Genomic DNA, 56,013 nt, shown 5'->3' with positions numbered 1-56,013 from the left:
CTCGGCCGGGATCGGGGTGGTCGCGAGGTCCAGGGTCGCGGCGACCCGCTCGGGTTCGGAGACGCCGACGATGGTCGACGTCACCCGGGGGTCGCGCAGCGAGAACTGCAGCGCGGCGGCCGCCAGGGGCACGTCGTGGGCGGCGCACGCGCGCAGCATCGCGCGGACCGCGTCACGCACCGGCTCGCCGGTTTCGCGGTAGGCGTAGCGGGGTTGCGCGTCGGGACCCTTGACGAGCATGCCCCCGCCGTACGGCGCGCCGTTGACGAAGGCCACGCCGTGGGCCGCCGCGTCCTCGATCAGGGGTCCGGCGGCGCGGTCGACCAGGGTCCAGCGGTTGTGGTTGATGACGGCCTCGAACACCCCGGTGCGTACGAACCGGCGCATCAGCTCCACCGGGCCGCCCGCGACGCCGAGGTGGCCGACCACGCCCTCCTCGCGGAGGGCGACCAGCGCCTCGACCGCGCCGCCGGGGGCCATGGCCTCCTCGAAGGTGATGTGGTACTCGGGGTCGTGCAGGTACATGACCGGCACGTGGTCCACCCCGAGGCGCTCCAGGCTCTCCGCCACCGAGCGGCGCACCCGCTCGCCGGAGAAGTCGCCCGTGTCGGGGTCGGCGTCGGCCTTGGTGGCCAGCACGAAGCCGTCGGGCAGGCCGCGGCGGCGCACCACGGCGCCGATGCGGCGCTCCGCGCTGCCGCCGCCGTAGTTGTTGGAGGTGTCCAGGAAGTTGAACGGGCCGTCGAGCACGGCGTCCACGGTGGCCTCGGCGCGGGCGTCGTCCACCGCGTAGCCGTACAGGGCGGGCATGCTCGCCAGCGGGCTGGTGCCGATGCAGATGGGGGTCACGCTGAGCCCGGTGCGCCCGAACGGGCGGCGCGCGGCCGGGCCGTCGGCCACGGGGTCGGCCAGGAGGTCGGCCATGTCAGATCACGAACCTGTTCGAGGGTCGGCCGCGGCGGCCGGGCTCGGCCCGGAAGACCGCGCCGGCGGCGGGCTGGTCGCGGAGCTGGCCGGGGGTGAGCTCCTCGGTCGAGGTGGTGATGAACAGCTGGTCCAGGCCGGGCCCGCCGAAGGCGCACGAGGTGACCTGCGTCACCGGCAGCAGGATGGTGAGGTCGAGCCGGCCGCCGGGGTCGTAGCGGACCACGCGGGAGCCGCCCCAGAACGCCACCCACACTCCGCCGTCGGCGTCCACGGTCAGGCCGTCGGGGATGCCGGGCAGCTCGGAGGTGTCCGCGAAGGTCCGGCGTCCGGTCAGGGCGCCGGACGGCACGTCGTAGTCGAACACGTCGACACGGCGGGTGGTGCTGTCCACGAAGTAGCAGAAGGTGCCGTCGGGGGACCAGTCCAGTCCGTTGCCGATGGTCACGCCGGTCAGCAGCGTGTGCAGCGAGCGGTCGGTGTCCAGCCGGTACAGCGCGCCCGCGCCCGGCGTGATCGCGTACGCCATGCTCCCGGCCAGGTAACGCCCGGCCGGGTCCACGTTGCCGTCGTTCATGCGGATCTCCGGCCGCCCGGCGAGGGGCGAGGCCAGCCGTTCGGTGAGCACGCCGCCCGAGGTGAGCGCCATGCCCTCGCCGTCCGCGATCAGCAGCGTGGCCGGGTCGGTGGTCGGGTGCACGGCCGTGACCGGGGCGGGCAGGATGAACCAACCGGCCTCGGCCGTGCCGGGGTCGGCGTCGAAGACCCGCCCCCGGGGGATGTCGACGAACCGCAGGCGGCCCGCCGTGCCATCCCACACCACGCCTTCCAGGTGCACGCCGGAGACCTCCAGCCAGACCTCGGCGGTCAGGTCTCCCCGCATCACGGCGCCAGGGCCGTGAGCGCGGCGGCGGCGGCCCGGTGTCCCTCGACCAGCCGGCCCAGCACCGCGTCGGTGGCCGGGTCTGGCCGGGTCTGCTCCGGGTGCGCGGCCCGCCAGGCGTGCAGCCGCCGCGCGCCCTCCGACCAGGTGGTCGCAGGCCGGAACGCGGGCACGAACCGCTTGATCTTGCTGTTGTCGAACACGGCGGTGTGCGCCAGGTCGCCGACGATCAGGTCGGACCAGAACCAGTCCGGCGCCACCCGCGGCAGGAACTCCGACGGCAGGTGCAGCAGCCGGGCCGGGGCGCCGGCGGTGCGGCCGATGATGCCGTAGATCTCGTCCCAGGTCAGCGACTCGTCGGAGGTGATGTGGAAGTCCTCGCCGATGGCCTGCCAGTTGCCGATCAGGCCCACCAGGCCGACGGCGAGGTCCCGCGCGTGGGTCAGCGTCCACAGGCTGGTGCCGTCGCCGGGCACGACCAGCTCGTCGCCGCGCGCGATCCGGTCCCACGCGGTCCAGTCGCCGGGCAGCGGCGGGTTGGCGTCGTCGTAGGTGTGCGACGGGCGCACCACCGTGACCGGGAAGTCCCGCTCCTCGTACGCGCGGCGCAGCGTGTCCTCGGCGGCGATCTTGTCCCGGGCGTAGGCCAGGTACGGGTTGCGCCGGGTGGTGGACTCGGTGACCGGCCACTGCCGGACCGGCTTGTGGTAGATCGAGGCCGAGCTGATGTGCACGTACTGGCCGACGCGGCCGTCCAGCAGGTCCACCGCGGCCTCGGCGTCCTTGGCGCCGTAGCTGAGGAAGTTGACCACGCTGTCGAACGTCCGCCCGTCCAGCGCCGCGCGTACGGACTCGGGGTCCTGGACGTCGCCCGTGATGGTCGTGACGCCCTCGGGGAGGGGGCGGCGGCTGGAGGTGCGGCCGCGGTTCAGGACGTACACGTCCTGGCCCTGGCGTACGGACTCGGCCACGCACGACGAGCTGATCGTGCCGGTGCCGCCGATGTAGAGGACCTTCATGTGGGGTCTCCCGCTCTGGGTGGATCGTGGGTCAGTTGCGCGACTTGCCGGCGTACCAGTCCTCGAAGCCGTTCTCCACGATGCTGATCAGCAGGTCGTCGTTGCGGATGCCGATCTCCTCCAGCCGCTTGGCGATCTGGTCGAACATCGCCCACTTGGTGGTCACGTCGTACATGTGGACCATCTGGATCTGGATGCTGATCAGCTCGCGGCGGTCCACGCCGTTGTACGCCGGGTCGAAGACGATCTCGCCGGGCGCGTGCGTGCGGAAGATCTGGAACTTGTCGGCCGGGTCCATCCCGAGCGCGTCCACCAGCGCCTGATGGATCCCGTCGCTGATCTGCCCGCCCAGCCGTTCGGCGAGGGAACGCTCAAGGTCGATCTGCACCAGAGGCACCGGTGACTCCTTCGGGGGAGGTGATGTAACGAAAGTTACGCGGAAAAATTTCGGAAACTATCCGAAACTTCAGCGGTACGTTGACAAAGTAGGGCTGCCGGTCTCGGACGTCAAGGCACGGACGCCACTTCGCCGGGCGTGATGACCGCATTTTTGCCTGTCAGCGCGCTCCGGGCGTGAAATCCGGAGGCGCGATAGTTTCGATGAACTTTCGGTGCCCGATCTACTACCGTAGGTCTCTGCTGTTCCGGGAACGATGTGGTGAAAGCGAGGCCGGCCGTGAAGATCGCGGTGACTGGGGCGAGTGGCAAGGCCGGGCGGGCCGTACTCCAAGACCTGCTCGCCCACGGGCACGAGGTACGGGCCATCGACGTGACGGGCGCCCCCGGCGACCGCGGTGAGCTGTGGGAACAGCTCCGCACGCCGCTGCTGCGCGCCGACCTGACCGACTTCGGCGACACCGTCGACGCGCTGACCGGCGTGGACGGCGTCGTGCACCTGGCGGCCATCCCCGCGCCGGGCTACTTCACCGACGCCCGCACCCTCAACGTCAACAACGCCATGAACGGCAACGTCTTCCTGGCCGCCGCCAAGCTCGGCGTCGGCCGGATCGTGTGGGCCTCCAGCGAGACCGCGCTCGGATTCCCGTTCGCCCCCGACAACCCGCCGCGCTACCTGCCCGTGGACGAGGAGCACTACCCGTACCCGCTCTCCACGTACGCGCTGTCGAAGGTGCTCGGCGAGACCATGGCCGAGCACATCTCGTCCTGGTCGGGCATCCCGATCGTGTCGCTGCGGCTGTCCAACATCCACTCCGCCGCCGACTACCCCAAGCTGCCTTCGTACTGGGACGACCCGCTGACCAGGGTGTTCGACCTGTGGGGCTACATCGACGACCGCGACGTCGCGCAGGCGTGCCGCCTCGGCCTGCTGGCCGACGTGTCCGGCGCGCCCTCGTACGTGATCGCCGCGAAGGACACGGTGATGGACCGGCCCACGGCCGACCTGGCCGCCGAGGTGTTCCCGGACGTGCCGGTACGCCGCCCGCTGGACGCCTACGAGACCGCCCTCGACATCACCAGAGCCACGGCCGAGCTGGGGTTCGAGCCGGCCTACTCCTGGCGCGACATGCTCTGACATCTCACCGGAGGGCATCTCACCGGAGGGCAGCTCACTTGCGGCGGCGCTTGCCGGGCAGCGGGCCGGTGCTCTCCCGGACGACCAGGCTGGTGGACAGCTCCAGCCGCAGGGACTCCCCGGCCGGCTGCGCGGGCTCCAGCACGTTGCGCACCGCCAGCACCGCCATCTGGGCGAGCGGCTGGCGGATGGTGGTCAGCCGGGGGTACAGCCACTCGCAGATGTCGGTGTCGTCGAAACCGATCACGCTGAGGTCCTCGGGCGCCCGCAGGCCCCTGACCCGCAGTTCCTCGTACACGCCCGCCGCCTGCTGGTCGGAGCCCGCGAACACGGCGGTGGGCGGTTCGGGCAGGTCGAGCAGGGCGGCCGCGCCGCGCCTGCCGCCCTCGGCGTAGAAGTCGCCCTGCCGTACCAGGCTCTCGTCGACCGGCAGGCCCGCGCGGCGCAGCGCCGCGCGGTAGCCGTCCAGGCGCTCCAGGCTGCACCGCACGTCGTCGGGGCCGGTGATCACGCCGATCCGGCGGTGGCCCAGCTCCAGCAGGTGCTCGGTGGCCGCGAAACCCCCGGCCCAGTTGGTGGCGCCGATGGTGGGGATGTCCTGCTCGTACCCGCCGAACTGGTCGATGACCACGAACGGCGCCTCGATCGTGCGCAGCCGCGAGGCGGGCACGTGCCGGGTGCTCGACCCGACCAGGACCACGCCGTCGGTCGGCCGCGAGGTCAGCGTGCGCAGCCAGTCGCGCGGGTTGGCCTGCCGGTCGTGCGTCACGGTGAGCACCAGCTGGGTGCCCAGCCGGTACGCCTCCTGCTCCGCGCCGCGCAGCAGCTCGGACGCCCACCCGGTGTCCAGCTCGGTGATCACGAAGTCCACCAGGCCCACCTTGCGTGGCTCCGACCTGGCCCTACGCTGGTAGCCTGTCGAGCTCAGCGCGTCCTGGACGCGCCGGCGGGTGTCCGGGCCGACCTCGTCACGGCCGTTGAGCACCTTGCTCACGGTCGGCACGGACACGCCCGCTTCCCGGGCGACCATCGCGATGGTCACGCGGCTGGCGCGCTTGCCTGCGGCCCGTTTCCGTGCGCTCGGGGCCAGCGGTTCGATCGCCACGACACCTCGTCCTTCGTAGGTTCGATCTGTCGAAACTTTCTATAACCGTAGCATCGGTGTGGACGAAGCGGTCCAGGGTGGCCCGGAGCAGCGGAAACTCGTCACCAGTGATCTCGCCCCCGCCCTCGTGACGCCGGGGAGATCAGGTCGTGAAGATCGGAGATTTCGAAACTCGGCGGAAACAATTAGGCCAAAGTTCTTGACACCGCAGACCGGCCGATGTTTCGCTCTCCCGAGACAATTTCGGAAAGTTTCGGAGTTGTGAACAAGGTCCGGCTCTCGTCGTTCGGTCGAACCGTCGGCAGTTCTCGCAGGGCGCGGAACCGGTGTCATATCACGGTGCGTGCCTATCACGTGCAAGGAGAGATCACATGCTGGGATCCTCGCGAGTCAGTAAGCGCAGACCCCTCGGAGCTGTCGCCGCCCTCATGGTCGTCGGGCTGACGCTCGCCGGGTGCGCCGGCGGCGCCCCGGCCCAGAACGCGGACCAGGGGTCCGCCGACTCGGGGAACATCACCTGGTGGGGGTGGACGCCCGACGCGACACCCGCCGAGGCGTACATCAAGGCCTTCAACAAGGTCTACCCGAATATCAAGGTCACCTTCAAGAAGCTCACCATCGACGGCTACGACGCGGCCATCCGTCCCGCGCTGGCCTCCTCGGTGGGTCCTGACGTCTTCGCCGTCGCGCCCGGCGCCGCCAACGGCTCGGTCGACATCTACGGCGTCAACGCCGTGGACCTCAAGCCCGCCGTGGAGAAGACCCTCGGCGCGGACTGGGAGTCGAAACTGGCCCCGATCGGCGTGAGCAGCCTGATGAACGGCGACAAGCTCGCCGCCCTGTCCGTCGGCTCGGTCTTCTCCGGAACGATCTGGGTGAACAAGGACCTCTTCGACAAGTACGGCCTGACCCCGCCGAAGACGTACGACGAGTGGAAGAAGGTCTGTGAGACCTTCAAGGCCAACAACGTCGGCTGTTTCGTCCAGGGCGCCGCGCAGACCGCGTTCAACGAGGACACCCTCCAGGCCATCACCGACAACGTCGCCCCCGGCGTGTGGGAGAAGGCCCTCAAGGGCGAGGTCCCGTGGACCGACCCGGCGATCGTCCAGGCGCTGACCATCTGGAAGAAGCTGTTCGACGACGGGATCATGCAGGAGGGCGCCCTCGGCATGCAGCAGTACCCGGACGCCAACAACGGCTTCATGTCCGGCAAGTACGCCATGGTCATGATGGGCACCTGGTACATGCAGTACTCCACCATCGAGGGCAACACCGCCGCCATCTCCGGCGCCGGCGTCGCCGACCCCAAGCCGTTCACCCAGCTGCCCATCCCCTTCCCGGACGTCGCGGGCACCGGCAACGTCGGCGCGCTCTACGGTGACGCGGACTTCGGCCTGGCCGTGAACCAGAAGTCCAAGAACATCGCCGCCGCCACGACCTTCGCCACCTGGCTCGGCACCTCCGCCGAAGGCCAGCAGGTGGTGGCCGACGTCCTCAACGACATCCCCGCCCTGATCACCACCCAGCCCAACTGGGACACCGTGAAGCTGGTCAACCCCGAGGTGCAGCGCCCGGCGCTGGAGAAGCTGATCAGCGACTCCGGCAAGTCCACCGAGCCGCGCCTGGCGACCGTGGTCGCCGACCTGCAGACCGCGATCGGCGTCGCGTCGACCACGGTGGCGGCCGGTGAGGCCACCCCCGAGCAGGCCGCGGCCACGCTGCAGGCCTCCGCCGCGAAGATCAAGTAACCCCAGCGGACGGCCCGTCCCAACCACTACGTGCAGGGAGACCCATGACCTCCACGACCTCGCCGAAGACCGGGGCGCGCCGTCCGACGTCCACCGCGCCACCTTCCCCGGGCGACCGGGGAAGGATGGCGCGACCATCCGGCCTTCCGTGGATCATGCCGGCGTTCGTCCTCGTGGTCGGCATCCTCTACTACTGCATCGGCGAGACCGGCTACCTGTCCACCCTCGACTGGGACGGCACCAGCCCCACGCCGACCTCGGTGGGCCTCGGCAACTACGAGCAGATCCTCCAGGACCCGATCTTCTGGCAGGCCATCTGGCACACGGTGATCTTCTTCATCGTGACCTTCACCGCGCAGACCGCCATCGGGTTCGTGTTCGCGGCGCTGCTGCACTCGAAGGTCAAGCTCGGCACCCTCTACAAGGTGATCGTCTTCACCCCGGTGGTGATCGCCCCGGCGACGATGGCGCCGGTTTTCCGGCAGATGTTCGCCGCCGACGGCCAGCTCAACTGGACCCTCGACCACATCGGCCTGGGCTTCCTGTCCCAGCCGTGGCTCGCCCAGTCCAGCACCGCGATGCCGGTCATCATGTTCATCACCGTCTGGAACTTCACCGGACTGACCTTCGTCCTCTACTACGCCGCGATGGGGCAGATCGACCCCGAGACGCTGGAGGCGGCCCGCACCGACGGCGCCAGCAACATCCGCACGCTGGTCAGCATCGTCTGGCCGGGCGTGCGCGGCACCACCGTGGCGCTCGGCATGCTCAGCGTGATCGGCGCGCTGAAGACCTTCGACGTGCCCTACCTGGTGACCATCGGCGGCCCCAACTACGCCACCGAGTTCCTCGGCACCTACATCTACCGGATCAGCATCCCCAGCGCCCACGTCGGCTACGGCGCGGCCCTGTCGATCATGCTGCTCATCCTGGCCCTGGTCGGCGCCATCGCCGTCGCCGTCCGGGCCAACCGAAAGGACAGTGAGACCGGTGTTTGAGGCCCGCCGCCTGCCGGCCAAGCTCATTCTGCAGCTCATCGTCACCCTGATGATCGTCCCGTACCTGTTCCCCCTGATCGTCATGGTGCAGGGCTCGCTGGCCGGGGAGGGCGTCGGCAACTACCGCGCGGTGTTCGAGGTCGGCGCCATCGGGACGTTCTTCAAGAGCAGCGTCATCATCTCCGCCTCGACCATCCTGATCGTGTACGTCCTGACCATGCTGGCCGCCTTCGGCTTCTCCAAGCTGCACATCCGCCGCAAGGAGATCTACTTCTGGATGATCCTGGCGGCGCTCACCCTGCCCGAGGTCGTGCTGCTCACCCCGCTGTTCGCGACGACCCTCGCGCTCGGTGTGTACGACACGTACTGGGCGGTGGTGCTGCCGCTGGCCGCGCTGCAGATCCCGTTCACCGTCCTGATCGCGCGCCGGTTCGTGGACGGCGTGCCGGACGCGCTGTTCGACGCGGCCAGGATCGACGGCGCCGGCACGTTCACCGCCTTCCGCTACATCGTCCTGCCGATGACGCGGCCGATCGCCGCCGCGATCGTGGTGCTGACGCTGATCGGCTCGTGGAACGCCTACCTGCTGCCGCTGGTTCTCATCCAGGACCCGGCCCAGCAGACCGTCACGCTGCTGCCGCAGTTCTTCGTCAGCCAGTTCAGCAACGACCAGACCAAGGTGCTGGCCAGCGCGGTCATCACCGCGATCCCCGAGATCGTCGCCTACCTGTGCCTGCAGGGCCTCTTCGAGCGGGGCCTGTCGGCCGGCGCGATCAAATAGCCCCTGATTTATCGAAGGTAAGGAACCACCCATGACGTTTCTTCGTACCGCTGGACGCCAGATCGTCGACGAGTCGGGCACGCCCGTCCGTCTGCGCGGCGTCGCGGTGGGCGGCTGGCTGAACATGGAGAACTTCATCACCGGATACTCCGGCAATGAGTCCCTCATGCGCGGCACGGTCCGCGAGGTGCTGGGCGAGGAGCGGTACGAGCTCTTCTTCGAGCGCCTGCTGACCGCGTTCTTCGGCGAGGACGACGCGAAGCTCCTGGCCGATCTGGGCATGAACTGCGTACGCTTCCCGGTCAACTACCGCCATTTCGAAGACGACAGCAAGCCTTTCGAGTTCAAGAAGGAAGGGTTCCGGCACCTGGACCGGGCCATCGAGGCGTGCGCGCGGCACGGCATCTACTCGGTCATCGACCTGCACGCGCTGCCCGGCTCGCAGAACCACCACTGGCACTCCGACAACCCCACCCACCGCCCCGCCTTCTGGGACCACCCGCACTTCCAGGACCGCGTGGTCGCCATGTGGGAGCACATCGCCGAGCACTACAAGGACAACCCCTGGGTGGCCGGGTACAACCCGATCAACGAGCCCGCGGACGAGTCCCGCAAGGTCGTCGGCCCGTTCTACACCAGCCTGGTCAACGCCATCCGCGCGATCGACGAGCGGCACATCCTGTTCCTGGACGGCAACACCTACTCCACCGAGTTCGACGTCTTCGACGAGCCGTGGGAGAACACCGTCTACGTCGCCCACGACTACGCCGCGCCCGGTCTCGGCGGCGGGGGCGACTACCCCGGCCTGACCGACGGCAGGTACTTCGACAAGGCGGCCCTCGAAGCCAAGTACGCCGAGCGCACCGAGTACTGCCGCCGCACCGGCACCCCCGTCTGGGTGGGCGAGTTCGGCCCCATCTACACCGGCGACGAGCGCGTGGACGCCATGCGCCGCCAGCTCCTGGCCGACCAGCTGGAGATCTACCGCCGGGAGGACGCCGGCTGGTCCATCTGGATGTACAAGGACCTCGGCCGGCAGGGCCTGGTCATGGTGCGGCCCGACTCGCCGTACCTGAAGCGTTTCGGTGACTTCGTCGCCAAGAAGGTGCGCCTCGGCGCCGACCAGTGGGGCAGCGACGGCCTCGGCGTGCCCGAGGTCATCAAGCCCTTCCACGAGATGATGGCCACGGAGTTCCCCGACTTCGACCCGTACCCGTGGGGCCGTTTCGACTGGGTCCGCACCCTGATCCTCAACCTCACGGTGGCCCAGCCCCTGGCGTACGAGTACGCCGAGCTCTTCCGCGACCTCACCGACGCCGACCTCGTCGCCCTGGCCGACTCCTTCGCCCTCGCCAACTGCGACGTCCGCACCACCCTCCGGGACCAGCTGGTCGCCGGCTGATCCCTTTCATCGGGGCTGCCTGGTCTTCATCACGTAGGTGACGAAGACCAGGCGGGTCGCGCCGATCCGGCCGGTGACCTCCCAGCAGCCCTCGGCGGGGAAGTAAAGGCCGGTGGCCTGGAAGCCGGTGTCTCCGTAGCCGTCGGGGATGTCCGCGCGCAGGGGCGGGGCGGAGCCGTCCAGGCGGCGGCCGGTGATCTCGAATGCGCCGGGGCTGCCGCGCCACCAGCCGAACTTCATGCGGATGGCGCCGTCCTTCTCGATGAAGTCGGGGCCGGCGTCGATCACGCCGTCCGGCCAGAGGCCGCCGACCGCGAGCCGGCCGTCCCCGTAGGAGCGGTCCCAGCCGAAAAGGGATTCTTCGGGGATCTCCGAGGGGCCTGACCTGCCGGGATGCGTCACCGGGCAGTTCTGGGGGCCGGGTGGTGTGGTCTCGGTGCTCGTACAACCCGTCACGGAAAGGACCGCGGCGGTGATCACGGCCAGTACTCTGCTGGGCTTCATGTCATTTCGACACCGGCCGCCCTCGCGGGGTTCTCTTCCGGACGGTCCCGGGATTGACCCGGGACCGCCGGATGTCCCGTCCTCAGAATGTGCCCGATTCATTTCCCGAGAAGGACGTGCGCCTGAGTTCGGATGCGCTCAATTCTCGTGCGGGGAAACGGTGGGCCCATCGGTCGGATGACCTAAGTTCCTTTCGTCAGAGGAATCTCCAGAGGTTGTTGTTCGAGCCGTTGTCGTCGGCCAGGACGACCTGGGCGCCCTGGGAGGTGCCGCCGAGGCCGAGGACCCGGCCGCCGTTGGCGCACTGGATGCGGAAAGCGGCGTTGGAACCGTAGCGGAGGCGCCAGCGGTGGTCGCTGGTGCCGTTGTCGGCCCACTGGACGACGCGGGAGCCGGCCGCGGTGCCCATGTTCTCCACGCCCAGCACCTTCTGGCTGTTGGAGTTGCGGAACCGCAGGTAGCCGCCGGTGTCGACGATCGCGGTCCACAGATGGTCGGCGGTGCCGGTGTCGCCCCACTGCACGACCAGCGCGCCGTCCGCCGTGGACATGTTGGTGACGCCGAGAACCATGCCGGTGCCGACGTTCTGGACGCGCCGCGCGCCGTTGGGCACGAACCGCCACTGGTTGTCGGCGCTGCCGTTGTCCGGATCCTGTACGGCCTGCGCCCCGCTGGCGGTGGACCCGCCCTGAACGCCCAGCAGCTTGGAACTGTTGGCGTTGCGGATCTTGACCGAGCCGTCGCCGGCGTCGGTGATCGTCCAGCGGTGGTCGGCGGTGCCGTTGTCGGTCCACTGCATGACGCGGGCGTTGTCGGCCGTGGACATGTTCTCGACACCGAGCACCTTGCCGCTGTTGACGTTGCGGAACCGCAGCGCCGAGCCGTCCACGATCGGCACCCAGTCGTGGTCGGTGCTGCCGTTGTCGGTCCACTGCAGGGCCAGGCCGCCGTCGGCGGTGGACATGTTCTGGATGCCGAGCACCAGCCCGCTCGCCGCGTTGGCCAGCCGGAAACTGGCCTCGCCGCCGGTGCCGCCCCCGCCGGTGGCGTTCCAGTAGACGACGTAGTTGTGGTTGTGGGCGTCGTAGAACGGCCCCAGGTTGACCGAGGAGCCGTTGGCCGTGGCGGTGAACGCCAGCGCCGACGTGCTGGTCCGGTTGATCGTCGAGGTGTTCAGCGTCGGGGCGGACGACAGCGTGGTGTTGCCGTAGTTGCCGGAGAGCACGACCGGGCCGTACACGACGGCCTGGAGGTTGGGGTTGTCGTTGGCGGCCTTCATGATCACCCGCATGGGCAGCCGGACGGTCACCGTGTCGCCGGAGGACCACGACCGGGTCAGCACGGCGTAGGAGCCCGGCGTGGTGGCGATGCTCTGCTGGACCCCGTTGACGCTCACCGTGGCGCCCTGCGTCCAGGCCGGGATCCGGACGCGCATCGACCACGACCCGCTCACGTTCCCGCTGACCTGCAACGTCGTGGTGTCGCTCACCGGGTAGGAGGTGGACTGGGTGACCGTGATGCCGCGCTGCGACCAGTTCAGCGTGGAGGGCACGAACAGGTTCACGAACAGCGTCGTGCCGTCGTGGAAGTAGATCGAGTCCATCAGCTTGGTGTTGACCTCGATGCCGGTGCCCTGGCAGCACCACATCGAGTTGTAGTCCGTGCTCCAGGTGCCGCCGCCCCAGGCCGGGCCGACGCCGCGCCGACCGCCGGGGTTGAGCGGCGTGAAGTAGGTGACGTGCCCCCGGCTGTCGGCCGGGTTCTGCTGGCCGATGAGGTGGTTGAGCAGGGCGCTCTCGTAGAAGTCGAAGTAGTCGGCCCGGGTGGGCGCCAGGGTCCAGAGCTCCCTGGTCAGCTTCAGCATGTTGTAGGTGTTGCAGGACTCGGCGGTGTCCCTGGACAGGTAGCCCGCGATGGCGTTCGGCGCGCGGAAGTGCTCGGCCTGGCTGTTGCCGCCGATCACGTACGTGTGCGCGGTGGTGGTGATCGTCCACGCGTTGGCGGCGATGTCCCGGTAGCGGCTCGTGCCGGTCGCCTTGTACTCGCGCGCGGCCCCGATCCACTTGGGCACCTGCGTGTTCGCGTGCAGGCCGTTGAGCTGGTCGGAGTTGGACGCCAGCGGGTTGAACACGGCCGCGTGGTCGAAGCGCTGGGCCGTGGTCAGCCAGCGGGACTCGCCCGTCATCTGGTACAGGTCCGTGAGCACGGCGTTCATGCCGCCGAACTCGGTGCCCAGCATCGCCTGCATCTGGCTGGACGACAGCCGCCCGGTCCGCGTGTCCACCCATGCCGCCAGGGCCAGCAGCACCGTCCTGGCCTGGGTGTTGCCGATGTGCCGCCACACGTCGAGCAGCCCGGCGAGCGTCTTGTGGATGCAGTAGTACGGCACGTTGCCGTTGCTCAGCGTACGGTTCTCCACGGCCGTGATGTCGGACTCGGGAAAGCCCGACAGGTAGCCGGAGGCGAACCCGGCCGTGCCGTTGTTGGCCTGGCATTTGGCCAGCTCGGCGACCATGTAGTTGGCCTTGTCCCGGCAGGTCGTGTCGCCCAGTACGGCGTACGCCTGCGCCCAGGCCGTCAGGAAATGCCCCTGCATATGACTGCGGAACGGGAAGCTGGGGGCGTCCCAGCCGCCGTTGGCCGAGGCTCCGCCGGTGGAGAGGCGGTGGTTGGCGCGGAAGACGTACAGCAGGCGGTCGACGTCGACGAAGCGCAGGTAGGACAGCGTGCGGTTCTGGTTGTCGAGCCAGCGTCCCGAGTTCAGGCGCACCAGGCCGAGATCGAACTCGTACGCGGAGACGCCGATCTCGGACCTGGCCCACGGGAGGGCGGCCTGGGCGGCGGAGGTGCCGGCCACCTGACCGGCGGCGGTGAGCGCGACGCTGGCGCCGGCGGCCTGGAAGAGCTGGCGGCGGCTTAGTGACATGGGAGCTCCTGGGGGTGAGGGGCGGAAATCCAATGCATGATTGCGCTAACATTTTGCTTATAAAGAAATCCGAGTTTGGCGATCGGGACGTATCCCTGATGCGACACGGATGTTCCTTCCCGAAGGGCCCCGGTCCCGCGCCTTCCAGACGGGACCGGGGAGCTCGTGCTTGTTATCGCTAACATTTCTTGGCGGATCTACACGTCCTGCTCCTGTGGGTACGTGTCGCGGAGTACATCCGACGGTCCGATCCGGCGTCAACGAGCCGCGAGCCCCGCTGACCTGCGCATTGCCACCGGCACATTTCCAGCCAGGACATTCGCCCGGAGGGAGATCGCCCGCGAAAGTGAAAGTTTCACAGATGTGACCAGTTGGCAACACTGAGATTCGGGCGGACTCCGGTTGAGCATCCGGGGCGCCTGTGCGTGGGTACCATCGCTCTGTGTCCCCCAGGGTGATCGTCCGGCCGTACGCTGAGGCGGATCAGGACGCGGTCGTCGGGGTGTGGTCGCGTTCGGCCCGCCTGGCGCACCCGTTCGTCGACGGCGAAGGAGTCGGCGCGCGAGCCGACGAGATGCGCGAGGTCCATCTCCGCCAGGCCGACATGTGGGTGGCCCTGGACGAGACGGGCGAGATCGTGGGTCTGCTCGGTCTGCTCGGAGCCGAGATCGGCGGGCTGTTCGTGGATCCGCCGTCGCAGGGCCGGGGAATCGGCCGCCTTCTCGTCGAACACGCCGCGGCGATTCACGGCGAACTCACCGTCGAGGTCTACGAACTCAACGAACGTGCCTGTGGTTTCTACCGGCGAATGGGATTCGTGCCGTTCGGCTCACGGGTGGAATCCGAAACCGGGCTCACGCTGCTTCAACTCCGCCGGTGATGCCGTCCAGGGCCAGGTCGCTCAGCGCCTGACCCGGGTCGTCGGCCCCGAGCATGGCGAGTATGCGAGGTCAGGGCTGGGAGGCGGCGACCTTCAGGCCGAATCCGATCAGGACGGTGCCGGTGACGCGGTCCATGATGCGGCGTACCCGGGGTTTGGCGAAGAAGGCCCTGGCCCGGGACAGGAGCATCACGTATCCGCCGAGCCAGGCGATGGTGAGGGCGGCGTGCACCAGGACCAGCAGGGCCATGCCGACGTGGGGGGACAACTCGGACGGCGCGAGGGCGGGGAGCAGGCCGGTGTAGAACACGGCGATCTTGGGGTTGAGCAGATTGTTGATCAGCCCGGTCCGCCACGGGCCGCCCGCCGGGGCAGGACCGGCCACCACGGGCTCGACGCCCTGGCGACGGCTGTGAATCAACGCCTGGACACCCAGATACAGCAGGTACGCGGCACCGGCGAACTTCAGGATCGTGTACGCCGTCGTGGAGGCGGCCAGCACGGCGGCCAGCCCGGCCACCGTCAGCACCCCCCACACCAGCAGGCCCGCGGTGATCCCCCCGACGGTCCGCAGACCGTCCCGCCAGCCGGACGCGACGGCCTTCTTCGTGACCACCGCCATGTCAGGACCGGGCATCATCGTCAGGACGGCCAGGGCGCCGGCCGCGGCGAGGAAATGCAGGAACATGTCTGGAGTATGCACGCGCTGTCATCGCGCGGCGCGACGGAGGGTCGCCGTACCGATGATCAGAATCAGCAGGGCGAGTATCGGCGTCACGACGCTCCACCAGGTGAGGGCGGCCAGCGGCAGGGCGCCGAGGGGAAGCAGGATCATCGCGGCGGTCCGGGTGCGGGCGGACGCCGTACCGCCGGGGACGGTCAGGGCGAGGGACGCCAGGATCGCGGCGGCGCCCGCGAGGCCGGCGACGCGGGGCAGGCCCTGGATGTTCAGCGCCACCCAGGCGTACAGGAGTGCGCAGGCCGCGGTGAGCGCCGACAGCCACCACAGGCGAAGGTTCATGGTCGCTCCAGAGGGGGAGTGCTCAGCCGAGCAGGACGTCACGGGTGAGACGCCGCGGGCTGGGCGGCGCGGCGGCGGTCGGGTAGCCGATGCGGAAGGTCATCAAGGGGTGCAGGCCGGGCGGGAAGAGCGTCGCGGCGGCCGTGGTGAACTCGGGCGGCAGGCCGGCCGAACGTTCGCGGTCGATGCGCTCGGGGATCTGGCACAGAGGCTGCATGGCCAGCCCGTTGGCGGTGGCCCACAGGTGCAGACGCTGCCATGCCCGCCCGGTCCGCAGCCGCTGCACCGGGTCGAGGGGATCGCGGGTGAGCAGCGCGCCGAAAGCGGCGGCGGTGGGCACCTGGGTTTCGGCGGTGCCGCGCAGCCAGCCGTCGTTGTTCTGGCTGTGGGAGGCGGGCAGCAGCTTCGCCAGCGTCCTGATCAGGCGAGGTTGCCCCGACGCGTCGACGGTCACGCCGTCCTTGCGGGCCTGGATCTCCCGGCGGGTGCCGCGATACCAGGCGAAATCATCGGTCGTCTGCTGCCGGTCGGCGATGACGGCCCGGGTCGCGCGCACCGTGAGGTCGCCGAAGGCCTGCCTGCCCGGGCCGTCGTCGAACCAGACCAGTTCGACGCCACCGTCCTCGCTCGACCCGGCCAGGCCGCCCAACTGATCCAGGACGCGCCGCGGCACCGGCCGTCCGGTGTCGTACGCGCCGCGGTCGGTGTGCCGTCCGGCGATGTACGGGAACAGCTCGGCCGTCCGCGGACGCGACCCGGCGAGGGTCACCCGGGCGACATGCCGGGGTTGCGCGGGGTCCGGCATGAGTTCCGCCGTCGCGCGCAGGCCGTTCGACGGGGCGGCCAGGAGCAGGTTCTCGATCGCGCACCCCAGCGAGATGTGCAGTTCCCGCAGCAGCGGGTCGATCGCGCCCAGGGTCCTGGAGGTGTCGGCGAAGACGTCGATGCGGTCCGGGGCGACCCTGAACAGCCACGGCTGGCTGTTGTGCGCGTTGGCGGCGAGCACGGCGGCGTTGACGAGGGCACGCGGGTCTCCCGCCACCGGCCCGGCCTGCTCCCAGGCGGCGTACGCGGGACCGGTCTCGCTCGTGAACACGCCGCGGTCGATCGCGTACCAGGTGGACGCGGTCCCGGCGGCGACGGCCAGCGTGCCCGCCCCGAGTCCGGCCAGGGAAAGGAAGCGGCGGCGGTTGAGGTCCCGCCCGCGGGGCGTCTCGTTCATCCCGTGGTCCCTCCGGACAGCACGCGCAGGGCGGCCGGGGTCAGATAGGGGGCGAGGACGACCTTGACCAGGTCCAGGCCGCGGCCCACCTGCGCCGGATCCCGCGGATCGCCGGTGACGTCCAGGAAGCCCAGCCAGCTCTCGGAGATGAGCCAGATGGCGACGGTCAGGTCGGCCAGCGTGCCGGGCGGTTCGGGGGCCCGCATCAGCCCCTGCGCGACGAGTTGTTCGGCGAAGGCGGACCACTCGCCGAGCCGCCGCCGGTAGGCCGCGTCGTAGACGGCGCGCAGTTCCCCGTCGGCCTGGAGCAGGGCGAGGATCTCGCGGCCGAAGAAGCGGTTCTCCCAGGAGAGCCGGGCTCCCCGGGCGAATCCGGCGGCCAGCGTCTCCAGATTCCGCTGGGCGTCCGGGCTCGGGTCCCACCGGTCGGTCCACTCGGCCACGTACTCGTCCAGAAGGCCGCGGATGATCTGCTTCTTGTCGGAGAAGTGGTAGTAGAGGTTCCCCGGACTCAGGCCCGCGGCGGCGGCGATGTGGTTGGTGCTCACGGCCGCCGTCCCCTGCTCGTTGAACAGGTCGCGCGCCGCCGCGAGAATCCGCCCCCGCGTGGCCAGCGACTTGCCGGTCTTGACCGCCTTCGCGGAGTCTCGCGGCATACGTTTAGAGTCCATGCTCTAATTAGAGCATGGACTCTAAACTGTGGCTACCCCCTCAGCCGCAGGTCCACCTGGACCATGGTGGCGTCCCAGATGGCGGACGCCGGGTCGATCACCGCGAAGTGGTCGCCCGCCTGCTCGACATAGGTCACGTCGTCGCCGCTGGCCCGCGCCCCGGCGACGTAGCGGCGGTTGAAGTCGATCAGATCGAGGTCGTCGTCCCGGCCTATGACGAGGAGCTGCGGCACGCCCGACGGGAGGCGGCTCATCGGATCGGCGGAGGCGTACACCTCGGGGATCTCGGCGGGGGAGCCGCCGAGGGCGTGCGGGACGGCGCCCGTCCCGATCCGGCGTCGCGCTCCCTCGGCGAGGTTGACCGCACCGGCCAGCGAGACGGCGAGCGCGACCCGGGCGCCGTCGGCGGCGGCCCGCAGCGCGAGCTGGCCGCCCGCCGAGTGGCCGAGGACCGCGACCCGATCGAGGTCGAGGGAGTCGAGGGAGACGCCGGGGAGGTCCGCCAGCCGGGCGAGTCCCGCCGCGACGTCCGCGGTCGTGGCCGCCCAGCCGTGCCGGTCCGGGCGGCGGTATTCCAGGTTCCACGCCGCGTACCCGCGGTGGGCCAGGTCGATGGCGAGCGCGTCCATCAGGTCGGCCGCCCAGATCGAGCGCCAGTAGCCGCCGTGGATCAGGACCGCCACCGGCAGCGGCCGTCCGTCGTGGCCGGGCGGCAGCCGCAGGTCGCCCCACTGCTCGTCGTCCTCGCCGTACGGGATGCGGCGGGCCGGGTGCCGCAGCCGGTGCACGGCGTGTCGGATCGCCCAGGTCAGGCCCCCGAGGCCACGGCCGTGGACGTGGGCGGATCCGGCGGCTACCTCGATCGGGCCGGTGTCGGCCAGGTCGTACCAGACCGTGCGGGGCGCGTGCGGGCCGGAGCGAAGGCGCAGCGAGCCGGGACCGGCCAGCGCGACGATCGCGCAGGAGGCGTCCCGGCCCGCCTCGTCGAGGATGTGCCCCAGCGCTTCCGCGTCGGCGGCGTCCACCAGGCGGCCGGAGACCCCCAGCCGCCGCCACTCGCCCTCGGCCACCTGCCGGACCAGCGCGGGGTCGGCGACCGGCCCGGGTCCGGTCACGACCAGAACGCGGTCGACTGTCGTCGTCATGGGAGTTCTCCTGCCTTGCCCAGGAACGCGGCGTCCTGCCGGACAGCGGTCTGCCCGCTCAGGAAGCGGGCCGCGAACCGTGCGATGATCATCGATCGTGCCGCTCAACAGAATGGCCCGAGGTCGCCGCTTCGTGCGCTATCCGGTCCGCCGGCGCAGATGGCCATGTCGCGCCGCACCGGTTCAGTCTGGTCCTAGACGAGCGTTCTGGCGGACCAGATCTCGGGGAAGACCACGCGGTCCATGCTCCGGCGCAGCCAAGCCGCTCCCGCCGAGCCGCCGCTGCCGGACTTCTCGCCCATGCTCCGCTGCACCGCCTTGAGGTGCTGGTAGCGCCAGTCGCCGAACCCGTCCGCGAGCTCGGTGAGCGCCTCACCGAGCATCCAGAGCGGATTGCCGGGCGTTTCGTCACGGTAGATGTCGACCCAGGCGGCCTCCACCGCGGGATGCCGCTCGTGCTCGGCGGCCACGTCGCGGTCGAGCAGGTCGCGCGGGATGCCGAAGCCGCGCCGCGCGAGCACCGCGATCACGTCGTCCCACAGGCTCGGCGCGCGCATGGCCTCCAGCAGCGCCTCGTACGCCTCCGGGTGCCGGTGGAACGGCCGCAGCAGCGCCGCGTTCCGCAGGCCCAGCAGGAATTCGAGGTGCCGGTACATGGCGGACTGGAAGCCCGACGCCTCGCCCAGCTGGTCCCGGAAGCGGTTGAAGTCGGCCGGCGTCATCCAGCGCAGCCCCCGCCAGGCGGCGTTGAGCCCTTCGATGTCCAGGCACGCGCGCCGCAGCGGCCCGAGCGCTCCCCAGACGTCGTCCTCCCGGAGCAGCCGCTGCGCCTCGCGCAACTCGAAGCAGGTCAGTCCGAAGTACAGTTCCATGATCTGGCTGATCATGAGGAAGGACATCTCGCCGGGGTCCTTGCTGATGGGCTTCTGCAGCGAGTGCAGCGTGCCCGCGTGCACGTACGCGTCGTACGGCAGGCCGCCGACGAACTCCAGGGTGGGCTCCCCGGCGTTGGCGGCCGCCCTGGCCGCGCGTTCCCCCGCGTTGGACGGGCGTACGGCCCTGTCGGTGGTCTCCACGAGTCGGCTCCCTTACGGGCGTGACATGTGCGCCCTGAGTGCCTTAATGCTCTCCCAAACGGTCAGAGGCCGTGAAGGACGACTTAAAGGTGCGATGCATCATTGTCTTATAGTTTTACGGCGAAAACGCCCGCTCGCTTCACGAACCGAAGGTGGCCATGGACGATATGGACTGGGCGCTCCTGCGCGAGCTGCAGGTCGACGCGCGCCTCTCCTTCAGTGAGCTGTCCCGCCGGGTGCACCTGTCGCCGCCCGCCGTGGCCGAACGGGTACGGCGGCTGGAGGAGACCGGCGTCATCTCCGGCTACCACGCCCGGGTCGACCTGGCCCGGATCGGCTGGCCCGTGATGGCCATCATCCGGATGTCCTGCTACGGCCCCCGCTGCATGCTGCGCGACCCTGCGGTGGCCGGGTGGCCGGAGGTGCTGGAGATCCACCGGATCACCGGCGACGCCTGCTGCATCCTCAAGGTCGCCGCCGAGTCGATGGACGCCTTCGAGCAGGTCATCGACCGGCTCGCGCCGTACGGCCAGCCGTCCAGCACGATGGTGCTGTCCACTCCGCTCGCGTGGCATCCGGTCACCCCGCCCAGGGCTCCGGCCGGGGACCGGTCACGCCCGTCCGCCTGACACCGCGGCGGGTTCCCTGCGCAGCGCCGGCAGCACCGCCGAGCCGAGCAGCTCCACGCCGCGCCGGTCGCTCAGGCCGTGCGGGGTGCCGAACTCGACCCGCCGCACGCCCGCGTCGATGAGGGCCTGCGCCCGCTCGGCGACCTGGTCCGGGGTCCCGGCGAAGGCGAACAGGTCGAGCAGGTCGTCGGGGATGAGCCGGCCGGCCGCCTCGTGCCGGCCCGCGTCGATCAGCTCCTTCACCCGGGCCAGCAGGTCCGCGGGGATGTCCACGGTCGGGTCCAGCTCGGCCACGACCGCGAGGTACATGGCCACCTCGGCCCGCGCCCGGCTCCGCGCCGCCCCGCCGTCGGTGTCGACGACGGTGACCGCGCCGAGCACGATCCCGACCTCCCCGGGAGCCCGCCCGGCGGCCTCCGCGCCCGGCCGCAGCCGCTCCCGGATCACCGCCACCATGGCCGGGTTGGCGCTGCCGCCCACCTTGATCTCGTCGGCGATCCGCCCGGCCAGCGCCGCCCCCCTGGCACCCCAGGCGCCGAGCAGCAGCGGCGGATCGGACCGGTGCACGGGATAGCGCAGCGCGGTGCCCGGAGCCAGCCGGAACACCTTCCCCGCGTACCCCTCGGCGTCGCCGCGCAGCAGCCGGTAGACGACCTCCGCCGCCTCCGCCATGGTGGTCAGCGGCCGGTGCTGCTCGATCCCGACCGCGCCCAGCCACGTCCCCCTGGCCAGCCCCAGGTACGCCCGGCCGCGCGAGGCCAGGTCGAGCGCCGCGATCTGCCCCGCGATCTCGTACGGCGCCAGCGAGTAGGGGTTCAGGCAGGCCACCCCCAGGCGGACCCTCTCGGTGGCGGCGGCCATCTCCAGCAGGGGGAAGATCGGCGGCTGGTACATCAGGTCGCCGAACACGGTCAGCACGTCGAAGCCGTGCTCCTCGGCGCTGCGCGCCAGCCGTGCGTAGTCGCCGGCCCGTTTGTCGCTCTGCAGCCCGAGCCCGATCTCCACGGCGGTCACGGCAGGGTTCTCCTCTGGTCGGTCACGTGAGGTCGGCGGAGTTCATCCGGCGGCGGCGGGTGCGCGACACCCGCATGATCAGCCGCTCCTCGGGGTCGGGGCAGGCGAACAGGGAGTCCTGGGCCAGCCAGTCGCCCGCCGCCAGGTCGCGCTGCTTGGCGGCCAGGAAGGGCAGGACGGAGGCCAGCGCGTACACGCAGAAGTGCTTGCCGTCGGGGAGGCTCAGGTGGGCGCTCTCGGTCAGGTCGAAGTGGTCGCCGGTACGCATGCCGCAGACCGACCGGCCCTCGATGCGATCGACGGTGACCCGCAGGTCGTAGATCTCCATATCACCGGAAATTTCATCGGATAGGGGGTCGTCCATCGGGCGAGTCCTTCCGTGGACCCGGCGCTCAGGGCGTCGGGGGGTTTATGGCCAGAACGATCTCCGCTTCGGCGTCGGAGGTGTTCAGGTAGCGGTGCGGCCGGTTGGAGTCCAGGGTCAGGCTCTCGCCCGCGGCGACGGTGTAGGTGGCACGCTCCACCTGGACGGTGAGGGTCCCCGCCACGACGTACACGCACTCCAGGGACGGGTGGCTCCACAGCTCGTCGCTGGAGACCTCGCCGGGGGCCAGGACCGCGTGCAGCACCTCCAGCTGCCCGTTGCCGGGGGTGAGCCGTTCGTACCGGATCTGGCCGTTGGGCGCGCCGAGGGTGGTGCGCTCGCCGGGACGGCTGATCCACACCGAGGGGGCGGCGGGATCCTCGAACAGCGAGGCGATGGACGCTCCGAACACCCCGGCCAGGCGGCGGAGGGTCGACAGGCTGGGTTCGGTGACGCCCCGCTCGATCTGGCTGAGCAGCGTCGGGGAGACCCCCGCCTGCTCGGCCAGCGCGCGCAGGCTCATCCCCCGTTCGGTGCGCAGCTCGTGTAAGCGATCTCCGATCACCTACGCCGTCCTTCCTACCATCGCTCTGTCACGTGCAGGTTAACTTCACACGTGGCATGCACCGTAGGGGCGGGCGTGGCCCCCGTCAACCGACACGGTGAGCAGGTTGTCCGTATTCAGGGGTATTGACGTGGTCCCTTTGTACGCCCTAGCGTGCCCGGTCAACGTGCAGTAAGGCTGCACGTCGGGTCGCGGTCCCGGCCGCCGCCACACAGGAGAGTCATGAATCCGCCACATACGCCCGAGCGACCCCCCGCCCGGCCCATGCGCTGTCCCATACGTCCTGCCCGAACGCTCTCGTAGCCCGGCCTTGGAGACCCCCATGAAGATCCGCCGGTCTGCCGGTGTACTCGCCGCCGCCGTGGCGCTGTCGACCCTGCTCGCCGCCTGCGGCGGTGGCGGCGCCACCCCGTCCTCCGCCAGCGGGCAGGGCGGGAAGACCCTCGTCATCGACACCGCGTTCCAGCTCAAGACCACCGACCCGGCCCGTATGTTCGAGCCGACCGGGCTGCTCATCGACCAGTCGATCTACGACACGCTGCTCACCTTCAAGGGCGGCGACGTGACCAAGCCGGTGCCCGCGCTGGCGGAGTCGTACACCGCGGCCCCGGACGCCAAGAGCTTCACGTTCAAGCTCCGCACCGACGCGAAGTTCTCCGACGGCACCCCGGTCACCTCGGCCGACGTCGTCTTCTCGCTCAACCGGGTGAAGAACGTGAAGGGCAACCCGTCGTTCCTGATGGACGGCCTCACGGTCACCGCCCCCGACCCGGCCACCGTGGTCGTCGCCAGCGAGAAGCCGAACACGGCCGTCCCGTTCATCCTGCCCAACCCCGCGCTGGGCATCGTCAACTCGGCCGTGGCCAAGAAGAACGGCGCGAGCGACGCCGAAGGGGCCGACAAGGCCGACACCGCGGAGAGCTTCTTCAACGCGCAGTCCCTGGGCAGCGGGCCGTACGTCCTCGACAGCTACAGCACCACCTCGCAGGTCGTGCTGACCGTCAACGAGAAGTACTGGGGCCCCAAGCCGGCGTACGCCAAGGTCGTGGTCCGCAACACGCAGGCCAACGTGCAGCGGCTCAACGTCCTCAAGGGCGAGTCGCAGATCGCGGTCGACCTCTCGCCCGAGCAGGCCAAGGGCCTCGACCAGCTGCAGATCGTCAACGGCGCCTCCCCGAACGTGTTCTTCGTGTTCACCAACAACAACCCGGAGATCTCCAAGATCTCCTCGAACCCGAAGTTCCAGGAGGCCGTGCGGTACGGGATCGACTACCAGAGCCTGGTCGACCTCGCCGGTGAGGGAGCCGTGCAGGCGCCCGGCGTCGTCCCGTCGGTCTTCCTGGGCGCGCTCCCGGCGGGCGACGGGGTCAAGCGCGACGTCGCGCGGGCCAAGGCGGCGCTGGCCGAGTCCGGCCTGCAGAACCCGACCGTGAAGCTGAACTACCCGAGCGACGTGCAGGTCAACGGGCTCAACTTCGGCGACCTCGCCGCCCGCGTGCAGGCCAACCTCAAGGAGGTCGGCATCAACGTGGAGCTGGCTCCCGCGTCGGTGCAGACCGCGCTGGAGTCCTACCGCGGCGGCACCGAGGAGATGGGCCTGTGGCAGTGGGGCCCGGACTTCCCCGACCCCAGCAACTACCTGAACTTCCTGCCGGGCCAGCTGGTCGGCCTGCGCGCCGGATGGGCCGAGGGCGCGGCCCCCGAGCTGGAGGAGCTGGGCGCCAAGGCCGGGACGACCGTGGAGGACAGCGAGCGGTCCGGCCTGTACGTGGACATCCAGCACAAGATGAACGAGGCGGGGCCGATCATGCCGCTGATCCAGCCGGCCCAGATCCTGGTCGCCGCGAAGTCGGTGAGCAACCTGCAGTCCAACGCCCTCTGGCTGGTCAACGTCCGTGAACTCGGCTAAAGCCCCCAGCCGTCCTCCCGGGGCGGGCCGGCGTCGTCCGGCCCGCCCCGGCGGGGTGACACGGTTCCTCGCCCGGCGCCTGGCCGCCGCCGTGCTGCTGTGCGTCGGGATCACGCTGATCGCGTTCGTCCTGACCCAGCTGGTCCCGGGCGACCCCGCCGCCGCGAACCTCGGGCAGCGGGCCATCGGCGACCCGGAGGCGGTGGCCGCCTTCCGCGCCAAGTACGGCCTGGACCAGCCGCTGCCGGTGCAGTACCTGACCTACATCGGCAACGTGCTCCAGGGCAATCTCGGCATGTCCCAGCAGAGCCACCGCCCGGTGGCGCAGGACCTCGCCGAGTACGTCCCGGCCACCATCGAGCTGGCGATCTTCGCGATCGTGCTGTCGCTCCTGGTCGGCGTCGCCCTCGGCGTCGTGGCCGCCGTCAACCGGGACCGCTGGCCCGACCAGGTGCTCCGCGTGGTCAGCCTGGGCGGGGTGTCCATGCCGACCTTCTGGGTCGCGCTGGTCGCGTTCTACCTGCTGTTCTTCAAGTTCGGCCTGCTGCCGGGGGGTGGCCGCCTGGATCCGGGCATGACGCCGCCGCCGTACGCGACCGGGTTCTACACGGTGGACGCGGCGCTCGCCGGGCAGTGGGACGTGCTGGCGTCGGCGGCCGGGCACCTGGTGCTGCCCTCGCTCGTGCTCGCCGTTTACACCGTGGGGATGCTGATGCGCTTCACCCGCGCGTCCGTGCTGGAGATCCTCGGCAACGACTACGTCCGCGCGGCCAGGGCCAAGGGCCTGCCCGAGCGGGTGGTCATCATGCGGCACGTGCTGCGCCCCGCGATGGTCGCGATCATCACGGTGGCGGGCGTCGCCTTCGGCAGCCTGCTGTCCGGCGCGGTCCTGGTGGAGAACATCTTCTCCTGGCCGGGCCTCGGCCAGTACGCCTACCGCAGCGCCGTCAACCTGGACCTGCCCGGCATCATGGGCGTCAGCATCGTCGTCGCCGCCGTCTACATCCTCATCAACCTGCTCGTGGACCTCCTGTACGGAGTCATCGACCCGAGGATCAGGCTGACATGACGAGTGACTCCACACCTCTGCCCGCGCCCCGCGCCCGCCGCGACCCGGCCGCCCGCTCGCCGTGGCGGCAGCCGCTCGCCCTGGTCGGCGCCGCGTTCGTGGTGCTCTGGGTGCTGGTGGCGCTGCTCGCGCCGCTGCTCGCCCCGTACGGGCCGCTCGACCAGCTGGCGGACAAGCTGCTCGAACCGTCCGCGCAGCACTGGTTCGGCACCGACGAGCTCGGCCGCGACGTGCTCAGCCGGGTGATCCACGGGGCCAGGGTGTCGCTGCCGCTGGCCTTCCTGCTGGTGGCGTTCGCCGCGGCGCTCGGCTCCGTCGTCGGCGCCGTGGCCGGCTTCTTCGGCGGCTGGGTGGACGGCGCGCTGATGCGCCTGGCCGACCTGGTGTTCGCCTTCCCCGGCATCATCCTGGCCATGGCCGTCGCCGCCGCGCTCGGCCCCGAGCTCCGCAACGCCGTCCTGGCCGTCGTCGTGGTGTCGTGGCCGTCGTACGCGCGGCTGGTGCGCGGCCTGGTCCTGACGGCCAGGAACTCCGAGTACGTCATGGCCGGCCGCCTGCTCGGCTCGTCGTCCGTGCGCACGATGATGGTGGACCTGCGGCCCAACATCGCCGGCCCGGTGCTGGTGATGGCCGCGCTCGACGTGGGCAACGCCGTACTGCTGCTGTCCGGTCTGTCGTTCCTGGGGCTCGGCGCGCAGCCGCCCACCGCGGAGTGGGGGGCCATGGTGGCGGCCGGCGCGGCCAACTTCGACCGCTGGTGGGTCGGCCTCTTCCCCGGGCTGTCCATCCTGACCGTCGTGCTCGCCTTCAACTTCGTCGGAGACACGCTGCGGGACGCCCTCGATCCGCGTACCGCGCGTGCGATCAGGGGGTGACCGTGGGAGCGCTTCTGGAGGTCGAGGACCTCACCGTGTGGCTCGCCACGCGCGGCGGCCCGCGCAAGGCCGTGGACGGCCTGTCGTTCCAGGTGGACGCCGGGGAGATCTTCGGCATCGCGGGGGAGAGCGGCAGCGGCAAGACGATGACCGCGCTGGCCCTGCTCGGCCTGCTCCCGCACGCCGCCAAGACCGCGGGCAGGGCGGTGTTCGAGGGCCGCGACCTGCTCGCCATGCCCGCCCGCGAGCTGCGCGCCGTACGCGGACGGAAGATCGCGATGGTGTCCCAGGACCCGTCCACGAGCCTGCACCCGATGCTCAGCATCGAGACGCAGCTGACCGAGCACATGCGCCACCACCTCGGGCTGGGCAAGTCGGAGGCGCGCGGGCGGGCCGTCGAACTGCTCGCCACCGTGCGCATCCCCGACCCGGAGCAGGCGCTGCGCGCGCACCCCGCCCAGTTCTCCGGCGGCATGCGCCAGCGCATCGCCATCGCCGTGGCCCTGGCCTGCGAACCCCGCCTGCTGCTGGCCGACGAGCCGACGACCGCGCTCGACGTCACCGTCCAGGCGGGCATCCTGCGGCTGCTCCACCGGCTGCGCCGCGAACGGGACCTCGCGGTCATCGTGATCACCCACGACCTCGGCGTCATGTCCGCCGTCGCCGACCGCATCTGCGTGATGTACGGCGGGCGCACCGCCGAGGTGGGCCCGCGCGAGGACGTGCTGACCCGCCCCCGGCACCCGTACACCCGGGGACTGCTCGACGCGCTGCCGCACCCGGAGGGCGGGGCGGCGACGCTCCAGCCGATCCCGGGCAGCCCGCCGGCGCTCGGCGCGGTACCCGAGGGATGCCCGTTCCACCCCCGCTGCGGATTCGCCGTCCCGGACTGCCGGGCCGTACGCCCGGAGCCGGTGCTCGTCGCATCCGGGCACCTGGCGGCCTGCCCGCCCGACCCGCTGGGAGGCGCCGCGTGAGCGCGTTGCTGGAGGCGACCGGCGTCGCCGTGGAGTACCACCGGCGGGGCGCTCCCGCCCTGCGCGCCGTGGACCGGGCCGACCTGACCGTGGCGCGCGGCGAGATCCTCGGGCTCGTCGGCGAGTCCGGGTGCGGCAAGTCCACGCTGGGCCGCGCGGTGGTGGGCCTGCTGCCCACGGCCGCCGGTGAGATCCGCTTCGACGGCCGGCCGGTCGTCCCGCTGGGCCTGCGCCGGCGGGCGCCCGGCATGCGCGGGCTTCAGATGGTCTTCCAGGATCCGTACGCGTCGCTCAACCCCCGGCGTCTGGTCGGCGACCAGGTCGGGGACGGGTACCTCCTCGGCGGAGCCGCCCGCGCGGAGGCGCTGCGCCGGGCCGGGGAGCTGCTCGAACGCGTCGGCCTGCCCGCGGACGCCGCCCGGCGGTACCCGCACGAGTTCAGCGGCGGCCAGCGCCAGCGCATCGCGATCGCCAGGACGCTCGCGGCCGAGCCGAGCTGCATCGTGGCCGACGAGCCGATCAGCGCGCTCGACGCGTCCGCGCAGGCATCGGTCGCCAACCTGCTGGTGGAGCTGGTCCGCGAGCTCGACATGGGCATGGTGTTCATCTCGCACGACCTGTCGGTGGTCCGGCAGATCGCCGACCGCACCGCGGTCATGTACCTGGGGCGCGTCGTCGAGGTCGGCCCCACCCGGCAGGTGTGGTCCGCGCCCGCTCACCCGTACACGCAGGCGCTCATCTCGGCGGTGCCCCGGGCCGACGGCGCCGGCGTGCTCCCGGTCGAACTCCCTGGCGACGTCCCCGACCCGGCCCGCCCGCCCGGCGGCTGCCGGTTCCATCCGCGTTGCCCGGTGGCGCGGCCCGAATGCTCCCGGGATGACCCGCCGCTCGTCGCCCTGCGGGACGGGCGGTCGGCGGCCTGCGTGCTGCAGACCGCCGGTGAGGCGGCCCGCCCGCTCGCCGAGCCACGGCCCGTGGCGGCGGAGTGAGCCTTCCGATGGGTGCGCTTCTGGCGCGGTTGCGGCTCGTGGAGTTCGTGAGCCGTCGTGGCGGGATGAGCCTTTCGGGCGGCGCGGGGTCCGACGCGGTCATGGCTGGTGGGCTCGTGCGTCGTCTTGGTGGAGTGAGCTTCTCCGGTGGCGGGGGTCTGACGCGGTTGTGGTTGGTGGGCTCGTGCGTCGTTTTGGTGGAGTGAGCTTTTCGAGTGATGCGGGTCTGGCGTGGTCGTGGCTTGTGAGCCGTGGTGGCGGAGGGAGTGTTCCGGTGGTGCGGGTCTGACGCGGTTTGGTGGCTGTGGAGCTCACGGGCCCTGGTGGCGGAGTGAATTTTGATGGAAGGACGTGACATGACCGACGATGCGTCGGTGCTCGCCGATCTGACCGATCTGACAGAGCGGTTCTGGACCTGGCGGCTGGACACCACCCCGCGTACCCGGGACGACATTCCGCGGGTGACCCGTCCCGCCGGGTGGCGCCCGGCGTGGGACGCCGCATCCGTCGAGGACGGCTTGCGCTTCCTGGCGGAGATCGAGCGTGGTCTGGCCGCCGTCGCGCGGTCCTCGGACGTCGGGGTCGAGGTGGCGCGGCGGTTGCTCGGGTCGGCCACGGCGCGGGTGCGCTGGGAGCTCGACGTCGTGCGGAGCTGGCGGCGCGACCCCTGGTTCTACCTTGATCAGACGGTTGGCCACATTTACGACGCCCTGCTCGCGCCGGGTCCCTTCGGCGCGGCGCGCAGCGCGGACCTCGTGGAACGGCTGCGTTGGATCCCCGGCACGCTCGACACCGCCAGGGACAACCTGGACGCCACCGCGACCCGCGAGTTCGCCGAGCTCGCGCTGGACGACAGCGCCGAGGTGCCCGAGCAGCTCCGTACGTCGATCGCGCTGCTCGCGCCCATGCTCGACGCGGAGTGGCGGGAGGCCGCCGGCGAGGCGGCCGACGCAGCGGCGCGGGCGCTCGCGGATTGGCGCTCTTGGCTGAGCGGCCGGCTCGCCACGTTCGCCCCGCACACGCCGGTCGGCCCTGAGGCGTTCGGCTTCTTCCTGCACAGGGTGGCCCTGCTGCCCTGGTCGACGGCGGAGATCCTCAGCCTCGCCGCCCAGGAGCGGGACCGGGCCGAGGCGTTCGAGCTGTTCGAACGCGCCAGGTCAGGGCCGCCCGAGTGGCCGGCCCCGCCCGCGACGGCGGAGGAGCAGTGCGCGGCGGAACGGGCGGCCGAGCTCGACGTACGCGCGTTCTACGAGGAGCGCGGCCTGCTGTCCCAGCCCGCGGAGCTCCGGCACTACCGGAACCTGCCCCGGCCCGCCTACCTGGAGCCGCTGCGCTGGCTGGGCGTCAGCGACGACCTCACCGACGAGGACCGGCTGGACCAGGACGGGATCAGCTACGTGCCGGTGCCGGGGCTCGACCTGCCGTACTTCTACCGGGCCAACGCCGCCGACCCCCGGGCCGGGATCATCCACGAAGGGGTTCACTACCAGCAGCTGGCGCTGACCTGGCGGCACCCGGATCCGGCGCACCGGCGGTTCTACGACTCCGTGCCCAACGAGGGCATCGCCTTCTACAACGAGGAGATGATGCTCCAGGCCGGCCTGTTCGAGGACGCGCCGCTCAGCCGGGCCATCGTCTACAACTTCATGCGGCTGCGGGCGATCCGGGTCGAAGTGGACGTACGCCTGGCCCTCGGCGAGATCGACATCGACGGCGCCGCGCGGATGCTCCACGAGCTCGTGCCGGTCGATCTGGAGACGGCCCGAGAGGAAGCCGCCTTCTTCGCGGCCACCCCGGGACAGGGACTGTCGTACCAGGTCGGAAAAGCGCAGGTGGTACGCCTGCTGGCGGACGCGGCGCGCCGCGACCGGGACGGGTTCGACCTGCGGGCCTTCCACAACGCGCTCTGGTCGGACGGCAACGTGCCGCTGGCCGTGCAGCGGTTGCAGCTGCTCGGCGACGCGGGTGAACTGCTGCGGGCCGACGCGCTCGCCGAGTCCGGGGCGGACATGCGCCGCTTCGGCGCGGAGCTCCTGGACGCTATCACCTCGGGCGACGTGGCGCGGGTGGATCTGCTCTACGCCGACGACGTACGCGTCTGGCACAACTACGACGGCGTAGCCCGGGACAAGGCGGAAAGCCTGAACGCGGTGCGCCTCATCGCCGCGCACTACGACGGCTTCCATGCCACGGAGGTACGCATCGACCCCGTGCCGGGCGGCTACGTGCAGCGCTGTGTCTACCGGGGACGGGACCGGGGGACCGGCGCCGAGCTGGCGGTCGACGCGATGATGCGCGTCGATGTCCGTGACGGCCGGGTGACCCGAATCGAGGAGTACACCGACCCCGCCCAGGGCTCGGTACCCGAGTCCGCTGGGTCCGAATCCGCCGATGCGTCCCAGTCCGGAGCATTCGAGATGAGCATGCCCGGGTCCGGAGCATCTGAGCTGAGCGTGCCCGGGTCCGGGGGATCTGCGGTGAGCGTGCCCGGGTCCGGAGCATCTGAGCTGAGCGGGCCCGAGTCCGGGGGATCTGCGGTGAGCGTGCCCGGGTCCGGGGGATCTGCGGTGAGCGGGCCCGAGTCCGGTCGATTCGAGGTCGGTGTGCGCGAGCCCGCTGCATCCGACTCCGGGGTCGAGTCCCTTGTGCCCTATTCGGGCGCGAGGTTCCGGGACGGTACCGGATGGGAGGAGCAGGCCGGTTACTCACGGGCGGCGCGGCAGGGTGAGGACATCGCGGTGAGTGGGACGACCGCGCACGCCGCCGACGGTTCGGCCCTGCACCCGGGTGACACCTACGCCCAGACTCTCGAATGCCTGCGCCGGGCGGTGACGGCGGTGGAGAAGCTGGGCGGCGCGCGTACCTCGGTGCTTCGGACAAGGCTGCTGCTCGCGCCGGAGGCGGACTGGCAGGCCGCCGCGCGAGCCCACGCCGAGGTGTTCGGCGACGTGGCCCCCGCCAACAGCACGTACGTGGTCGGCTCGCTGATCGGGGCCGGTTTCCTCGTCGAGGTCGAGGTCGACGCGAAGGCGGCCGGCGCGTGACGTACTCCCTGCGGGTCAACAACGACCTGGACATCGAGACCCTGGTGGATCTGGCGCGGCGGGCCGAACGGTACGGGTTCGACCAGCTCTGGGTGTCCAACGACCTGTTCCTGCGCTCGGCCCCGGTGCTGCTCGGCATCCTGGCCGCGAAGACGGAGCGGATCAAACTCGGCGTCGGGATCATGAACCCGTACTCCGTGCACGTGTCGGAGATCGCCATGATGGCGGCCACGATGCAGGAGGCCACCGGCGGCCGGTTCCTGCTCGGCGTCGCGGCCGGATCCGCCGAGTTCCTCGCCTGGGCGGGGATCGAGCGCCCGCGCCCGCTCGCCAGGACGGCCGAAGCGGTCACCGTGCTGCGTGCCCTGCTCGGCTCAGCGGAGGTCAGGGACGAGGTCAGGTGCGAGGTCAGGGGCGAGGCCAGGGAGGAACTGCCCGCGTGGTTCGGGCCGCTCTCGCAGCTCCGCCTGCCCCCTGGCGAGCCCGTCCCCGTGTACGTCGGCGCGATGAGCCCGAAGATGCTCCAGCTCGCCGGACGACTGGCCGACGGCGTCCTGCCCCTGCTCTACCCGCCCGAGCACTTCACCACCGCCAGGGCGGAAGTACTGCGGGGAGCCGAGAAGGCCGGCCGGTCCCCAGCGGAACTCGACATCCCCGCCTGTTTCTGGGTGTCGGCGGGCGACGACGAGGAGCAGGCCCGGCTCGCCATGGCCGCCAAGATCGCCTACTACGGTCCTTCATTCGCGCCATACCTGCTGAGCCGGGCCGGGCTCGCGATCGAGGACTTCGCCCCGATCACGGCCGTACTGGAACGAGACGGCCTGGACGCCGCCGCCCGCCTGGTCGACGACCGCATGCTGTCCCTGGGCATCACGGGCAGCGTGGCCCAGGTGGTCGAACGCTGCCGCTCGCTGCGCGCGGCGGGCGCGGAACACCTGTCCTTCGGGCCCCCACTCGGCCCGGACCCACGTGAGGCCGTGGAACTCCTCGGCAGCGAGGTCCTCCCGGCCCTGACCGCCACCAAACCGACAGCCACCAAACCGGCGGTTATCAGACTGACCGCCATAGAACCCCCTGCCACCGAACCGCCGGTTATCGAAGTGACCGCCACCGAACCGACCGCCACCGAACCGACAGCCACCAAACCGGCGGTTATCAGACTGACCGCCATAGAACCCCCTGCCACCGAACCGACTGCCACCGAACCGGCGGCTATCGAGCTGGCCGCCACCGAACCGGCGGCTATCGAGCTGACTGCCACCGAACCGGCGGCTATCGAGCTGGCCGCCACCGAACCGGCGGTTGTCGAACCGGCCGTCGGTGATAACCCGGGAGGGCATGCATGAACGCCGCGCGCGATGCGGGGGAGTCGGACGCGACGGTGCTGACCGGCTGCACGGTCGTCGACGCCCGGGTCCTGGATGGCGTCGCCCCCCTGCCGGACGCGGCGGTGTGGGTGCGCGGAGACCGGATCGCAGCCGTCGGGCCCGCCGGGGAGGTGCTGGCCGAGGCCGGGGCCGCCGGTGAGTACCGCCGGGTCGACCTGGGCGGCGCGTACCTGACGCCGGGCCTGGTGAACATGCACACCCACCTGTCCCTGTCCCTCCCCGGCCAGGGCGGCGACACGGTCAAGGGCCTGAACCCGCACGAGTTGGCCTACTACATGGCCGACGGCGCCCGGCGCACCCTGCTCTGCGGCGTGACCACCGTCCGCTGCGTCGCCGAGAAGGACCACGCCGACTTCGCCCTGCGCCGCGCGATCGCATCCGGACAGGCGATCGGCCCGCGCATCTTCACCGCCGGCCGCGCCCTGGTCTCCACCGGCGGCCACGGCCACGAGGGCACCGACACCCTCGAATGCGACGGCGCCGACGGATTCCGCCGCGGCGTACGCAGCCAGGTCAAAGCCGGCGCCGACCTGATCAAAGTGATGATCTCCGGCGGCATCGCCGGCCAACACGAGGCCATCCACACCCGCCAGCTCTTCACCGACGAACTGACCGCCGTGATCGAGACCGCCCACGCCTGGGGCCGCAAGGTCACCGCCCACGCCGGCCCCGCGCCCGTCATCGCCGAAGCCGTCGCCCTCGGCCTGGACTGCGTCGAACACGGCTACCAGCTCACCCCCGAGGTGACGGCCGCGATGGCCGCCCAGGGCACCGCCCTGGTCCCGACCCTGCTCGTCACCCGCTGCAAGGAGTTCTTCGACGAACTCGGCGTCCCGGAGTGGATGCAACGGCGCTCGCTCGACGCCGGCCCACGCCACCTGGACAGCTACGCCATGGCCCTCGCCGCGGGCGTGGAGGTCCTGCTCGGCAGCGACATGCCCCCGTTCTGGACCTTCGAAGGCACCAACGCCTCCGTCCGAGAACTGGAACACATGGCGGACTCGGGCCTCGGCCCCGCCCGCGCCCTCCACGCCGGCACGCTCGGCCCCGTACGGTGGCTGGGCGCGGAGGCCGACCTGGGCACCGTCGAACTCGGCAAGTACGCCGACCTCGTCGCCATGGACGCCGACCCGCTCGCCAGCGCCTCCGCCTTCCGGGGCGTGCGCTGGGTGATGTCCGGCGGCCGAGTCGTACGGGACGACCAGACCGGATGGGCAGCCGCATGACCGGCCAGGACGCCGTCGCCGCCGGCATCGACGACATGTACGACGCCTTCCTGGCAGGCGACCGGCACCGTTTCGACAGCCACCTCCACCCGGACGTGACCACCTGGGAGACCCACCTCCCGGGCCCGCTCCGCACCCGCGCCGAACTCGACGCCTACCGCGCGAGCCGCGACGCCGCCGGTGCCCGCCCGTCCCTCGCCTCGCTGAGCACCCAGGACATGCGCGTCGACGTCTGGGACGACACCGCCGTCGCCCGATACGTGCTCGTCGCGGTCCCACCCGACGGCGAACCGGAACACACCCGGGTCACCGACGTCCTGCGCCACTCGGCGGCAGGCTGGCTCATCGTCCACCACCACGCCGAGGCGGTACGCCCCGACCGAGCCTGACCAAACCCCTCACACCCGCGCCTGGACCACCCGAAACGGGCGCCAGGTGACGTAACGCCATGCGCCGATGCCGAACGTGGCGGATTCCTTGCGCGGTGCATACTGAATATGCATACTTCGTATGTATGTCGATCAGGCACGGGCTGCTCGCCTTGCTCAGCAGAGGGCCCCGGCACGGCTACCAGTTGCGGGTGGAGTTCGAGGCGTCGACCGGGGCGACCTGGCCGCTCAACATCGGCCAGGTCTACACGACGCTGTCCCGCATGGAGCGTGACGGCCTGGTCGAACCGGGCGAATCGGACGAGCAGGGCCGGGTCGTCTACACCATCACCGCGGCCGGCCGGGCGGAAATGGACCGATGGTTCAGCACCCCCGTCGTCCAGTCCGACCGGCCGCGGGACGAGCTCGTCATCAAGCTGGCCATGGCCGTCGCCGGGAAGAACGTGGACGTCACCGACGTCATCCGCAGGCAGCGTACGGCGACCATGCGCGCCCTCCAGCAGCTGACCAGGGCCAAACGAGCCGCCACGGAGGGCGTCGCCCAGCGGCTCGTGCTCGATTCCATGATCTTCCAGGCTGAGGCCGAGCAGCGGTGGCTGGACCACTGCGAGGCCGTACTCAAGGAGGAAAGATGACGGTCGTGCGCCTTGCCGAGGTGGACAGGGTCCATGGTGAGGGGGCGTCAGCCGTACACGCGCTGAAGGGCGTGAGCCTTGAGGTCGGCGCGGGCGAGCTGGTGGCGGTCATGGGGCCGTCCGGGTCGGGGAAGTCGACCCTGCTCAATCTGGCGGGCGGGCTCGATCGGCCCACGTCGGGGGCGGTCTTCCTCTATGACGAGGATCTGGCCGGCGTACGTGACCTGGCGGGGCTGCGGCGGCGGCAGGTCGGCTACGTCTTCCAGGACCTCAACCTGATCACGTCGCTGACGGCGGTGGAGAACGTGATGCTGCCCCGCGAGCTCGACGGCGTGCGGTTCCGCCGCGCCCGGCAGGAGGCCATGGCCGTACTGGGGGAGATCGGCCTGGCGGACATGGCCGGCCGTTTCCCCGACGAGCTGTCCGGCGGCCAGCGCCAGCAGGTCGCCATCGCCCGCGCCCTGGTCGGGGAGCGGCGCCTGCTGCTGGCCGACGAGCCGACCGGCGCGCTCGACACCCGCGCCGGCGACGAGATCCTGCGCATATTACGCGGCCGCTGCGACGCGGGAGCGACGGTCCTGCTGGTCACGCACGAGCCGCGCTACGCGGCCTGGGCCGATCGGGTGGTGTTCCTCCGCGACGGGGAGATCGCGGACTCCACGGACGTGCCGCTGGCGAGCGCCCGATGAGCGCCCTCCGGGCCGGGCTGCGCATCGCCCGCAGAAGCGCGTGGCGTGCCCGGGGGCGGAGCACACTGATCATGGTGATGATCGGCTTACCCATCCTGGTGCTGACGGCGCTGCTCACCTACCTCGCGACCGTGACCGTCACCCCGCAGGAAGACCTGACGGCCCGACTCGGCGCGGCTGACGCCCACCTCGTGCAGATCCCCGAGGGCACGGAGCTCCAGCAGGAGCCGTATGGGGCGAGTTGGCACTCGGACGGCAACCGGCCGCGTTGGCCCGGCCTCAGCGCCGCCGAGGTCGCGGAACTGCTCCCGCCGGGAACCCGGTTGATCCCCTACAACGTCGGTGTGCTCCGGCTGGGCACCGCGCGGGTCGACGCGCTGGAGACCGACCTGCGCGATCCCCTGACCAAGGGGATGCTGACGCTGAGCGAAGGCAGGTTCCCCTCCGCCCGCGAGGTCGCGGTGACCTCCGCGTACGGCCTGCGGCCCGGCGACATCCTGCGTCCGGACGGCGCGGCGCCGCTGACCGTGGTGGGCGTGGTCGAGCACCCGCACGAGCCGTCGCGCCGGATGGTCGTGGGCCCGGATCTCCCGTTGTCGGTGCCGGAGGACATCTGGACCCCCGACGAGCAGGGCACCGGATGGCTCGCCGACACCACGGCGCCCGTGCCCTGGGCCGAGGTGCCCGCGCTGAACAAGGCCGGCCTGTACGTAATATCCCGCGCCATGATCACAGACCCGCCCTCTCCGCTGTATCCCACCGGCGTCGGCGTCCGGTACACGGTCGCGATCGGCGGCCTCGTGATCACGGGGATGCTGGTGACCGTGCTGATGGCCGGGCCCGCCTTCGCGGTCGGGCTACGGAGACGGCGCGGGGAACTGGCCCAGATCGCGGCGCAGGGCGGCTCGGCCCGGCACTTGCGGACGATCGTGCTGGCCGACGGACTGGTGCTCGGCGGCGCCGCGACCCTCGTGGCGACGGCGCTGGGCATCGGGGCCGGACTACTGGCCGCCCCGGTCGTGGCGCGCTCGGGCGGGCGGCTCGGCCCGCCGGACGTGCCGTGGGGGCCGATCCTGGGCGTCGCCGCGCTGGGCCTGCTCAGCGGGCTCGTGGCCGCGCTGGTCCCCGCCGTGCAGGCGGCCCGGCAGAACACCGCGACCGTGCTGGCCGGCCGCGCGTCCACGGCGGGCGATCGGCGGGGATGGCCGCTGGTGGGGGCCGCGCTGGTGCTGGCCGGGCTGGTCGCGACCGTCGTGGCGCGACGCCAGTCGGACACGGTGTGGGTGTACGCCTCCGCGATGCTCGTCCTGTTCGGCCTCCTGATGCTGACGCCCTGGCTGATCCGCTTCACGGGACGGCCGGCCGCGCGCCTGCGCCCTCCGCTGCGGGTGTCCGTCCGTGACGCGGTCCGCCACCGATCCCGTACGGTCAGCGCCGTGGCGGCCGTCTTCGCGGTCACGGCCACGGTCGTGGCGGTGAGCATCGGGTCGTATAGCGAGTACATGGACCGGCGGAACGCCTACACTTCGGCGCGCCCGACCGGCATGCTGGCGATCTGGGGCGGCAGCATGGGCGACGCGGCCTGGTCGAAGCTCCGCGGCGAAGCGGTCCGCCTGCTGCCGGGCGTGTCGCTGGCCTCCGGCTACCAGATACGGGACGCCGAGAACCGCCGGTACACCCTGCGGTACATCATCCGGTGGAACGGGACGCGGACGCGCCGTACCGTGGCCGTCGGAGACCCGGTCCTGCTCAAGCTGCTGCAGGGCCGCCACGACCCGCGGGCGGTCGCGGCGCTGGAGAGCGGCAAGGCCGTGGTGTTCGACCCGGCCGCGGTGCGGGACGGCAAGCTGAGACTCCGGGCGGGTTCCACGTCCGGCCCGCCGCGCACGGTCGAGGTGCCCGCGGTGGTGGCCACCCCGGCCGAGGAGCACCAGGGTGGCGCCCTGCTGCCGCGCGCCCTGGTCGAGCAGGCCGGTTTCAGGACGGTGGAGCGCCAGCTCTACGCCATGCACTCGCTGCCGGGCGATTCGACGCTGTGGCGCGACCTCGGCAAGGTGAATTCCCGCATCACGGTCGCCTCCGAGATGGGCTATCGCAACACGCCCGACCCCGGCTTGTGGGGCTGGCTGGTCGGCGCGCTCGTCCTCGTCGTGGGCGGCACGCTGACCGCGACCCGCCTGGCCGCCGCCGACATGCGGCCCGACCGGGCGACGATGGCGGCCATCGGCGCCCCGCCCGGGACGTTGCGGCTGGTCGTGGCGGGCCAGGCCCTGTACATCTCCGGGCTCGGCGCGCTGGTGGGGCTGGTCGCGGGAGCGGTGACAGGTGTGGCGCTGAGCCGCCCGATGACGACGCGCGGCGCCGGAGACCCGGCCACGATCGCCGTCCCGTGGCCGTTCGTGATCGCCGTCGTGGTGGGGCTGCCCCTGCTGGCGACCGCGGCGGCGCTGGTCACGAGGACCAGGCTGCCCCTCGCCCGCCGGCACCTGTGACGCCGGTCCAGGACGGGCAGGCGGGTGGCACGCCTTGGAACGGAATGTCCCGCCCTTGTGGTCGAGGCGCTGTCATCCGGACGCGCCCGACCACAAGGAGACCGATCATGACCACCCGCAGCAGAATCCACCCGGCCCGCGCGGCCCTCGCGGCGGCCGCCGCAGCGGCCCCTCTCGTCGCCCTGGCCCTCGCCACTTCCACCAGTACGGCGAACGCCGCGACCACCCACCCCACCACCCCCAACCCCACCGTCACCTGGGCCACGTACGAGTACCACTGGGGCCCGTACCACGCCAAGAACGAGAAGGCCAAGGCCGAGGGCGACGTCATCGCCGACGTGGCCCCCGAGATCAAGTCCAACAGGGTCCGGGTGAAGGGCGAACTGTGGAACCTGGACCACGGCAAGTGCGCCGTCCTCGAAATCAAGATCCACCGGGCCCGGGACCGCTGGGACTGGCACGACGTCAAGTGGTGCGGCCCGAACTACAAGTCCTTCAACGTCTCGAAGCGCAACGTCGACCTGGTCAAGGTCCGCGTGAGCCAGAGCGACAAGTGGGGCCGCCACCTCTTCAACAAGGGCCAGTGGCAGACCATCTACGACTTGAACGGCAAGGTCCCGAGCAAGATGTAGCCCTACCTGAACTGGCCGGATTCAAGAGACAGGGTCCGCCTGGACGAGAGGTCGGCTTCTGGTACGAAAACCCACGCGGTACGGCAGGATTGATCATGCAGGTCCCACGTCCACATCCCTTTCCTCCAGGGGGTATGGGCTTGTCCGAGGCGGAGGCCGAGGCCGCGGCCCAGGCCCCGCGCTTGATCGCGGCGGTGGGCGACACCGGCGAGGAAGGCTTGAGGCTGGCGTGCGTGGCAGGGATCACGGCGGCCGACGCCGCCCGCCGTCTGGCGGCCGTCCCGGCTGATCCGGAGGTCGTCGAGGCGCTCATCGACGATCCTTGGTCCGACATCGATGGCGGCGACCTGATCGTCGGAGCGACCGATGTTCCCGGCGGATGTGTGCTCACCCAGCCGTGGGGGTACGCGCTGACCCTCCCCGCCGTCACCAAGGCTCTGTCCGCCGGCACCGTTTGCTACAGCTTGTTCGTCAATCCGAAGAGCGGCAATCAGGGACAGGTGACGAGGGACGGCGTCGTCGTGGACTCCGACACGCATCCTGGCGGCGGCGACGCGGGCGGGCATCTGTCGGCCGAGGAGATCCTTGCCGTCTACCTCTACCAGGGTCAGGCCGTTGCGTACTGCTGCGCCGGGGCGGGGGTGCGACCGGAAGACGCCCGGGCGATCGCCGGAGGGCCCGATGTCTGGCTGAGGCTCTGAAACGGGCTTCGATCACTGAAGCATGTCGAGCAGGAAGCGCATCCGGGATGAGATGTTGCGTACGTCCACAGGCGGGACCTGGCCCTGCCGGGTGAATTCGATCAGTGCTCTGGCGCCCGCCACGTCGACGAAGGTGACGTCGGCGACGTCGATGACGAGGGGGAGGGCGCGTCCCTTGGCGTACGTGAGTGCGGCCTGGACGGGGGTGCTGTTGGAGATGTCGATCTCTCCGGTGAGTTGTGCCAGCGTGGAATGGCTTGTCTCGATGAGCGTGATGGACAGGATGGCGTCCGAGTAGAGCAGCCGCACGTCCGCGTGGCCTTCGGCCGCCGTGTCCACGGCTGCCGGCCGGCCGTTGGTGGTCATCGCGCCCTCCCCGGATTCGGGATCGTGGCAGACGGATCGTCGGTGGGTCGTCGCCGTGAGAAGAGCGTGGGAGGAGTCGCGGTCCCCTGGTCACGATGATCCGGATCGTCCGACCTGCTATTTCACGATAAAACCGTATTGGCATGGCCGGAATCAGATTTCGGAAACGGGTCTTCTGGTAGTGAGCGGCTCCGGTGAATTGAACGCCGGGATGGGACAAAGCCCGGGCAAGCTTGGCCGGGATCGGGATCTGCCGGCGTAATCGTTCGACCTTCGTATGCGGCGTTTCACCCTCCCCGGCGATCAGGTCGCCGAGGAGGGGACGCATGTACGTCGAGCCGTTGCCATGGCCACGCGCGACAGGACGGCTCACGGACAGCGGCCGAAGGTGACCATGTCGATGTTGCCCTTGATCACGCCCCAGAGGCGCTTCTTTCCCTTGACCCCGGGCTTGACGGCGACATTCACGCATTTGGTGAGGTGAGACGCGGAGTCGGTCGCCCACACCTTGATCCGGTGAGTCTCCCTGCAGTGGTTGTTGAAGTAGAACGTGGTCGACGACGTCCCCGGCGACCAGGAGATGTTGAACTTCGAACCCTTCGGCTTCACGCACTTCAGGGATTTCTTTCCGGCAGCCGCCTCGGCCACGTCCGGCGTCGCCGCGACCAGCCCTGCGGCGAGGATGACGGCGCTCGTCACGCCGATGATCCGGCGCATGACGCTCCTCCTTTCACGGCTCACGGCCAGTAGGGGCACTTGCCGAAGTCGACCTTCATCAGGTTGTGGTAGTAGATCCGGTGCAGTTTCTTGCTGCCCTTGATCCCTGGCCTGACGGTGATCGCCCTGCATTTCATGCCCGATGAGGCGTACCAGACGCGGATCCGCTGGGTCTGCCGGCAGTGGTTGTTGAAGTAGAACGTGGTCGAGGAGACCCCGTCCTTCCAGGAGATGTTGAACTTCTTGCCTTTGGGCCTGCTGCACGCGCGCGACTTCTTGTGCACGTCCGCGCTCCGTGCGGTGACGCCCTCGGCGGTGGCCGTCGCGGCGGCGGGGGTCGCCACCGTTAATCCTGCGGCGATCGTCACGGCCGCCGCGACACTGATGGTGCGGCGCATGGAAGTCATCCTTCCGTCGGATTTTGCGCAAGCCCGGTCAGCTACCCCAGCCGCCCCGTGCTTCAAACCTTCGGAGGTGAGATTTCCCGCCGGCCAACGCGGTCAGCTCGATCGAACCCGCGTGACCTTCACCTCCGAAGACTGGCCATCAGGGCAAGTAGATCCTGCTCATGTTCTGGTCGCGGGTTGGTGGAGGCTGAGGGGACTGGCGATGTCTTCCAGTGAGCGCCGTGCGGCTTCGACGCCGAGCAGCCACTGCACCGTTCCGGCGGCGGTCATGAGCAGGGCCGCGATCACGTACCCGAGGGCGACCATGGCCGGATCGGTGGTTTCCACCAGGCGGCCGAACAGCAGCGGGCCGATGATCCCGCCCAGTGCGGTGCCGACCGCGTAGAACAGCGCGATCGCCAGTGCTCGCGTCTCCATGGGAAAGATCTCGGACACTGTCAGGTACGCGGCGCTGGCTCCCGCCGAGGCGAAGAAGAACACGACCATCCAGCAGGCCGTCAAGGTCGCGGCCGTCAGTACGCCCGCGTTGAACAGGGCAGCGGTGCCGGCCAGCAGTACGCCGGACAGCGCGTACGTACCGGCGATCATGACGCGGCGGCCGACGGAGTCGAAAAGGCGGCCGAGCAGTACGGGGCCGAAGAAGTTTCCGATCGCCAGGGGGATGATGTACCAGGGCGTCGAGCCGTCCGGTATGCCGAAGAAGGTCGTCAGCACGAGTGCGTACGTGAAGTAGACCGCGTTGTAGAGGAACGCCTGCCCGACGAACAGCGACAGGCCGACGACGGTACGGCGTGGATAGGTTCGCACCAGCGTGGCGGCGACCTCCCTGAGCGGCGTGTGCCTGCGCTGGTTGACGGTGAGCCCTTCGTCGGTTTCCGCGGCCGGGGAGACGCCCGCGGCTTCCTCGATCTCGGTGACGATCCGCTCGGCCTCCTCCTCGCGGCCGTGGATGAACAGCCACCGAGGGCTCTCCGGCACGAGCCGCCTGACCAGCAGGATGCCCACCCCCAGGATCGCGCCGAGGCCGAACAGCACGCGCCAGCCGATGTCGGCGGGCAGCACGTCCGGGTTGAGCAGGGGGATGGCGATGGCCGCGCCGACGGCGGTGCCGAGCCAGAAGGAGCCGTTGATGACCAGGTCGACGTTGCCGCGTACCCGGGCCGGGATCAGTTCGTCGATGGCGGAGTTGATCGCCGCGTACTCGCCGCCGATGCCGGCGCCGGTGACGAACCGGCACAGGTAGAAGAACCAGGCTTCGGTCGAGAACGCGGTGGCGACGGTGGCGACCAGGTAGACGGCGAGGGTGACGAGGAAGAGCTTCTTCCGCCCGAACCTGTCCGTGAGGTGCCCGAACAGCAGTGCGCCGAGGCATGCTCCGGCGACGTAGACGGCCGCGGCGACGCCGACCTCGCTCGCGGTCAGGCCGAGTCCGCTGTTCTCTTCGGTGATCCTTGGCCCGATCACCCCGACGATGGTCACCTCCAGGCCGTCCAGCACCCAGACGGTGCCCAGCCCGATGAGGACGAGCCAATGCCAGCGGGACCAGGGAAGGCGGTCGAGCCGTGCCGGGATGTTCGTGCGTATCTGCCTCATCACACCCTCCTCGCGGATGTGCTGAAGGCGACTACCCACGTCCACTAGGACGATTCCGGTCGACGGTCATCGCATCCGCTGAGCCGCCCTGCCCCCGGCAAGGGCAGAGCAGCTCAGCGGTTGCCGGTGTCAGGTGGCGGGGGTGACGGTGAGGGTCTGGGTGGGGGAGGTGGCGGGCAGGAAGGACGCCGAGCCGGGGAAGGTCGCGGTCACCGTGACGGTTCCGGGTTCGGTGTAGGGGCCCAGGTCGACTCTGGTACGGCCGGTGGCGTCCAGGGTGGCGTCCACGCTGGTGGTGGCGCCGCCCGGGCCGGTCACCTGCAGGGTGACGGTGCCGGTCACGGGGAAGCGGGTCTCCGAGGTGACCTCGATGCTCGCGCGGGCGTCCTTGCCGACGGTGATGCTGGTCTTGTTCAGGGACAGCGTCGTGGTCGTGACCGCCTTGGAGACCGTCAGGGTCACCGTGGCGGAGGAGGGGACGTAATGGTCGTCGCCGGAATAGCGCACCTGGAGCGTGTGCGTACCGACCGGGATGTCACGGGCGAGGGTGACGGTTCCCTTGCCGCTGGACGACAGGGTCTCGGTCCCGATCTGCACCGTGCCGTCGAAGACCTGGATGGTTCCGCTCGGGTCGGTGTCGGGGACGTCGCCGGTGACGGTGACCTGGATCCGGGCGCCCGCGCCGTACGCGACGGAGGACGGGTTGAGGGTCGCCGACACCGCGCTGGCCGCCCGGGAGGGGTCGACCGTGACAAGGAACGACACGATGGTGGCGTTGCCTCTGGTGTCGCTGGCGGCGCAGGCGACGACGGTGGCGCCGATCGGGAAGAGCGTCCCGGAGGCCCGGTTGCAGTTCACCGGCACGTTGCCGTCCAAAGCGTCCACGGCGGTGGGGGCGGTGTAGGTCACCACCGCGCCGGAGGAGTCGGTGGCGGGCACGGTGATGGCGGCGGGCACCCCGGAGACCACCGGAGGCGTCGTGTCCACCGCGATCGCCAGGGAGTGGCCGCTCGCGGCCTCGATCGCGGTCACCCGGTTGCCGGCCAGCTGCGCCGGCGTCGACGCCTGCCCGAAGTGGTTCGCGCCCCATCCGATGATGGCGCCGTCACCGGTCAGCGCCAGCGAATGAGTCTCGCCGGTGGCGATCGCGACGACGGTCCTGCCGGCCAGCGAGTCCGGCACCGAGGTCTGCCCGCGGATGTTGTCGCCCCAGGCGGTGACGGCGCCGTCATCGGTCAGCGCCAGCGCGTGGTAGTCGCCCGCGGCGATCGCGGTGACCCTCTTGCCGGTCAGCGACGCCGGCACCGTGGTCTGCCCGTGGTTGTTCAGGCCCCACGCGGTGATGACGCCATCATCGGTCAGCGCCAGCGAGTGGGAACTGCCCGCGGCGATCGCCGTGACCGTCTTGCCCGTCAGTGAGTCCGGTACGGTCGTCTGACCGAGACGGCCCTCGCCCCAGGCGGTGATGACGCCGTCGTCGGTCAGCGCCAGCGAGTGGAAGTTGCCCGCGGCGATCGCGGTGACCCTCTTGTTCGCCAGCGAGGCCGGCACCGTGGACTGCCCGTAGTCGTTCCAGCCCCAGGCGGTGACGGCTCCGTCACTGGTCAGCGCCAGAGAATGGGCCGCACTGGTGGCGACCGCGGTGACTCTCCTGCCGGTCAGCGAATCCGGCACCACCTGCGCGCCATAGGGGTTCCCGCCCCAGCCGGTGAGGGCGCCGTCATCGGTCAGCGCCAGCAAGTGCTGGTTGCCCGCGGCGAGCGCCGTGACCCGCTTCCCCCGCAGCGAGGCCGGCACCGTCGCCCACGCGCGCTCCTGGTTGTTCCAGCCCCAGGCGGTGACGGTGCCGCCTATCCCCGACGGCGGAACGCCGACGGGAGCCGCCTGCGCCGCCCCCGCCGTCACCACCCCGCCTGCCATGGCCACCAGCACGGCAGCCAGCACCGCCCCGACTCGGGGCCTCCGTAACAGCGCACCGACAAACATCCGATTCCTCCTCGCGTGAGAGCACGTATGCGGGCAATGTGACGTGTCTCACTTGGATCGCCCTTGCAGCGGCCATGGGGACCGCTTGCGCTGCCGTCACGATGGATGACGCTGCGGGAGGTGCTGGGCCTTAGCATGTCGCAGGTGACCGCCTACGACGATCCTGACATGGCCGAATACCTGGATACTTCGGTCTTGTCGCCGCGGCAGCAGCGGATCCTGGCCACGATCCGGGACTGGGTGGTCAGGTACGGCTATCCGCCCGGCACCCGCGAGATCGGCCAGGCGGTCGGACTGCGCTCGCCCTCGTCGGTGTCGAAACACCTCAGAATCCTGGAAGAACTGGGCTTCCTCCGCCGGGGCACGGCGATGACCCGGCCGATCGACGTCCGGCTGTTCCTGCGCGCCCCGGAGCCGCGACCCGCCGCCGACCTGGTCAGCGTGCCCGTGGTCGGCGACATCGCCGCGGGCACCCCCATCCCGGCCGACCAGTACGAGGACGACACCCTGACCCTGCCCCGCGACCTCATCGGCCGGGGAACCGTGTTCGGCCTCCGCGTACGCGGCGACTCGATGATCGACGCGGCGATCTGCGACGGCGACATCGTCGTGGTACGGCAGCAGCCCGAAGCGCACTCCGGCCAGATCGTCGCCGCGATGATCGACGGCGAGGCGACCGTCAAGGTGTTCCGCCGCCGCGGCGGGCACGTCGTCCTCGAACCGCGCAACCCCGCCTACGACGACATCGACGGAGACGACGCCGTCGTGCTGGGCATCGTGGTGTCGGTCCTGCGCAGCGTCTGAGGACCGCCCACGATCCCGGGCACGATGGCGGTTCGCCACCGTGCCCGGGATTTGGCTCAGTCGCGCAGGCCCGGTACGTCGATGACGATCACCTCGGTGTCGTCGGCGCGGCCCGGGATGCGCCCGTCGTTGCCGGGGAAGTTGTTGTCGTTGGCCACCACGACGCGGTCGCCCGACAGCGGCAGCACCGACTCGACCGACTGCAGCGGGAACGAGAACAGCGCGCCGACGCCGTACTCGTTCGGCCGGGCCGGCGTGGAGACGCCCTTCGGGTCCGCGATCCGCAGCAGGTCCACGGCGGTGCGGCGCGGCAGCACGCCGTCCGCCCCGGCCGCGTCGAGGTCGGTCACGACCAGGCGCTTGATCTGCGAGCTCGGGCCCATGTTGTTGTCCCGCTCGATCAGCAGCAGCCGCCGGCCGTCGAGCACCGACGCGTCGCCGACGAACAGCCCGGGGTCGTCGACCTTGAAGGTCCAGGTACGACCGGTGTACGCGCCGGCCCGGACGTCGAACTCGTACACCACCCGCTTGCGCTGGTCGGGCTCGTTGATCTTGGCGCCCTCCAGGATCGGGTACAGCGTCCACCCGTCATCGCCGGCGGCCATGGCCTCGAACCCCCGGCTGCCCGGCAGGGTCGGGCTCTCGCCCGGGGCCAGATCGGGCGACTGGGGAGACTTCGTGCCGTCCGGCAGCGGGATCGGCGCCCGCAGCACCTTGCCCGTACGGTCGGTGTTGACCAGGTACGGCCCGAACTCCTCACCGATCCACAGGGTGCCGTCCGCGTCCCAGGCCAGCGACTCGATGTCGAAGTCGGCCCCGGTCAGCAGCCGGTCCGGGGTGTTCTCGTTCACGATCGGGAACGGCACCTTGCGGTCCGGGTCGCGGAAGCTGATGTGGCTGCGCACCTCGATCTCGCCGCTCCGGTAGTCCGGCTCGATGACGTACGCCCGGAGCAGGAAGTCGGCCGAGTTGTTCTTCGCGCCGAACCCGTTGTCCGGCATGGCGAGCAGACGGTTGGCGGACTTGGAACCACGGGTGGCCGGGATCACCGCGGAGAAGCCCGGGATCGGCTGGCCGGCGAACGGCGGCGTGATCCCGTTGACGGGCGTCGGCGGCAGCTGCGTGCCGGAGACGGGGCCGGGCTGGTAGTCGGTCGCGGACAGCAGCGCCCGGTCCCTCAGCCGCGCCTCGTCCGGGATCCGGACGCTCAGCTCGTACACGCGGGTGATCTGCGTCGCGCTGTTGTTGTCGTCGGAGATCAGGTAGAGGATGCGGGTGTCGTCCTCCAGCCGGTCGCCGAGCGCCATGCCCTCGATGTTGTCCAGCAGCGGGTTCGGCTGGGGCTGCTTGGCCGTCGCCCCCGACGGCGGGCAGTTGACGAGGTCGGCCAGGAGCCGCTTGCCGAGCCAGGCGCGCGGGTCGGTCAGGGTGGACAGCGAGGCGACGCCGGAGACGTCCGGCACGCCGGTGGCGGAGACCCGGTACACGCGCACGGTGTTGCCCACGCCCGCGGTGAAGCCGCGCTCCAGCGCCAGGAACTGGTCGTCGCCGAGCGCCACCAGTTCGACCAGCCCGAGGCCGGGGTCGGTGCGGTAGGCGTACTGGGCGGCGGGGGTGTAGGTGCCGCCGGAGCTGCCCTCGTACCGCAGGATGCGCTGCAGGCCGGAGCCCGCCGCGTCGCGGCCGTCGGCGGACAGCGGCCCTTCCATGCCGGCGTACAGCACCTTGCCGTCGGACGTGGCGGTCAGCGACTCGAAGGTCTGGTTGACCTGCGCCTGGCCCGCCGGGGTGACCCGGAACCTGGCCGGCACGTCGAGGGAGGCGACCTGCCGGCCGTCGGAGAGCCGGAACCGCCGGATCGACGGCTCGGTCTCGGAACTGGCCAGGACGGTGTGGCCGTGGGCCTCGATGACGAGCCCCTCGCCGTCGAAGTCGGCGCCGGTGTACGGCACGCCGTCCGGCCGCCGCAGCGTCGTCATGCCGCGCACCTCGGCCGAGAAGGGCTTCTTCCCGGTGGTGAGGGCGATGTCGTACAGGCGGGCGGGGACGGTGCCGGTGTTGTCCACGAGGGCCAGGGCGCGGTCATCGCGAAGCAGCGCGAGAGCGGACAGGCCGCCCACGGGGGTGCCCTCGAACGTGGTCTTGTCCAGGCTGTCGGTGAAGCCGCGCAGGGCCACGTCGGCCGAGCAGGGAGCGCCGAGATCGGGCTTGGAATCGCGTGACGTCGCCGCGCCGGCTGCGGGGACGGTCACGCCGAGCATGGCGATGACCGCCGCGGCCGCGAGGGCCGGTACGGGCCACCTTGTGCTGGGCACAAGTACCTCCGAAAGTTGTCGGGCGGCTGAAGCAACCGCTCCGACAGAGCGAAGTCCCCGCAGCCCGCCAACGCAGAACAAAACACCAAACGCACCGTGAATATCTGTGATCCCATGTGGCTGACCGGGTTCTGAGCGTTTCACGGATGTGGCCCGGGCCGGGGCGGAGGCGCCCCCCTCTCGGACAGGCATGTATGGCGCGGCGGCCACCGTCCAACGATGAGGGTACCTATGTAGAGTACGAGTATGCCCAGCGCTCCACGGATGACACTCCAGGTCCAGATGGTGCTGCGCGAGTTCCTCACCGATCCCGCCCAGGAGCGGTACGGACTGGAGTTGTCCGCCATCACCTCCCTTCCCAGCGGCACGATCTACCCCATCCTCGCCCGGCTCGAGGACATCGGCTGGATCGAAAGCCACTGGGAGGAACCAGACGCGTACGCCGACCAGGAACGTCCACGCCGCCGCTACTACAAGATCACGCGGGACGGCGTCGAATCAGGGCGCGAAGCCATCGCCAAGACCTACACCTCGCGTCGCCAGTCCATCCCCGATTGGCTCCGCCGGCCGCGTAGCGCGGGAGGCCCATCATGATCCAGTCTTCCCTGCCCATGTCCCTGCGCGCGGTCCTCCCCGCCACCTGCACGGTCGAGCAGGTCGAGCAGATCGAACGGGCCCACGCTGTCGCCGCCTACTGGCACCGCGGCCAGAAACGCAAGTCCTGCGACCCCTACATCGTCCATCCCGTGGCCGTCGCGGTGATCCTCGCGGAACTCGGCGCCGACTGGCTGCTGCTCTGCGCGGGGCTCCTCCACGACGTGCCGGAAGATACAGACTGTCCCGAATCGCTACTCCGGGCGGAATTTGGGGATGATCTGGTCGATTTCCTTGGCGAGTACCACGCGTGGGACCACACCTCAACGAGTTCGGTGAACGAACGAATACTGACGCTGAAGCTGGCCGACCGCCTGCACAACATGCGGACCATCGACGTCATGCCGCCTGAGATGATACGCCTCAGGAGCAGGGAGACACTTGAGATCATCGTGCCCGTCGCGGCGCGACTCGGCCTGGACGAGATCCGCCTAGAGCTGGAAAGCCTGGCCAGGGCCAGATACGACACCTCGGACGGCCATGGGATCGGCCTCGCCTTCCACGCCATCAGCACCGGCGCCGTGATCCTGCCGCCCGCGGCCCGGGCGCGCTATCTCGAGGAATGGCTGAGCGACCTGCACAGTCTGCCCGACCGGCCCACGCGGCGACGGTTCACCGTCCAGCTTCTCGCGGGCATGCCGCGCCTGGCCGCGGTACTGCGCTGGCACCGCCTCGGTCATCGCGAACTGACCGACGCCGCACGCGCACGTCTCCTGCTCACGACTTGGTGGCTCCTCAGGTCCAATCTCCGCGTATGGGCGCTGTTCACCCCCTTGCTCATCTGGATGGTGCTCATGGCGGGGGCCGACAACCCCGGTGACGCACTGGCAATGTTGATCACGGTGCCACCGGTCATCGGCGCCGGGATCGAGTGGCTCCGCCCGCGAGTCGAGAGCGCGGTCTCCCGCCGGAGGTAGCGCCCGCGCGACTTCGGCCAGGGGCGGGCATGCATGTCCTCGCAGGGCCCCCAAACGGGGTCCGCCAGGGGTGATGGCTCGACACATGCCAGCCGTGAGAATTACCTCCGCCGGGTTCCTCAGCGTCGCCATAGGCGATCAGGGTGCGCCCATCAGGCGTTTGATGTCGGTCGCGTGGCGGGCGTACTCGAGGAGGACCTCGTCGTTGATGGTCGTGCCCCAGTGTTTGGTGATGAGCTCGCGGTAGTTCGTCAGGTTCGGGAGCTTGCCGTCCAGCCGGAACAGCACGGCCAGGGGGCGCCGCTGCCACCAGCGGCGTAGCCAGTCGGCCGGTTGGGCGAGCAGGCTCGCCGAGAAGGAGGCCGGGTCGGCGGCGGTCTTGACGGTGGTTTCGGCGAAATTGAGCATTTCCACGGCCGTGACCACCTCCGCCCGCGGGCCGCTGGCGAGTTCCAGCAGCCGCCGGTATCGGGTGAGCAACTCGGCACGGCGCTTGATGCTCTCCGCCTGCTGCAGTTCGGCCTTGAATTCTGCGAAGTACCGGCGATAGCGGGAGAACTCCTCGCGTACCTCAAGCAGCCGGTCCGGGACGCGCACGAAGGCAACTTCAGCGAAGGCGACTTCGACGTCGCCGCTTTGGACTTCGCCACCATTCGATACCTGTACCTGCCGCCGTCGCCGGCCCAGTGCGCCACCGACATGATCCCGTTGATGTCCGGATTCACCGCGTCGAAGTGGTACAACTTCCGTCGCGGCTACCTCGCCGCATGGCCGGACGGCGTGGGCGTATTCGACCTGGTGGAGAACGGCGACCTGGTCGGCTGGCGGCAGGCGTGGCGACAACAGGACTACCCGGCCTGCCTGTCCCTGATCGACCGGGCGCTGGACGACGCGAACCTGATCGATTTGGACCGGGTGCCCCTGCTCGACAAACGCGCGCAATGCCTGCTGCACCTGGATCGGCCGGCCGAGGCGGTGGAGGTCTTCGAACACGCCATCTCCCTGCTGGCCGGCCACGACCTCCTGTCCCACGAACTCGCGCTGACGTTCAATCTGGCCGTGGTGCACTCGGCCTCAGGACACACCGCCAGGTCGGCGGAGCTGGTCGACGGCATCCTGGCTTACGCTGACGACCCGCGCGTGGACCCCTTCATCCTCGAGCAGGCCCGCCTGCTACGAGACCAGCCCGAAGAGTGACGGCGTACGCCCCTGCGCGTGCTTCCGTTCGATATCCCGGGCGAAGCCGACGGACTCCTCTCGTACGTGCCGGAGCACGAACCAGCCGGTGGCTGTCATTTTCGACAGCACACGCAGGTCGCGGCTTTCGGGCTGATCGTCTACTTACTGGATCGCCTCGCGATCCGATCGGTCACGGCAGATGTCCAAGAGGCCCTGGTCAACGGTCTGGAGGACAGGCGATCAACCGAAGAGGTGCAGACCGAACCCGAATCTGCTCGTCATGGGCGTACTCACTCCGCCATCTACATCCGCGCAGGACTCGGCGCCATCGCCCTCATGACGAGCCTCGTGCTGTGGATCAGAGGTATCCCGAATGATCCGGGGCAGACCTCCGAAGATCGAGTGACCGCCCGATTCCATGGTCAACGGTCTTGAAACGACCAGATCAATGACCGGGGGTTTCTCGCCGATGTCGGCGCGGTCGGTGTGCCGGTTGTCCATCTGGGGTCGGGCGGGAGACCTACTCGGGCTTGGCATAGCTGGCCAGGCAGAAGAAGTTGCCGGTGCACGCCTCGGGCGGGCATTCGGCCGGGCTGTCGTCCCAGCCGGTGCAGCCCAGGGCTTCGGCGTCGGACTTGTCCATGTCGTCGGCCAGTTCGCTGTAGGCGACCTCAGGGTCGGTCATGGGGTCTGCGGGAGTGGCAGAGCCCCGCAGGAAGCATGGGGTCACGCAGGAGCCGCAGTAGCCGTCACAGCCGGAACGGGTCATCGGTGTTTCGCCCTCCCTCGCGCAGCCTCGTGGGCCGTTCGGTCTTGTGGCAGGCATCGCGGATGCAGGCCGGGTGCTCCCCAGGTGTCGCCTTCGGCAATGGGGATGATGCGGTCCCCTGCCCGGCCGGGGCGTCCGCAGACGTAACAGCGCTCCTTGGCCCGGCGCCGTGCTCGGCGGATCAGAGACGAGGCGTTCTCAGGCCTGGTCAGGTCCGGCAGGGGGGCGGCCTGGCAGATCTTGGTAGTGGTGAGGTCAGCACGGTGATGGCGAGTGCCGCGATCAACCGCAGGCAACAAGAAGCCCCAGCTCCCGGTATCGGCCGTGAGCTGGGGCTTTGATTCATGTTCGACCAGGTCGGACCTGGTGTGCAACGGAGCTGGGTGGACGGGCCTGGGATTGAACCAGTGACCTCTTCCGTGTCGGTGTAGTTCCGATCATGGTTTGACCTGGGGTTTCTCCATATATCCCCGTTTGGGCGGAATCTAGGGGAAGGTTGATGCCCGTTCGGAGCGGTTCGGGAGCGTCGTTTGCTCCCGCCGAGAGGCGACCCTTATTTCGCCCATTTCGTGGAGGATTTGACCGTCGTCGCCGGGGTGCCGTCCCCGGAGCCGTCACGGGTTCGCGCAGACCGCGTACGACGTCATCGACCAGCTCGAGCTGAGCGGGTCCAGTTCGTGGGCGATGCCCTCGACGCCGATGGACTGCTGATTCGCGTTGAACTGGCGGGTGACGATGAGGTCGTCCACGGCGACCTCGCCGGTCCCCCCGATGACCTCGAAGCCGGCGCTCATCAGCACCCGGCTGCCCGTGCACGTCGCGATGGAGTTGTGGCTGTCGCCGGCTCCCCCCACGGCGGGGCCGGTGACGCGGACCAGGCCGCTGACCGGGTTGGCGCAGATGGCGAACGCCTGGAGAGTCCAGGCGCCCGCGAAGGAGTCCTCCTCGTAGGCGATCATGGACACGGACGTCGGCGCGGTCGCGGCGCCGCCGTTGGGCACCCAGTCGTCCAGCACTGCCTCGCCCTCGGCGCCGTCGATCGAGTAACCGCTGCCGGTCAGCACCTTGCCGGACGGGCAGGACGCCACGTCGGTGTGGAAGTCGTTGGAGCCGAGAGGGTCTGGCACGCCGGCCACGACCTCCAGTCCGGGCAGCGGATTGACGCAGAAGGCGATCACGGTCGCTCCCCAGGAGGAGCTGAAGGAGTCCACCGCGTACGCGGTCAGGCCGATGTCCGTCGGCGCCTGCGGGTTGGGGTTCCCGTTCGGGATGATGTTCGGGACGAAGTCGTCGACCACGACGTTGCCCGCCGAGTTGCCGCTGAGCACGTACGTGGCGCCGACCAGCTGTTTGCCCGTCGGGCAGGTGACGTGCACGTTCTTGAGCGCGTCCGGATTGATCGGGGCGGCGGCGAACACCCGCTCCAGGCCGGGCAGGGCGGCCGACGCGGGTGTGGCCGACCCGGCCACGACGCTCGTGGCCAGCAGGACGGCGGCGCCGGCGAGGGCGGCCAGCCGACTTCGGCTCATTCTCATGTCTCACTCCCAGAATCTCGACGAGGATCCACCGGGGAGTGTTCACGTCCGTCGCACGAGTTCCGCATTGCCGCTGCATCTGTGCAGGACTGCGCAGTACGGCGGGCCCCGCGGCGCTTACCTTCGTGCCGTGGAGTTCCGCATCCTCGGACCGCCGCAGGTCGTCATCGGCCACGGCGTCGTGCCGCTGATCGGCCGGCAACGCGCGGTGCTCGCCGCGCTGCTGGTCAACCCCCACCAGGTCGTGTCACTGGAGTACCTCGTCGACGTGCTCTGGGAGGACCGCCCGCCGCTGACCGCCAGGCGGCAGGTGCAGAACTGCGTATCGGCCGTACGCAGGGCGATCGGCGACGCCCTGACCCGGGAGCCCGTGATCGTCGCGGACCGGGGAACGTACCGGATCCGGCCCGCCGACGGGGCGCTGGACGCGCAGGTCTTCGCCGACCGGGTCGCCGGAGCCGTGCGCCTGGCGCGGGACCGGCCCGCCGCGGCGGCCCACGGGCTGCGGTCGGCGTTGCGGCTCTGGCGCGGCCCCGCCCTGGCGGGCCTGGCCGGCCGGATCATGGCGGCGGCCGCGGCACGGCTGGAGGAGGACCGGCTCGCGGCCCTGGAGCGGTGCCTCGACCTGGAGCTCGCGCTCGGCCCGCCGGGCGCGCTGGTGGGCGAGCTGACCGAGCTCGTCGCCGCGAACCCGCTGCGGGAGCGGTTGGCTGGGCAGCTCATGCTCGCGTTGCACCGGTGTGGACGCCAGGCGGACGCGCTCCACGCCTACCAGCGGCTGCGCAGGGCGCTCAACGGGGAACTGGGCCTGGATCCCGGCGCGCCGCTGCAGGAGTTACACGCGGCCATCCTCCGCGACGACCCCGAACTCGGCGGCGCCCACAACCGCCCCGCCTGGACCCCCGCGCCGCCCATGCCCGCCCAGCTGCCGGCCGACGTGGCCGGATTCGCCGGCCGTGCGGGGCTCCTCGACCACCTGGATCGGCTGCTCACCAGCGACTCACTGGCGGCCAGGATCTTCGTCGTGTCGGGCACCGCCGGGGTCGGCAAAACCGCCTTCGCCGTGCACTGGGCGCATCGGATCGCCCGCCGCTTCCCGGACGGCCAGCTTTTCGTTAACCTGAGGGGCTTCGATCCGAGCGGATCCCCGCTGGAACCCGCCGAGGCGGTCCGAGGGTTCCTGGACGCGCTCGGGGTGCCCGCCCAGCACGGCCACCAGGACCGGTTCAGCCTGTACCGGAGCCTGCTCGCGGGCCGCAGAATGCTCGTGGTGCTGGACAACGCGCGGGACGCCGCGCAGGTCCGCCCGCTGCTCCCGGGCGCACGCGAGGGCCTGGTGATCGTCACCAGCCGGGGCCAGCTCTCCGGCCTGGTGGCCAGGGAGAGCGCCCATCCGATCCCGCTCGATCTGCTCACCGAGGCCGAGGCCAGGGACCTGCTGGCCCGGCGTCTCGGCTCGGACCGGGTGGCCGCCGAACCCGACGCGGTCGGCGAGATAGTCGCCCGATGCGAACGCCTGCCGCTGGCCCTGGCGATCATGGCGGCCCGCGCCGCCTCCCACCCCGGCTTCCCGCTGGCCGCCTTCGCCGACGAGGTACGCGGGATCAGGTCAGATCTGAGCACGCTGGGCAGCGGCGACCCGGCCACCGACGTGCGCGCCGGTTTCTCCTGGTCCTACCTCAGCCTCAGCCAGCCCGCGGCACGGCTGTTCCGGCTCCTGGCCCGGCATCCGGGGCCGGACTTCGACGCGGCGTCCGTGGCGGCCCTGGCCTGCGTGCCCGAGCACCAGGCCAGGACGTTGCTCGGCGAACTCGCCCAGGTCCGCCTGGTCGAGCAGCCCGCCCCCGGCCGCTACGGCTTCCACGACCTGCTGCGCGCCTACGCGGAGGAACTCGCCCGCGCCTTCCCGGACCGCGGCTGCGCCCTGACCTCCTGACCGCCGGGTTCGGGCAGGCTCTCGCTCCGCTGATGGTGCCCGATCGTACGGCGATGCACGCGTCGTGCGATCTCGGTGCTGTCCGATATGCAGCCGGAAGGTCTGCATATCGGACGCGACCGCCATCGAGACGGACGCGACCAGCGCCAACTGGCAGCTCGGCATTCAGGTCTTCTGCGTGAACCCGCTCCCGGGCATGGAACTCGTGTCGGGCCCGTCAGCCGGTTCGAGCAGCGCCTCCTCCCGGAACGCGGAAGCGGCATGCGATGTCGGCAAGGTGATGACCGGCAGTGGGTTCGCCGTCGACAATGGAGCCGGCCAGGCAATCGTCAACGAAGTGCGTCCGCGAGGATTCAACACAACGCCCACCGCCGTATTTCTGCAAGCCCACGAGGAGGATTCCTACTCGGGGAGTTGGAGCCTGCGGGGCTGGGCGATCTGCGCCGACTCGGTCAGTGGGCTCGCCTTCTCGAGCATCGGTCACGCCTTCGACGATGTCGACGGCATGGAAGTCACCGGGACCTGCGCTTCGGGCAAGCGACTCCTCAGTGGTGGTCACGTCATCAGCATGATCGACCTGACCGCGCGCGAGGGGGAGATCGGGGTCCACAACCTCGACGTCACCCAGAACCTGGTCGGTGGCCAGTCGACCCAGGTCGAGGTTGAGGCCGAGAGGCTCGCCCGGAGCGACGAGAGCTGGTCCCTGGGAGGCTACGCGATCTGCGCCACAGCGTGACGTCCACGCGGAGCCGATCCGGCGATCAGCAAGATCTCCGCCTCCGTCCGCTCATCTTCTGACGATAAGCCCGCGTGCGAGTCACCCGATCGGGCGATCTCGCGCGCAGGCCCCACCCGTCCGAACCGGACGATACCGGCCGTAGTGCCGGACGTACGTGTCCAGGACCGTCCGCAGCTGCCTGTGCGTGCCGAAGATTGTTCGCTGGCTCTGGCCCGTCACCTGAGCGTGCCGGTCCCGCCGAGTCCGGCGAACCATCAGCCGATGACGATGTCACATTCGGCCGTACCGTGATCCACAAGTTGATTGAAGCCGGACGCGATCCCGAAAAAGTTTCCGCTGGCGGTGATGCTGCGGCGCTTCCCCCACCCGGGGACCCACTCTCTGCCCGTCGTGAAGCTCACCGTCCCGACGACGTTCTGCGTACCCGGGGGGTAATTGAATTCCAGGAGGCATCGCCAGCGGTACCAGCGGCCGGCGATGTTCCCGTTGCCGGCGTCGGCGGCGATGTTCCAGCTGCCGTTCGGGAACACCTTGAACGTGATGACACCCGCCACTCCGCTACTGATGTCTCCCCCGGCGAACTTGAGGCCCTCAAGGCCCGTCGGACCTTCGATCCGCTCCTTTGTGGTGGGGTTGGCGTGCGCGGGGGTCGCGCCCAGCAGTCCGGCGC

54 protein-coding genes (1 of these 54 only partly in view) are annotated in these 56,013 nt (G+C 70.4%); 28 read left to right on the top strand and 26 right to left on the bottom strand.

The genetic code is table 11. The features are described from left to right. The 4 genes in view from Aph01nite_RS00270 to Aph01nite_RS00255 are tightly spaced (at most 31 nt apart) and all read right to left on the bottom strand, a layout consistent with a single transcriptional unit that may run on beyond the window. Positions 1-924, bottom strand: the 5' portion of a protein-coding gene (locus Aph01nite_RS00270) for an aldo/keto reductase (protein WP_204038623.1). It extends 54 nt beyond the left edge of the window; 924 of the gene's 978 nt are visible here — the first part of the coding sequence; it begins with the start codon at positions 922-924; its stop codon lies off the left edge, out of view. A 1-nt stretch (position 925) separates the two neighbouring features. Then, positions 926-1,807: an SMP-30/gluconolactonase/LRE family protein gene (locus Aph01nite_RS00265; protein WP_204038622.1), complete on the bottom strand. Its 882-nt coding sequence runs from the start codon at positions 1,805-1,807 to the stop codon at positions 926-928. Continuing rightward, positions 1,807-2,826 (bottom strand): NAD-dependent epimerase/dehydratase family protein, encoded by a 1,020-nt coding sequence (locus Aph01nite_RS00260; protein ID WP_204038621.1) that lies wholly within the window; start codon positions 2,824-2,826, stop codon positions 1,807-1,809. Before Aph01nite_RS00260 ends, Aph01nite_RS00265 begins: the two co-directional genes overlap by 1 nt. A 31-nt stretch (positions 2,827-2,857) precedes the next feature. Beyond that, on the bottom strand, positions 2,858-3,223 hold the full coding sequence (locus tag Aph01nite_RS00255) for a tautomerase family protein (RefSeq protein WP_204038620.1): 366 nt from the start codon (positions 3,221-3,223) through the stop codon (positions 2,858-2,860). Positions 3,224-3,502: 279 nt separating this feature from the next. On the opposite strand from Aph01nite_RS00255, the gene Aph01nite_RS00250 reads away from it, so the two are divergent. Next, positions 3,503-4,360: an NAD-dependent epimerase/dehydratase family protein gene (locus Aph01nite_RS00250; protein ID WP_204038619.1), complete on the top strand. Its 858-nt coding sequence runs from the start codon at positions 3,503-3,505 to the stop codon at positions 4,358-4,360. A gap of 34 nt (positions 4,361-4,394) precedes the next feature. On the opposite strand, the gene Aph01nite_RS00245 is transcribed toward Aph01nite_RS00250, so the two are convergent. Next, the gene (locus tag Aph01nite_RS00245) at positions 4,395-5,465 is read right to left on the bottom strand and encodes a LacI family DNA-binding transcriptional regulator (RefSeq protein ID WP_239161286.1); all 1,071 of its coding nucleotides are present in this window, start codon (positions 5,463-5,465) and stop codon (positions 4,395-4,397) included. A 371-nt stretch (positions 5,466-5,836) separates the two neighbouring features. Here Aph01nite_RS00245 and Aph01nite_RS00240 point away from each other — a divergent pair, with 371 nt between their 5' ends. From Aph01nite_RS00240 to Aph01nite_RS00225, 4 genes are read left to right on the top strand one after another with little or no spacing between them, the layout of a single operon-like run. After that, positions 5,837-7,213, top strand: a complete 1,377-nt coding sequence (locus Aph01nite_RS00240) for an ABC transporter substrate-binding protein (RefSeq protein WP_204038618.1) — start codon at positions 5,837-5,839, stop codon at positions 7,211-7,213. Between the two features lie 44 nt (positions 7,214-7,257). Next, positions 7,258-8,211: a carbohydrate ABC transporter permease gene (locus Aph01nite_RS00235; protein WP_204038617.1), complete on the top strand. Its 954-nt coding sequence runs from the start codon at positions 7,258-7,260 to the stop codon at positions 8,209-8,211. After that, the gene (locus Aph01nite_RS00230) at positions 8,204-8,992 is read left to right on the top strand and encodes a carbohydrate ABC transporter permease (protein ID WP_204038616.1); all 789 of its coding nucleotides are present in this window, start codon (positions 8,204-8,206) and stop codon (positions 8,990-8,992) included. The genes Aph01nite_RS00235 and Aph01nite_RS00230 overlap by 8 nt, the downstream gene beginning before the upstream one ends. A gap of 31 nt (positions 8,993-9,023) precedes the next feature. Continuing rightward, positions 9,024-10,394 (top strand): glycoside hydrolase family 5 protein, encoded by a 1,371-nt coding sequence (locus tag Aph01nite_RS00225; protein ID WP_204038615.1) that lies wholly within the window; start codon positions 9,024-9,026, stop codon positions 10,392-10,394. Positions 10,395-10,400: 6 nt separating this feature from the next. On the opposite strand, the gene Aph01nite_RS00220 is transcribed toward Aph01nite_RS00225, so the two are convergent. Continuing rightward, positions 10,401-10,898, bottom strand: coding sequence for a hypothetical protein (locus tag Aph01nite_RS00220; RefSeq protein WP_204038614.1), 498 nt, complete (start codon positions 10,896-10,898; stop codon positions 10,401-10,403). Positions 10,899-11,094: 196 nt separating this feature from the next. Continuing rightward, positions 11,095-13,824 carry a beta-L-arabinofuranosidase domain-containing protein gene (locus tag Aph01nite_RS00215; protein WP_204038613.1) on the bottom strand — a complete coding sequence of 910 codons (2,730 nt, stop codon included), beginning with the start codon at positions 13,822-13,824 and terminating at the stop codon, positions 11,095-11,097. A gap of 442 nt (positions 13,825-14,266) precedes the next feature. Between Aph01nite_RS00215 and Aph01nite_RS00210 the strand changes: the two genes are divergently transcribed. Then, on the top strand, positions 14,267-14,704 hold the full coding sequence (locus Aph01nite_RS00210; protein ID WP_204038612.1) for a GNAT family N-acetyltransferase: 438 nt from the start codon (positions 14,267-14,269) through the stop codon (positions 14,702-14,704). A gap of 70 nt (positions 14,705-14,774) precedes the next feature. Here the strand turns inward: Aph01nite_RS00210 and Aph01nite_RS00205 are convergent, their stop codons facing one another. The 6 genes from Aph01nite_RS00205 to Aph01nite_RS00180 all read right to left on the bottom strand — a co-directional run bounded on the left by Aph01nite_RS00205 (position 14,775) and on the right by Aph01nite_RS00180 (position 19,839). Continuing rightward, entirely contained in the window at positions 14,775-15,392 is a 618-nt protein-coding gene (locus tag Aph01nite_RS00205; RefSeq protein ID WP_204038611.1) for a LysE family translocator, read from the bottom strand. Positions 15,393-15,413: 21 nt separating this feature from the next. Continuing rightward, the gene (locus tag Aph01nite_RS00200) at positions 15,414-15,725 is read right to left on the bottom strand and encodes a hypothetical protein (RefSeq protein WP_204038610.1); all 312 of its coding nucleotides are present in this window, start codon (positions 15,723-15,725) and stop codon (positions 15,414-15,416) included. 22 nt (positions 15,726-15,747) lie between these two features. Continuing rightward, on the bottom strand, positions 15,748-16,947 hold the full coding sequence (locus tag Aph01nite_RS00195) for an Acg family FMN-binding oxidoreductase (protein ID WP_204038609.1): 1,200 nt from the start codon (positions 16,945-16,947) through the stop codon (positions 15,748-15,750). Next, complete coding sequence (locus Aph01nite_RS00190) at positions 16,944-17,618, bottom strand: TetR/AcrR family transcriptional regulator (protein ID WP_204038608.1); 675 nt, start codon at positions 17,616-17,618, stop codon at positions 16,944-16,946. Before Aph01nite_RS00190 ends, Aph01nite_RS00195 begins: the two co-directional genes overlap by 4 nt. Positions 17,619-17,650: 32 nt before the next feature. Next, positions 17,651-18,763: an alpha/beta hydrolase family protein gene (locus Aph01nite_RS00185; RefSeq protein ID WP_204038607.1), complete on the bottom strand. Its 1,113-nt coding sequence runs from the start codon at positions 18,761-18,763 to the stop codon at positions 17,651-17,653. Between the two features lie 194 nt (positions 18,764-18,957). Continuing rightward, on the bottom strand, positions 18,958-19,839 hold the full coding sequence (locus Aph01nite_RS00180; protein ID WP_204038606.1) for a tryptophan 2,3-dioxygenase: 882 nt from the start codon (positions 19,837-19,839) through the stop codon (positions 18,958-18,960). Between the two features lie 158 nt (positions 19,840-19,997). Between Aph01nite_RS00180 and Aph01nite_RS00175 the strand changes: the two genes are divergently transcribed. Next, a complete protein-coding gene (locus tag Aph01nite_RS00175; RefSeq protein WP_204038605.1) occupies positions 19,998-20,468 on the top strand; it encodes an Lrp/AsnC family transcriptional regulator in 471 nt (156 codons plus the stop codon). On the opposite strand, the gene Aph01nite_RS00170 is transcribed toward Aph01nite_RS00175, so the two are convergent. The 3 genes from Aph01nite_RS00170 to Aph01nite_RS00160 are packed head-to-tail and all read right to left on the bottom strand — an operon-like array spanning position 20,451 to position 22,411. Continuing rightward, on the bottom strand, positions 20,451-21,482 hold the full coding sequence (locus Aph01nite_RS00170) for an LLM class flavin-dependent oxidoreductase (RefSeq protein WP_204038604.1): 1,032 nt from the start codon (positions 21,480-21,482) through the stop codon (positions 20,451-20,453). The two genes, Aph01nite_RS00175 and Aph01nite_RS00170, sit on opposite strands and share 18 nt — an antisense overlap. A 22-nt stretch (positions 21,483-21,504) precedes the next feature. Beyond that, on the bottom strand, positions 21,505-21,846 hold the full coding sequence (locus Aph01nite_RS00165) for a TIGR04076 family protein (protein ID WP_204038603.1): 342 nt from the start codon (positions 21,844-21,846) through the stop codon (positions 21,505-21,507). A gap of 28 nt (positions 21,847-21,874) precedes the next feature. After that, the gene (locus Aph01nite_RS00160; RefSeq protein ID WP_204038602.1) at positions 21,875-22,411 is read right to left on the bottom strand and encodes a helix-turn-helix domain-containing protein; all 537 of its coding nucleotides are present in this window, start codon (positions 22,409-22,411) and stop codon (positions 21,875-21,877) included. Positions 22,412-22,733: 322 nt separating this feature from the next. Between Aph01nite_RS00160 and Aph01nite_RS00155 the strand changes: the two genes are divergently transcribed. From Aph01nite_RS00155 to Aph01nite_RS00090, 14 genes are all read left to right on the top strand, one after another. After that, on the top strand, positions 22,734-24,320 hold the full coding sequence (locus tag Aph01nite_RS00155) for an ABC transporter substrate-binding protein (RefSeq protein WP_204038601.1): 1,587 nt from the start codon (positions 22,734-22,736) through the stop codon (positions 24,318-24,320). Between the two features lie 55 nt (positions 24,321-24,375). Further along, on the top strand, positions 24,376-25,389 hold the full coding sequence (locus tag Aph01nite_RS00150; RefSeq protein ID WP_239161285.1) for an ABC transporter permease: 1,014 nt from the start codon (positions 24,376-24,378) through the stop codon (positions 25,387-25,389). Continuing rightward, entirely contained in the window at positions 25,386-26,264 is an 879-nt protein-coding gene (locus tag Aph01nite_RS00145) for an ABC transporter permease (protein ID WP_204038599.1), read from the top strand. The genes Aph01nite_RS00150 and Aph01nite_RS00145 overlap by 4 nt, the downstream gene beginning before the upstream one ends. Before the next feature lie 2 nt (positions 26,265-26,266). Beyond that, entirely contained in the window at positions 26,267-27,241 is a 975-nt protein-coding gene (locus Aph01nite_RS00140) for an ABC transporter ATP-binding protein (RefSeq protein ID WP_204038598.1), read from the top strand. Beyond that, a complete protein-coding gene (locus tag Aph01nite_RS00135; protein WP_204038800.1) occupies positions 27,238-28,230 on the top strand; it encodes an oligopeptide/dipeptide ABC transporter ATP-binding protein in 993 nt (330 codons plus the stop codon). Before Aph01nite_RS00140 ends, Aph01nite_RS00135 begins: the two co-directional genes overlap by 4 nt. Before the next feature lie 356 nt (positions 28,231-28,586). Further along, positions 28,587-31,274, top strand: coding sequence for a DUF885 family protein (locus Aph01nite_RS00130; RefSeq protein ID WP_204038597.1), 2,688 nt, complete (start codon positions 28,587-28,589; stop codon positions 31,272-31,274). Beyond that, a complete protein-coding gene (locus Aph01nite_RS00125) occupies positions 31,271-32,620 on the top strand; it encodes an LLM class flavin-dependent oxidoreductase (protein ID WP_204038596.1) in 1,350 nt (449 codons plus the stop codon). The genes Aph01nite_RS00130 and Aph01nite_RS00125 overlap by 4 nt, the downstream gene beginning before the upstream one ends. Continuing rightward, on the top strand, positions 32,617-33,888 hold the full coding sequence (locus Aph01nite_RS00120; RefSeq protein WP_204038595.1) for an amidohydrolase family protein: 1,272 nt from the start codon (positions 32,617-32,619) through the stop codon (positions 33,886-33,888). Before Aph01nite_RS00125 ends, Aph01nite_RS00120 begins: the two co-directional genes overlap by 4 nt. After that, complete coding sequence (locus Aph01nite_RS00115; protein ID WP_204038594.1) at positions 33,885-34,277, top strand: YybH family protein; 393 nt, start codon at positions 33,885-33,887, stop codon at positions 34,275-34,277. The genes Aph01nite_RS00120 and Aph01nite_RS00115 overlap by 4 nt, the downstream gene beginning before the upstream one ends. Before the next feature lie 125 nt (positions 34,278-34,402). Continuing rightward, entirely contained in the window at positions 34,403-34,912 is a 510-nt protein-coding gene (locus Aph01nite_RS00110) for a PadR family transcriptional regulator (protein ID WP_204038593.1), read from the top strand. After that, on the top strand, positions 34,909-35,601 hold the full coding sequence (locus Aph01nite_RS00105; protein WP_204038592.1) for an ABC transporter ATP-binding protein: 693 nt from the start codon (positions 34,909-34,911) through the stop codon (positions 35,599-35,601). Before Aph01nite_RS00110 ends, Aph01nite_RS00105 begins: the two co-directional genes overlap by 4 nt. Continuing rightward, positions 35,598-38,093, top strand: coding sequence for an ABC transporter permease (locus Aph01nite_RS00100; protein WP_204038591.1), 2,496 nt, complete (start codon positions 35,598-35,600; stop codon positions 38,091-38,093). Before Aph01nite_RS00105 ends, Aph01nite_RS00100 begins: the two co-directional genes overlap by 4 nt. 107 nt (positions 38,094-38,200) lie before the next feature. Continuing rightward, the gene (locus tag Aph01nite_RS00095) at positions 38,201-38,725 is read left to right on the top strand and encodes a hypothetical protein (RefSeq protein ID WP_204038590.1); all 525 of its coding nucleotides are present in this window, start codon (positions 38,201-38,203) and stop codon (positions 38,723-38,725) included. A gap of 140 nt (positions 38,726-38,865) precedes the next feature. Beyond that, on the top strand, positions 38,866-39,426 hold the full coding sequence (locus Aph01nite_RS00090; RefSeq protein WP_204038589.1) for a DUF6461 domain-containing protein: 561 nt from the start codon (positions 38,866-38,868) through the stop codon (positions 39,424-39,426). A 12-nt stretch (positions 39,427-39,438) separates the two neighbouring features. On the opposite strand, the gene Aph01nite_RS00085 is transcribed toward Aph01nite_RS00090, so the two are convergent. From Aph01nite_RS00085 to Aph01nite_RS00065, 5 genes are all read right to left on the bottom strand, one after another. Continuing rightward, positions 39,439-39,792 carry an STAS domain-containing protein gene (locus Aph01nite_RS00085; RefSeq protein ID WP_204038588.1) on the bottom strand — a complete coding sequence of 118 codons (354 nt, stop codon included), beginning with the start codon at positions 39,790-39,792 and terminating at the stop codon, positions 39,439-39,441. 369 nt (positions 39,793-40,161) lie between these two features. Then, positions 40,162-40,509: a hypothetical protein gene (locus Aph01nite_RS00080; protein ID WP_204038587.1), complete on the bottom strand. Its 348-nt coding sequence runs from the start codon at positions 40,507-40,509 to the stop codon at positions 40,162-40,164. Between the two features lie 20 nt (positions 40,510-40,529). Beyond that, complete coding sequence (locus Aph01nite_RS00075; protein ID WP_204038586.1) at positions 40,530-40,907, bottom strand: hypothetical protein; 378 nt, start codon at positions 40,905-40,907, stop codon at positions 40,530-40,532. A 168-nt stretch (positions 40,908-41,075) separates the two neighbouring features. Next, positions 41,076-42,509: an MFS transporter gene (locus Aph01nite_RS00070; protein WP_204038585.1), complete on the bottom strand. Its 1,434-nt coding sequence runs from the start codon at positions 42,507-42,509 to the stop codon at positions 41,076-41,078. Positions 42,510-42,638: 129 nt separating this feature from the next. After that, complete coding sequence (locus Aph01nite_RS00065; RefSeq protein WP_204038584.1) at positions 42,639-44,495, bottom strand: RCC1 domain-containing protein; 1,857 nt, start codon at positions 44,493-44,495, stop codon at positions 42,639-42,641. Positions 44,496-44,630: 135 nt separating this feature from the next. On the opposite strand from Aph01nite_RS00065, the gene lexA reads away from it, so the two are divergent. Next, positions 44,631-45,299: a transcriptional repressor LexA gene (gene lexA, locus Aph01nite_RS00060; RefSeq protein ID WP_239161299.1), complete on the top strand. Its 669-nt coding sequence runs from the start codon at positions 44,631-44,633 to the stop codon at positions 45,297-45,299. 56 nt (positions 45,300-45,355) lie between these two features. On the opposite strand, the gene Aph01nite_RS00055 is transcribed toward lexA, so the two are convergent. Beyond that, the gene (locus Aph01nite_RS00055; RefSeq protein WP_204038583.1) at positions 45,356-47,614 is read right to left on the bottom strand and encodes an esterase-like activity of phytase family protein; all 2,259 of its coding nucleotides are present in this window, start codon (positions 47,612-47,614) and stop codon (positions 45,356-45,358) included. A gap of 246 nt (positions 47,615-47,860) precedes the next feature. Between Aph01nite_RS00055 and Aph01nite_RS00050 the strand changes: the two genes are divergently transcribed. Then, positions 47,861-48,208 carry a PadR family transcriptional regulator gene (locus Aph01nite_RS00050; RefSeq protein ID WP_239161284.1) on the top strand — a complete coding sequence of 116 codons (348 nt, stop codon included), beginning with the start codon at positions 47,861-47,863 and terminating at the stop codon, positions 48,206-48,208. Positions 48,209-48,225: 17 nt separating this feature from the next. Then, the gene (locus Aph01nite_RS00045; protein ID WP_204038582.1) at positions 48,226-49,185 is read left to right on the top strand and encodes an HD domain-containing protein; all 960 of its coding nucleotides are present in this window, start codon (positions 48,226-48,228) and stop codon (positions 49,183-49,185) included. Positions 49,186-49,323: 138 nt separating this feature from the next. Here the strand turns inward: Aph01nite_RS00045 and Aph01nite_RS00040 are convergent, their stop codons facing one another. Beyond that, entirely contained in the window at positions 49,324-49,782 is a 459-nt protein-coding gene (locus Aph01nite_RS00040) for a hypothetical protein (RefSeq protein ID WP_204038581.1), read from the bottom strand. Positions 49,783-49,821: 39 nt separating this feature from the next. Between Aph01nite_RS00040 and Aph01nite_RS00035 the strand changes: the two genes are divergently transcribed. After that, complete coding sequence (locus Aph01nite_RS00035) at positions 49,822-50,382, top strand: hypothetical protein (RefSeq protein WP_204038580.1); 561 nt, start codon at positions 49,822-49,824, stop codon at positions 50,380-50,382. 18 nt (positions 50,383-50,400) lie between these two features. Continuing rightward, positions 50,401-50,799 (top strand): hypothetical protein, encoded by a 399-nt coding sequence (locus Aph01nite_RS00030; protein WP_204038579.1) that lies wholly within the window; start codon positions 50,401-50,403, stop codon positions 50,797-50,799. An 85-nt stretch (positions 50,800-50,884) separates the two neighbouring features. On the opposite strand, the gene Aph01nite_RS00025 is transcribed toward Aph01nite_RS00030, so the two are convergent. After that, entirely contained in the window at positions 50,885-51,049 is a 165-nt protein-coding gene (locus Aph01nite_RS00025; RefSeq protein WP_204038578.1) for a hypothetical protein, read from the bottom strand. A 698-nt stretch (positions 51,050-51,747) separates the two neighbouring features. Then, positions 51,748-52,668, bottom strand: coding sequence for a hypothetical protein (locus Aph01nite_RS00020; RefSeq protein WP_204038577.1), 921 nt, complete (start codon positions 52,666-52,668; stop codon positions 51,748-51,750). Positions 52,669-52,798: 130 nt separating this feature from the next. On the opposite strand from Aph01nite_RS00020, the gene Aph01nite_RS00015 reads away from it, so the two are divergent. Together Aph01nite_RS00015 and Aph01nite_RS00010 are read left to right on the top strand one after the other, a co-directional pair. Next, entirely contained in the window at positions 52,799-54,604 is a 1,806-nt protein-coding gene (locus tag Aph01nite_RS00015) for an AfsR/SARP family transcriptional regulator (RefSeq protein WP_204038576.1), read from the top strand. Positions 54,605-54,800: 196 nt separating this feature from the next. Next, positions 54,801-55,340 (top strand): hypothetical protein, encoded by a 540-nt coding sequence (locus tag Aph01nite_RS00010; protein WP_204038575.1) that lies wholly within the window; start codon positions 54,801-54,803, stop codon positions 55,338-55,340. 257 nt (positions 55,341-55,597) lie between these two features. On the opposite strand, the gene Aph01nite_RS00005 is transcribed toward Aph01nite_RS00010, so the two are convergent. Further along, positions 55,598-56,013, bottom strand: a 416-nt coding sequence (locus tag Aph01nite_RS00005; protein WP_204038574.1) for a hypothetical protein, incomplete at its 5' end; no start/stop codon positions are given.

The organism is Acrocarpospora phusangensis, assembly GCF_016862995.1.
GTDB lineage: Bacteria > Actinomycetota > Actinomycetes > Streptosporangiales > Streptosporangiaceae > Acrocarpospora > Acrocarpospora phusangensis.
This window is presented reverse-complemented; position numbering and strand designations above follow the sequence as displayed.

Bases quoted from the DNA above. Each gene is read 5' to 3' on its own strand.
- Aph01nite_RS00010 (WP_204038575.1), top strand. From the start codon at position 54,801: ATGGAACTCGTGTCGGGCCCGTCAGCCGGTTCGAGCAGCGCCTCCTCC.
- Aph01nite_RS00070 (WP_204038585.1), bottom strand. From the start codon at position 42,509: ATGAGGCAGATACGCACGAACATCCCGGCACGGCTCGACCGCCTTCCC.
- Aph01nite_RS00205 (WP_204038611.1), bottom strand. From the start codon at position 15,392: ATGTTCCTGCATTTCCTCGCCGCGGCCGGCGCCCTGGCCGTCCTGACG.
- Aph01nite_RS00155 (WP_204038601.1), top strand. From the start codon at position 22,734: ATGAAGATCCGCCGGTCTGCCGGTGTACTCGCCGCCGCCGTGGCGCTG.
- Aph01nite_RS00235 (WP_204038617.1), top strand. From the start codon at position 7,258: ATGACCTCCACGACCTCGCCGAAGACCGGGGCGCGCCGTCCGACGTCC.
- Aph01nite_RS00025 (WP_204038578.1), bottom strand. From the start codon at position 51,049: ATGACCGACCCTGAGGTCGCCTACAGCGAACTGGCCGACGACATGGAC.
- Aph01nite_RS00195 (WP_204038609.1), bottom strand. From the start codon at position 16,947: ATGAACGAGACGCCCCGCGGGCGGGACCTCAACCGCCGCCGCTTCCTT.
- Aph01nite_RS00240 (WP_204038618.1), top strand. From the start codon at position 5,837: ATGCTGGGATCCTCGCGAGTCAGTAAGCGCAGACCCCTCGGAGCTGTC.
- Aph01nite_RS00215 (WP_204038613.1), bottom strand. From the start codon at position 13,824: ATGTCACTAAGCCGCCGCCAGCTCTTCCAGGCCGCCGGCGCCAGCGTC.
- Aph01nite_RS00225 (WP_204038615.1), top strand. From the start codon at position 9,024: ATGACGTTTCTTCGTACCGCTGGACGCCAGATCGTCGACGAGTCGGGC.
- Aph01nite_RS00260 (WP_204038621.1), bottom strand. From the start codon at position 2,826: ATGAAGGTCCTCTACATCGGCGGCACCGGCACGATCAGCTCGTCGTGC.
- Aph01nite_RS00065 (WP_204038584.1), bottom strand. From the start codon at position 44,495: ATGTTTGTCGGTGCGCTGTTACGGAGGCCCCGAGTCGGGGCGGTGCTG.
- Aph01nite_RS00110 (WP_204038593.1), top strand. From the start codon at position 34,403: ATGTCGATCAGGCACGGGCTGCTCGCCTTGCTCAGCAGAGGGCCCCGG.
- Aph01nite_RS00085 (WP_204038588.1), bottom strand. From the start codon at position 39,792: ATGACCACCAACGGCCGGCCGGCAGCCGTGGACACGGCGGCCGAAGGC.
- Aph01nite_RS00190 (WP_204038608.1), bottom strand. From the start codon at position 17,618: ATGGACTCTAAACGTATGCCGCGAGACTCCGCGAAGGCGGTCAAGACC.
- Aph01nite_RS00020 (WP_204038577.1), bottom strand. From the start codon at position 52,668: ATGAGAATGAGCCGAAGTCGGCTGGCCGCCCTCGCCGGCGCCGCCGTC.
- Aph01nite_RS00075 (WP_204038586.1), bottom strand. From the start codon at position 40,907: ATGCGCCGCACCATCAGTGTCGCGGCGGCCGTGACGATCGCCGCAGGA.
- Aph01nite_RS00200 (WP_204038610.1), bottom strand. From the start codon at position 15,725: ATGAACCTTCGCCTGTGGTGGCTGTCGGCGCTCACCGCGGCCTGCGCA.
- Aph01nite_RS00220 (WP_204038614.1), bottom strand. From the start codon at position 10,898: ATGAAGCCCAGCAGAGTACTGGCCGTGATCACCGCCGCGGTCCTTTCC.
- Aph01nite_RS00165 (WP_204038603.1), bottom strand. From the start codon at position 21,846: ATGGACGACCCCCTATCCGATGAAATTTCCGGTGATATGGAGATCTAC.
- Aph01nite_RS00050 (WP_239161284.1), top strand. From the start codon at position 47,861: ATGCCCAGCGCTCCACGGATGACACTCCAGGTCCAGATGGTGCTGCGC.
- Aph01nite_RS00080 (WP_204038587.1), bottom strand. From the start codon at position 40,509: ATGCGCCGGATCATCGGCGTGACGAGCGCCGTCATCCTCGCCGCAGGG.
- Aph01nite_RS00145 (WP_204038599.1), top strand. From the start codon at position 25,386: ATGACGAGTGACTCCACACCTCTGCCCGCGCCCCGCGCCCGCCGCGAC.
- lexA (WP_239161299.1), top strand. From the start codon at position 44,631: ATGTCGCAGGTGACCGCCTACGACGATCCTGACATGGCCGAATACCTG.
- Aph01nite_RS00130 (WP_204038597.1), top strand. From the start codon at position 28,587: ATGACCGACGATGCGTCGGTGCTCGCCGATCTGACCGATCTGACAGAG.
- Aph01nite_RS00045 (WP_204038582.1), top strand. From the start codon at position 48,226: ATGTCCCTGCGCGCGGTCCTCCCCGCCACCTGCACGGTCGAGCAGGTC.
- Aph01nite_RS00120 (WP_204038595.1), top strand. From the start codon at position 32,617: ATGAACGCCGCGCGCGATGCGGGGGAGTCGGACGCGACGGTGCTGACC.
- Aph01nite_RS00100 (WP_204038591.1), top strand. From the start codon at position 35,598: ATGAGCGCCCTCCGGGCCGGGCTGCGCATCGCCCGCAGAAGCGCGTGG.
- Aph01nite_RS00265 (WP_204038622.1), bottom strand. From the start codon at position 1,807: ATGCGGGGAGACCTGACCGCCGAGGTCTGGCTGGAGGTCTCCGGCGTG.
- Aph01nite_RS00095 (WP_204038590.1), top strand. From the start codon at position 38,201: ATGACCACCCGCAGCAGAATCCACCCGGCCCGCGCGGCCCTCGCGGCG.
- Aph01nite_RS00115 (WP_204038594.1), top strand. From the start codon at position 33,885: ATGACCGGCCAGGACGCCGTCGCCGCCGGCATCGACGACATGTACGAC.
- Aph01nite_RS00185 (WP_204038607.1), bottom strand. From the start codon at position 18,763: ATGACGACGACAGTCGACCGCGTTCTGGTCGTGACCGGACCCGGGCCG.
- Aph01nite_RS00175 (WP_204038605.1), top strand. From the start codon at position 19,998: ATGGACGATATGGACTGGGCGCTCCTGCGCGAGCTGCAGGTCGACGCG.
- Aph01nite_RS00105 (WP_204038592.1), top strand. From the start codon at position 34,909: ATGACGGTCGTGCGCCTTGCCGAGGTGGACAGGGTCCATGGTGAGGGG.